Annotated in this window: 52 protein-coding genes (1 of these 52 running past the window's edge); 15 read left to right on the top strand and 37 right to left on the bottom strand. The window is 63.6% G+C overall.

The annotated features are described in order from the left end of the window. Positions 1 to 901, top strand: partial view of a M23 family metallopeptidase gene (locus NKH49_RS25295; protein ID WP_352928397.1) — the 3' portion only. Its footprint begins 1,058 nt before the window's first position; only the last 901 of its 1,959 coding nucleotides appear in the window; its start codon lies beyond the left edge, outside the window; the stop codon is at positions 899 to 901. A gap of 17 nt (positions 902 to 918) precedes the next feature. Here the strand turns inward: NKH49_RS25295 and NKH49_RS25290 are convergent, their stop codons facing one another. Further along, positions 919 to 2,484, bottom strand: coding sequence for an MFS transporter (locus NKH49_RS25290; RefSeq protein WP_352928395.1), 1,566 nt, complete (start codon positions 2,482 to 2,484; stop codon positions 919 to 921). Positions 2,485 to 2,652: 168 nt separating this feature from the next. Here NKH49_RS25290 and NKH49_RS25285 point away from each other — a divergent pair, with 168 nt between their 5' ends. Beyond that, on the top strand, positions 2,653 to 3,285 hold the full coding sequence (locus NKH49_RS25285; protein WP_352542488.1) for a TMEM175 family protein: 633 nt from the start codon (positions 2,653 to 2,655) through the stop codon (positions 3,283 to 3,285). Positions 3,286 to 3,441: 156 nt separating this feature from the next. Here NKH49_RS25285 and NKH49_RS25280 read toward each other — a convergent pair whose 3' ends face one another. The 10 genes from NKH49_RS25280 to NKH49_RS25235 form a co-directional block, all read right to left on the bottom strand. After that, a complete protein-coding gene (locus tag NKH49_RS25280; protein ID WP_352617194.1) occupies positions 3,442 to 4,905 on the bottom strand; it encodes a L,D-transpeptidase family protein in 1,464 nt (487 codons plus the stop codon). Positions 4,906 to 5,143: 238 nt separating this feature from the next. After that, positions 5,144 to 5,509 carry an MmcQ/YjbR family DNA-binding protein gene (locus NKH49_RS25275; RefSeq protein ID WP_352617197.1) on the bottom strand — a complete coding sequence of 122 codons (366 nt, stop codon included), beginning with the start codon at positions 5,507 to 5,509 and terminating at the stop codon, positions 5,144 to 5,146. 145 nt (positions 5,510 to 5,654) lie between these two features. Continuing rightward, positions 5,655 to 8,261 carry an ATP-dependent chaperone ClpB gene (gene clpB / locus NKH49_RS25270; RefSeq protein ID WP_352928392.1) on the bottom strand — a complete coding sequence of 869 codons (2,607 nt, stop codon included), beginning with the start codon at positions 8,259 to 8,261 and terminating at the stop codon, positions 5,655 to 5,657. A gap of 238 nt (positions 8,262 to 8,499) precedes the next feature. Further along, positions 8,500 to 9,474 (bottom strand): DUF4167 domain-containing protein, encoded by a 975-nt coding sequence (locus tag NKH49_RS25265; RefSeq protein WP_352617200.1) that lies wholly within the window; start codon positions 9,472 to 9,474, stop codon positions 8,500 to 8,502. 340 nt (positions 9,475 to 9,814) lie between these two features. After that, on the bottom strand, positions 9,815 to 10,684 hold the full coding sequence (gene prmC, locus NKH49_RS25260; RefSeq protein ID WP_352471313.1) for a peptide chain release factor N(5)-glutamine methyltransferase: 870 nt from the start codon (positions 10,682 to 10,684) through the stop codon (positions 9,815 to 9,817). After that, positions 10,677 to 11,756, bottom strand: a complete 1,080-nt coding sequence (gene prfA / locus NKH49_RS25255) for a peptide chain release factor 1 (RefSeq protein WP_352928390.1) — start codon at positions 11,754 to 11,756, stop codon at positions 10,677 to 10,679. The genes prmC and prfA overlap by 8 nt, the downstream gene beginning before the upstream one ends. 8 nt (positions 11,757 to 11,764) lie before the next feature. Beyond that, positions 11,765 to 14,035 (bottom strand): phosphoenolpyruvate--protein phosphotransferase, encoded by a 2,271-nt coding sequence (ptsP, locus tag NKH49_RS25250; protein WP_352471315.1) that lies wholly within the window; start codon positions 14,033 to 14,035, stop codon positions 11,765 to 11,767. Between the two features lie 181 nt (positions 14,036 to 14,216). Continuing rightward, positions 14,217 to 15,470: an aspartate kinase gene (locus NKH49_RS25245; protein WP_352471486.1), complete on the bottom strand. Its 1,254-nt coding sequence runs from the start codon at positions 15,468 to 15,470 to the stop codon at positions 14,217 to 14,219. Between the two features lie 163 nt (positions 15,471 to 15,633). Next, positions 15,634 to 17,865 (bottom strand): sensor domain-containing diguanylate cyclase, encoded by a 2,232-nt coding sequence (locus NKH49_RS25240; protein ID WP_352617204.1) that lies wholly within the window; start codon positions 17,863 to 17,865, stop codon positions 15,634 to 15,636. Positions 17,866 to 17,987: 122 nt separating this feature from the next. After that, on the bottom strand, positions 17,988 to 18,557 hold the full coding sequence (locus NKH49_RS25235; RefSeq protein ID WP_352617207.1) for a putative glycolipid-binding domain-containing protein: 570 nt from the start codon (positions 18,555 to 18,557) through the stop codon (positions 17,988 to 17,990). Between the two features lie 214 nt (positions 18,558 to 18,771). Here NKH49_RS25235 and ubiG point away from each other — a divergent pair, with 214 nt between their 5' ends. Then, the gene (gene ubiG, locus NKH49_RS25230) at positions 18,772 to 19,521 is read left to right on the top strand and encodes a bifunctional 2-polyprenyl-6-hydroxyphenol methylase/3-demethylubiquinol 3-O-methyltransferase UbiG (protein WP_023675148.1); all 750 of its coding nucleotides are present in this window, start codon (positions 18,772 to 18,774) and stop codon (positions 19,519 to 19,521) included. A gap of 19 nt (positions 19,522 to 19,540) precedes the next feature. Here the strand turns inward: ubiG and NKH49_RS25225 are convergent, their stop codons facing one another. Then, positions 19,541 to 20,431: a DMT family transporter gene (locus NKH49_RS25225; protein ID WP_352617210.1), complete on the bottom strand. Its 891-nt coding sequence runs from the start codon at positions 20,429 to 20,431 to the stop codon at positions 19,541 to 19,543. A 101-nt stretch (positions 20,432 to 20,532) separates the two neighbouring features. Here NKH49_RS25225 and NKH49_RS25220 point away from each other — a divergent pair, with 101 nt between their 5' ends. Next, on the top strand, positions 20,533 to 21,018 hold the full coding sequence (locus tag NKH49_RS25220; RefSeq protein WP_352617213.1) for a MarR family winged helix-turn-helix transcriptional regulator: 486 nt from the start codon (positions 20,533 to 20,535) through the stop codon (positions 21,016 to 21,018). Between the two features lie 40 nt (positions 21,019 to 21,058). On the opposite strand, the gene NKH49_RS25215 is transcribed toward NKH49_RS25220, so the two are convergent. Both NKH49_RS25215 and NKH49_RS25210 read right to left on the bottom strand, forming a co-directional pair. Beyond that, positions 21,059 to 21,712 (bottom strand): Vgb family protein, encoded by a 654-nt coding sequence (locus NKH49_RS25215; protein WP_352617216.1) that lies wholly within the window; start codon positions 21,710 to 21,712, stop codon positions 21,059 to 21,061. Positions 21,713 to 21,721: 9 nt separating this feature from the next. Next, on the bottom strand, positions 21,722 to 22,942 hold the full coding sequence (locus NKH49_RS25210; protein WP_352928387.1) for a helix-turn-helix domain-containing protein: 1,221 nt from the start codon (positions 22,940 to 22,942) through the stop codon (positions 21,722 to 21,724). A gap of 152 nt (positions 22,943 to 23,094) precedes the next feature. On the opposite strand from NKH49_RS25210, the gene NKH49_RS25205 reads away from it, so the two are divergent. Beyond that, a complete protein-coding gene (locus tag NKH49_RS25205; protein ID WP_352617219.1) occupies positions 23,095 to 23,877 on the top strand; it encodes an SDR family NAD(P)-dependent oxidoreductase in 783 nt (260 codons plus the stop codon). A gap of 77 nt (positions 23,878 to 23,954) precedes the next feature. Here the strand turns inward: NKH49_RS25205 and NKH49_RS25200 are convergent, their stop codons facing one another. From NKH49_RS25200 to NKH49_RS25180, 5 genes are read right to left on the bottom strand one after another with little or no spacing between them, the layout of a single operon-like run. After that, positions 23,955 to 24,650, bottom strand: coding sequence for a hypothetical protein (locus NKH49_RS25200; protein ID WP_352617221.1), 696 nt, complete (start codon positions 24,648 to 24,650; stop codon positions 23,955 to 23,957). A gap of 8 nt (positions 24,651 to 24,658) precedes the next feature. Next, positions 24,659 to 25,084, bottom strand: a complete 426-nt coding sequence (locus NKH49_RS25195) for a DUF1178 family protein (RefSeq protein WP_352471325.1) — start codon at positions 25,082 to 25,084, stop codon at positions 24,659 to 24,661. Continuing rightward, the gene (locus NKH49_RS25190) at positions 25,081 to 25,947 is read right to left on the bottom strand and encodes a carbon-nitrogen hydrolase family protein (protein ID WP_352617224.1); all 867 of its coding nucleotides are present in this window, start codon (positions 25,945 to 25,947) and stop codon (positions 25,081 to 25,083) included. Before NKH49_RS25190 ends, NKH49_RS25195 begins: the two co-directional genes overlap by 4 nt. A 10-nt stretch (positions 25,948 to 25,957) precedes the next feature. Then, a complete protein-coding gene (gene grxC, locus NKH49_RS25185) occupies positions 25,958 to 26,227 on the bottom strand; it encodes a glutaredoxin 3 (protein WP_352617227.1) in 270 nt (89 codons plus the stop codon). Between the two features lie 28 nt (positions 26,228 to 26,255). Then, positions 26,256 to 27,056: a ComF family protein gene (locus NKH49_RS25180; protein ID WP_352471329.1), complete on the bottom strand. Its 801-nt coding sequence runs from the start codon at positions 27,054 to 27,056 to the stop codon at positions 26,256 to 26,258. A 54-nt stretch (positions 27,057 to 27,110) separates the two neighbouring features. On the opposite strand from NKH49_RS25180, the gene NKH49_RS25175 reads away from it, so the two are divergent. Then, the gene (locus NKH49_RS25175) at positions 27,111 to 27,983 is read left to right on the top strand and encodes a methyltransferase domain-containing protein (protein ID WP_352577157.1); all 873 of its coding nucleotides are present in this window, start codon (positions 27,111 to 27,113) and stop codon (positions 27,981 to 27,983) included. A gap of 50 nt (positions 27,984 to 28,033) precedes the next feature. On the opposite strand, the gene NKH49_RS25170 is transcribed toward NKH49_RS25175, so the two are convergent. From NKH49_RS25170 to argJ, 5 genes are all read right to left on the bottom strand, one after another. Beyond that, the gene (locus NKH49_RS25170; RefSeq protein WP_352453066.1) at positions 28,034 to 28,213 is read right to left on the bottom strand and encodes a Flp family type IVb pilin; all 180 of its coding nucleotides are present in this window, start codon (positions 28,211 to 28,213) and stop codon (positions 28,034 to 28,036) included. A 125-nt stretch (positions 28,214 to 28,338) separates the two neighbouring features. Next, positions 28,339 to 28,644, bottom strand: a complete 306-nt coding sequence (locus NKH49_RS25165; protein ID WP_023677980.1) for a hypothetical protein — start codon at positions 28,642 to 28,644, stop codon at positions 28,339 to 28,341. A gap of 127 nt (positions 28,645 to 28,771) precedes the next feature. After that, positions 28,772 to 29,194, bottom strand: a complete 423-nt coding sequence (locus tag NKH49_RS25160) for a (deoxy)nucleoside triphosphate pyrophosphohydrolase (RefSeq protein WP_352491816.1) — start codon at positions 29,192 to 29,194, stop codon at positions 28,772 to 28,774. Beyond that, positions 29,191 to 29,970: a GNAT family N-acetyltransferase gene (locus NKH49_RS25155; protein ID WP_352471332.1), complete on the bottom strand. Its 780-nt coding sequence runs from the start codon at positions 29,968 to 29,970 to the stop codon at positions 29,191 to 29,193. The genes NKH49_RS25160 and NKH49_RS25155 overlap by 4 nt, the downstream gene beginning before the upstream one ends. Continuing rightward, positions 29,970 to 31,211 carry a bifunctional glutamate N-acetyltransferase/amino-acid acetyltransferase ArgJ gene (gene argJ / locus NKH49_RS25150; protein ID WP_352617231.1) on the bottom strand — a complete coding sequence of 414 codons (1,242 nt, stop codon included), beginning with the start codon at positions 31,209 to 31,211 and terminating at the stop codon, positions 29,970 to 29,972. The genes NKH49_RS25155 and argJ overlap by 1 nt, the downstream gene beginning before the upstream one ends. A gap of 179 nt (positions 31,212 to 31,390) precedes the next feature. On the opposite strand from argJ, the gene NKH49_RS25145 reads away from it, so the two are divergent. Next, complete coding sequence (locus NKH49_RS25145; RefSeq protein ID WP_352617234.1) at positions 31,391 to 32,617, top strand: caspase family protein; 1,227 nt, start codon at positions 31,391 to 31,393, stop codon at positions 32,615 to 32,617. A gap of 3 nt (positions 32,618 to 32,620) precedes the next feature. Here NKH49_RS25145 and NKH49_RS25140 read toward each other — a convergent pair whose 3' ends face one another. Beyond that, entirely contained in the window at positions 32,621 to 32,857 is a 237-nt protein-coding gene (locus NKH49_RS25140; protein ID WP_352617237.1) for a putative antibiotic biosynthesis monooxygenase, read from the bottom strand. Positions 32,858 to 32,977: 120 nt separating this feature from the next. On the opposite strand from NKH49_RS25140, the gene NKH49_RS25135 reads away from it, so the two are divergent. Then, positions 32,978 to 33,634, top strand: a complete 657-nt coding sequence (locus tag NKH49_RS25135) for a TetR/AcrR family transcriptional regulator (RefSeq protein WP_352928384.1) — start codon at positions 32,978 to 32,980, stop codon at positions 33,632 to 33,634. Positions 33,635 to 33,677: 43 nt separating this feature from the next. On the opposite strand, the gene NKH49_RS25130 is transcribed toward NKH49_RS25135, so the two are convergent. Next, positions 33,678 to 34,595: a peptidylprolyl isomerase gene (locus NKH49_RS25130; RefSeq protein ID WP_352456658.1), complete on the bottom strand. Its 918-nt coding sequence runs from the start codon at positions 34,593 to 34,595 to the stop codon at positions 33,678 to 33,680. 252 nt (positions 34,596 to 34,847) lie between these two features. On the opposite strand from NKH49_RS25130, the gene secA reads away from it, so the two are divergent. After that, entirely contained in the window at positions 34,848 to 37,580 is a 2,733-nt protein-coding gene (gene secA / locus NKH49_RS25125; protein WP_352617241.1) for a preprotein translocase subunit SecA, read from the top strand. 153 nt (positions 37,581 to 37,733) lie between these two features. Here secA and NKH49_RS25120 read toward each other — a convergent pair whose 3' ends face one another. Continuing rightward, the gene (locus NKH49_RS25120) at positions 37,734 to 38,864 is read right to left on the bottom strand and encodes an IS481 family transposase (protein WP_352928382.1); all 1,131 of its coding nucleotides are present in this window, start codon (positions 38,862 to 38,864) and stop codon (positions 37,734 to 37,736) included. Between the two features lie 153 nt (positions 38,865 to 39,017). Then, positions 39,018 to 41,672, bottom strand: a complete 2,655-nt coding sequence (locus NKH49_RS25115; RefSeq protein WP_352616911.1) for a helix-turn-helix transcriptional regulator — start codon at positions 41,670 to 41,672, stop codon at positions 39,018 to 39,020. Positions 41,673 to 41,814: 142 nt separating this feature from the next. On the opposite strand from NKH49_RS25115, the gene NKH49_RS25110 reads away from it, so the two are divergent. From NKH49_RS25110 to NKH49_RS25100, 3 genes are all read left to right on the top strand, one after another. Then, positions 41,815 to 42,087, top strand: coding sequence for a DUF4242 domain-containing protein (locus tag NKH49_RS25110; protein ID WP_023677971.1), 273 nt, complete (start codon positions 41,815 to 41,817; stop codon positions 42,085 to 42,087). Between the two features lie 67 nt (positions 42,088 to 42,154). After that, on the top strand, positions 42,155 to 42,376 hold the full coding sequence (locus tag NKH49_RS25105) for a hypothetical protein (RefSeq protein ID WP_051406161.1): 222 nt from the start codon (positions 42,155 to 42,157) through the stop codon (positions 42,374 to 42,376). Positions 42,377 to 42,538: 162 nt separating this feature from the next. Further along, on the top strand, positions 42,539 to 43,039 hold the full coding sequence (locus tag NKH49_RS25100; protein WP_352453059.1) for a hypothetical protein: 501 nt from the start codon (positions 42,539 to 42,541) through the stop codon (positions 43,037 to 43,039). A 128-nt stretch (positions 43,040 to 43,167) separates the two neighbouring features. Here the strand turns inward: NKH49_RS25100 and NKH49_RS25095 are convergent, their stop codons facing one another. Genes NKH49_RS25095 through NKH49_RS25080 form a run of 4 tightly spaced genes read right to left on the bottom strand, consistent with a single transcriptional unit; the run spans position 43,168 to position 48,126 of the window. Next, complete coding sequence (locus NKH49_RS25095) at positions 43,168 to 44,028, bottom strand: restriction endonuclease (protein ID WP_352616915.1); 861 nt, start codon at positions 44,026 to 44,028, stop codon at positions 43,168 to 43,170. A 12-nt stretch (positions 44,029 to 44,040) separates the two neighbouring features. Further along, entirely contained in the window at positions 44,041 to 44,295 is a 255-nt protein-coding gene (locus NKH49_RS25090; protein ID WP_352616917.1) for a hypothetical protein, read from the bottom strand. A gap of 42 nt (positions 44,296 to 44,337) precedes the next feature. Beyond that, complete coding sequence (locus NKH49_RS25085) at positions 44,338 to 45,210, bottom strand: hypothetical protein (protein ID WP_352616920.1); 873 nt, start codon at positions 45,208 to 45,210, stop codon at positions 44,338 to 44,340. Between the two features lie 12 nt (positions 45,211 to 45,222). Beyond that, entirely contained in the window at positions 45,223 to 48,126 is a 2,904-nt protein-coding gene (locus NKH49_RS25080; protein ID WP_352616923.1) for an Eco57I restriction-modification methylase domain-containing protein, read from the bottom strand. Positions 48,127 to 48,440: 314 nt separating this feature from the next. On the opposite strand from NKH49_RS25080, the gene NKH49_RS25075 reads away from it, so the two are divergent. The 3 genes from NKH49_RS25075 to NKH49_RS25065 all read left to right on the top strand — a co-directional run bounded on the left by NKH49_RS25075 (position 48,441) and on the right by NKH49_RS25065 (position 51,946). Then, positions 48,441 to 49,841: a lipopolysaccharide biosynthesis protein gene (locus NKH49_RS25075; protein ID WP_352616990.1), complete on the top strand. Its 1,401-nt coding sequence runs from the start codon at positions 48,441 to 48,443 to the stop codon at positions 49,839 to 49,841. Further along, positions 49,841 to 51,121, top strand: a complete 1,281-nt coding sequence (locus NKH49_RS25070) for a GNAT family N-acetyltransferase (protein WP_352616926.1) — start codon at positions 49,841 to 49,843, stop codon at positions 51,119 to 51,121. The genes NKH49_RS25075 and NKH49_RS25070 overlap by 1 nt, the downstream gene beginning before the upstream one ends. Positions 51,122 to 51,337: 216 nt before the next feature. Next, on the top strand, positions 51,338 to 51,946 hold the full coding sequence (locus tag NKH49_RS25065; protein ID WP_352616929.1) for a hypothetical protein: 609 nt from the start codon (positions 51,338 to 51,340) through the stop codon (positions 51,944 to 51,946). Positions 51,947 to 52,215: 269 nt separating this feature from the next. Here the strand turns inward: NKH49_RS25065 and ssuD are convergent, their stop codons facing one another. The 5 genes from ssuD to NKH49_RS25040 all read right to left on the bottom strand — a co-directional run. Continuing rightward, positions 52,216 to 53,364, bottom strand: coding sequence for an FMNH2-dependent alkanesulfonate monooxygenase (ssuD, locus tag NKH49_RS25060; protein WP_352616931.1), 1,149 nt, complete (start codon positions 53,362 to 53,364; stop codon positions 52,216 to 52,218). A gap of 42 nt (positions 53,365 to 53,406) precedes the next feature. Continuing rightward, the gene (locus tag NKH49_RS25055) at positions 53,407 to 54,255 is read right to left on the bottom strand and encodes an ABC transporter permease subunit (protein ID WP_352616933.1); all 849 of its coding nucleotides are present in this window, start codon (positions 54,253 to 54,255) and stop codon (positions 53,407 to 53,409) included. Further along, entirely contained in the window at positions 54,252 to 55,046 is a 795-nt protein-coding gene (locus tag NKH49_RS25050) for a taurine ABC transporter ATP-binding protein (protein WP_352471351.1), read from the bottom strand. The genes NKH49_RS25055 and NKH49_RS25050 overlap by 4 nt, the downstream gene beginning before the upstream one ends. 69 nt (positions 55,047 to 55,115) lie before the next feature. Beyond that, complete coding sequence (gene tauA, locus NKH49_RS25045; protein WP_352616935.1) at positions 55,116 to 56,123, bottom strand: taurine ABC transporter substrate-binding protein; 1,008 nt, start codon at positions 56,121 to 56,123, stop codon at positions 55,116 to 55,118. 258 nt (positions 56,124 to 56,381) lie between these two features. Beyond that, the coding region (locus tag NKH49_RS25040; RefSeq protein WP_502907934.1) for an NADPH-dependent FMN reductase family protein at positions 56,382 to 56,603 on the bottom strand (222 nt) is incomplete at its 5' end.

The raw sequence follows: 56,603 nt of genomic DNA, 5'->3' as shown, positions 1-56,603 counted from the left end.
CGTGCCGGCGCAGGAGCCGGAGCCAAATCCCGAATTGCTGACGGCGTTCGACGATTCGCCTGCGCCCGTAGTGCGCGGCAATCTGCCGAACGTCTATGACGGCATCTACCGCACCGCCTATTCCTACGGCATGTCCAAGGCGATGACGCAACGACTGATCAAGTTGCTGGCATCCAGTGTCGACTTTCAGTCGCGCCTCAATCCCACGGACCGCATCGAGGTGCTGTTCTCGCAGCCCGATGGCGACGACCAGGCGTCTGACGAATCCGAGCTGCTTTACGTCTCCGCGACTTTCGGCGGCACGACGCGAAATTTCTACCGTTTCCAGATGCAGGACGGCAGCACCGACTACTTCGACGAAAATGGTAGCAGCGCCGAGCAGTTTTTGCTGCGCAATCCGTTGCCCAATGGCCGATTTACGTCAGGGTTCGGTGCCAGGCGCCACCCCATTTTGGGGTATGTGAAAATGCATACCGGCACCGACTGGGCAGCTCCCGTGGGATCGCCGATTATTGCCGCGGGCAATGGCGTCGTCGAAAAAGCCGGCTGGGCCGGTGGCTATGGCAAGCAGATCATCTTGCGTCACGCCAATGGCTACGAGACGTCCTACAATCACCAGAGCGCCTTTGCCAAAGGCATCGAGCCGGGTGTTCGCGTTCGCCAGGGTCAGGTTATCGGCTATCTCGGCTCAACCGGCCTCTCCACCGGTCCGCATCTTCATTACGAACTGATCGTCAACGGCACAAAGGTCGATTCGATGCGCGTCCGCCTACCGGTCGGCAAGACGCTCAAGGGCGACGACCTTGTCGCCTTCAGGCGCGAGCGCGAACGCATCGACGACCTGCTCAAGCAGGAAGACAGCAATCAGTTGAAGGTCGCGAGCGCCAAGATCGAAGGCTGAGCCGACGTTTTTCGTCGTCAGCCCTGCTGATTCGCCGTGTCGCGCGCCCATGGCAGCCGCTCGCCGGAAACCGTCGTCCACGCGGTGATTGCCGAAAACAGGCAAAGCAGCGCGGTCACCGCGGCAACGGCGGCGAATGCCGCGTCGCTGGCGGCAAGTCGTGCCGCATCGAGGCCGGGCGCCAGGCCGGCTGGCGGCGGTTCGCCGAAGCCCGGAATGCCGGAGCCGGCAGCGGTGCCGAGCACGCCAGCATAGACCCAGGCCGCCAGCGATCCCATCGCCGCCACGGCAATCAGGCCGCCGATGCGCGAGACGGCGTTGTTGATGCCCGAGGCCGCACCCGTATCCTTGTCCTCGCCCGCCCGGATGACGGCGGGGGAAAGCCGCGATACCACAAGCGCCCTGCCCGGCCCCCACAATGCCATCAGCCGGAATACCCCGATCCAGAAATTGTGGATGCCCCAATAGGCCAGCAAGGCAAGTCCGGCAAAGGCAAGAGCCACAACCAGACTGCCGCTGGCGATCGGAAAGCGAGGCCCGATGCGGTCGGACCACTGGCCGACCGGTCCGGACAACACTGCGATCAATGCCGAAAGCGGCAGGAAGATGAAACCGACCTCGGCCGCGCTCAGCCCCCATCCGGCAATCATGAGCATCGGCAGATAGAAAAGATTGGCCGACAGCGCGAAATAAAGGAAGAAGGTCGCCACATTGGCGCCCGCGAACGCGCCGATCCGAAACAACGACAGATCGATCATCGGCTCGCGCCGCCGGCGCTCGAAGACGATGAACACGACGAGCAAAACCGCACCGGCGGCAATACTCGGGCCGGACATCAGCCCCTCCCCGTCGCCACTGATCGAGGTCAGACCATAAGCGAGAGCTCCGAACGCCAATATGGCGAGTGCAGCGCCGCCGAGATCGAGGCTGCGCTTTTCCACCGGCGCGTCGGCAGGGACCTTGGCCAGCAGAAGATAGACCGAGATAAGGCCGAGCGGCAGATTGATGGCGAAGATCGCCCGCCAGATGCCGTCGCCGAACGCCGACAGCACGAAGCCGCCCAGCACCGGGCCGAGCGCCGTCGTCAGTGCTGATGCTGCGGCCCAGATGCCGATCGCCCGGCCGCGTTCCTTTTTCGGATAGGCTTTGGCGATAATGGCCAGGCTGCCCGGCACCATGATGGCCGCTCCGACACCCTGGATAGCCCGAAACGCAATAAGCACCGCCGGGTTAGGCGCCAGCGCGCAGGCAAGCGAGGCGGCAATGAACAGGACGATGCCGGCGACGAAGGAGTGGCGCAGGCCGAAGCGATCGCCGGCGGCGCCGCCGACGAGAATGAGGGCTGAGAGTGTCAATGCGTAGGCATTGGAAATCCATTGTGCCTCGGCGAGGCTGGCGCCGAGGTCGACGCGGATCGCCGGCGTCGCAATGGCCAGGACCGACCCGTCGATGAAGCCGAGCGCAGAAGCCAGGATCGCGGCGATCAGCACGAACCGCCGCTGCGCCTGCGGACAGAACGTATCGGCGGGAAGTGAGCCGGTCAGGGGAACGGCGCCGGTACCGACTTTGGTTGGCGTGTGCATGCCGCCTTACCTAGATCGCCGGCGCGCCGGCGACAACCGGCCAGCAGACTGTTCTCGTTGAAACCAGGTCCAACCTGGCCACACAGGCAGGATCACGCCGCTCAGGGTGCAAACGGCAAGTGCCGTGCTAAGCTTCTCGCAGCGCTACAGACAAGGGGGAAATACCGCATGAAACGGCCGCTCGAACCCTCGGCGGAAGGACGCGGGCGCGTTGTCGGCATCACCGACGGCGTGTTCGCCATCGCGCTCACCCTGATCGTTCTCGAGATCAGGGTGCCGGCGCATGAAACGGTGCATTCCGAACGCGAGTTGATCACAGCGATCACAGCACTGGCGCCGCGCTTCCTGACCTATGCGCTCAGCTTCCTGACGCTGACCATCTTCTGGTTCGGCCAGCAGGCGCAACACGGGCTGATTGCAAAATCCGACCGGCGGCTTGCCACGCTGAACCTCTGCTTCCTCGGCTTCATCGCCTTGCTGCCGTTCTCGACCGACCTTCTCGCCGACTTCCTCGAATTCAGGACTGCGGTACTCGTCTACTGGTTCAATCTTTTGATGCTCGGACTGACGCTGCTCGCCAGTTGGCGCTACGCGGACAAAAACGGATTTCTGGCCGAAGGTGTCGACGCGGAGACCACCCGAACGGTCTATCTGCGCATCGTCAAGGCACAGATCCTGTGGGCCGTCGGCGCTGCTCTCTGCCTGATCAGCCCGTTGCTCAGCGTCGGCTTCATCCTGGTGGTGCAGCTGATCTATGCCGCAGCGCCGCGCGCGCCACTGCTGCGCAAGGTCATCGGGTGAATGGAGCGACGCCTGTCCGCTTTAGGTGTGTTGAGATTCAGGTCAGGCCGAGCCGAAAATGGTGGCTTCCGAGAACCGGAGCGGAGCGTACTTTTGAGTACGTGAGCACCGGAAGCCGCCGTTTGCAGGCCGGCATCACCTGAATATCAACATGCCCTACTCGACGAACTCCACCGTAACGCCGGGCGTCACGATCTTGGCAAGCTCGCGCGCGTCCCAATTGGTCAGCCGCACGCAGCCATGGCTTTCGGTCTTGCCGATCTTGGACGGATCCGGCGTGCCGTGAATGCCGTAGGTCGGCTTGTCCAGCGCAATCCAGACCGAGCCGACCGGGCCGTTCGGCCCCGGCGGGATGGTCAGGATCCTGTCGTTTTCGCCCTGCTTGAAATTGATGTTCGGGTTGTAGGTGTAGTTCGGGTCCAATGCGACACGCGACACCGCATGCGTGCCGGACGGCGACGGCGTGTCGGACGAGCCGATAGTCGCCGGATAGGCTGCGACCAGCTTGCCCGCCGCATCATAGGCGCGGACCTGCTTATTGGACTTATCGGCGATGATGCGCGCCACCGGCGTCGCCACCAGCCTGCCGAAATTGGCGACCTTGATGATGGTGCCCGGACGATTGAAATTGGCGTCCGGATTGAGCTTGTTCAGATAGGTTTCATCCATATGGAAGCGCTCGGCCAACGCTTCGGGTACCGACGTGTAGCCCATCCGATCGAGCTGGGCCTTTTGGCTGTAGTCCTCCGGTATCGAGGCGACATAGGGACCGGCCGCATCCTCGGGCGTGATCGTATAGGAGGCGAAGGCATCGCCGCCGGATTGCGCCAGGGCCGCCTGGATGCCGATTGCGTCGGTCGATTTCAGATTGCTGCCGGTGATCTCATTATAGGCGGCGAGCGCCTTGTCGACATTCGAGCCGAAGCGTCCGTCGATGACGCCGGGCGATGCACCGGCACGGTCGAGCAGCACCTGCAGTGCCGCCACGTCCTCGCGGGCGCCGAGCGCAAGCGACGGGTCGACCGCCGTCTTGCCGCCAGTGCTTGGCGGCCGGGCTGTATCTGGCGGTAAGGCCGCCTTCGGCCCCGTCGGCTCGACCGGCTCGATCGAGGCCTCGTTGAGCGGCTGGCGCTCGATGGTGCGCGGCTTTGCCTCCGGATAACCATTGCCGTAGCCGTCATCCCGTGGCGCTTCGGGGAAGGCTTCCACCGAATTGTCGCCATTAAGATCGTAGTCGTCGGCCGGCGGCACGATGATCCTGCCCTCGTCTTCCAACTGCCTGCGGCGGTAGCGCGCCATGTCCTGCGGGTCGTCGAGATAATAGCGGTCGTCCTCGACCGGTCCGAGATTGCGCAAGCGCTCGCGGCGCAAGGCACGGCGGTCGAGCCTGGTCTGCGGCGGCTGGATGGCGATAACCTTGCCGGTCTCCGCATCGACGATGACGCGGTTTCCCCTGGCGTCGTAATAGATGTCGAGATTGCCGTTCTGGGCAATCAGAACGCCGCCGCCATTGGCGGCACGAACCACCCGTGGCGCGGTATCCACTATTGGCGAGGCCATCGCATTCGACGCCAGCAGCCCGGCAGCAAGCGCTGAAAGGGTGAAGATGGTGCGCAACATGATGGCCAAATTCTCCGGTCCGTAATTGCCGCCGCCGGCATTGTCTCTTCAAAGCGCCGCACGTCTTTTTCGACGCGCAAAGGACGCTCTAACGCTTTAAATCTCCGCATCGTGCTTTGCGAAAATCAAAACTCGATTTCGGGCCGATGTGGTAGGCGAACCCCTTCGCCAGCAAATCAGTTGCCAACGATAAGGTTCCAATATGAACCGGGCATGAAGATGGCGGATTTCTGACCGATTAACCGGCAGCGAGTCCCAATTCCTTGCGCGCCTGCTTTGTCAGCTTCAGCGCGACAAGACGGTGGCTTTCGCGCAAATAATCCTTCAGCGCCTCATCATCCATGCATTCGCTTGTCCGGCGCTGGATCCATTTCATGCCGCGCGAGGCGAGATACGGCGCCGGCCGAAGGCCCGGCTGTTCCCTCAGCACATCATAGGCGATATCGGAGCATTTGAAGGTGACGAACGGCTCCTTGCCTTCACTCCAGCCGCCGATTGCGAAGACTTTGCCGCCGACTTTCCAGACATGCGCGCCGCCCCACTGCACGACATGGGTCGTCGAAGGCAGCGAGGCGCAGAAACTGTTGTAGTCGTCCAACGTCATCTGCGCCCCACCAGGTGTTAGACCATGAACCGAAGGCCGGCGTAACAAAAGGGTATGCCGGTTTTTCGGAAAGGATCATGGTCGAGATTGAAGATAGGAATTCCATCCCGATTCGATCGGGATGGAACAGGTCCTTGGCTTGAGCTCAGGCGGCCGCCTCGGTTGCCACGACCGCGGGCTTCGAGCGGAAGTTCAAGCGGTCGGAGCCAGCGGTGACCTTGACGGTTGAGCCGTCGAGGATCTCGCCGAGCAGGATCTTTTCCGCCAGGGGGTCCTGCAATTCCTTCTGCATCACCCGCTTCAGCGGCCGCGCGCCATAGGCCGGGTCGTAACCCTTGGCCGCCAGCCAGTCGATCGCCTCCTGATCGAGCGAAAGCGATATCTTGCGGTCAACAAGCAGGTTTTCCAGCCGCTTGAGCTGGATTTGGACGATCTGGCCCATATCCTGGCGGCGCAGCCGGTGGAACAGGATCACCTCGTCGATGCGGTTGAGGAATTCCGGCCGGAACGAAGCCCTGACGACATTCATCACCTCGTCGCGCACGACGTCGACATCCTGGTCCTCGCCGAGATTGACCAGATATTCGCCGCCGAGATTGGACGTCATGATGATCAGCGTGTTGCGGAAGTCGACCGTGCGGCCCTGCCCATCGGTCAGCCGGCCGTCGTCGAGCACCTGCAGCAGCACGTTGAAGACATCAGGATGCGCCTTCTCGATCTCGTCGAACAGCACGACCTGATAGGGCCGGCGCCGCACCGCTTCGGTCAGCGCGCCGCCTTCCTCATAGCCGACATAGCCGGGAGGCGCGCCGATCAGCCGGGCGACCGAGTGCTTCTCCATGAACTCCGACATGTCGATACGCACCATCGCGCTCTCGTCGTCGAACAGGAAGCTGGCCAGCGCCTTCGTCAGTTCGGTCTTGCCGACGCCCGTCGGCCCGAGGAACATGAACGAGCCGAGCGGCCGGTTCGGGTCCTGCAGACCGGCGCGGGCCCGGCGCACCGCTTTCGACACCGCCTGCACCGCCTCGCCCTGGCCGACGACGCGCTTGCCGACCTCGTCTTCCATGCGCAACAGCTTGTCGCGCTCGCCTTCCAGCATCTTGTCGACCGGGATCCCCGTCCAGCGCGAGACGATATGGGCGACGTGATCGGGGCCGACCACTTCTTCGACCATGCCGGCCTTGCCATCCCTGGCTTCGGCCTGCTTCAGCTGCTTTTCGAGTTCCGGGATCTTGCCGTAAGCAAGTTCGCCGGCGCGCTGGAATTCACCTTGGCGCTGGGCGATGGCAAGTTCGTTGCGCGCCTCGTCGAGCTGTTTCTTGAGGTCGGCGGCAAGCCCGAGCTTCTGCTTCTCGGCGTGCCATTTCGAGGTCAGCTCGGTCGATTCCTCCTCGAGGTTCGAGAGTTCCTTCTCGAGCCGCGCGAGCCGGTCCTTCGAGGCATCGTCCTTCTCGACCTTCAGCGCCTCGCGCTCGATCTTGAGCTGCATGATGCGGCGGTCGATCTCGTCCAGCGCCTCGGGCTTCGAATCGACCTGCATGCGGAGCCGCGACGCGGCCTCGTCGACCAGGTCGATCGCCTTGTCCGGCAGGAAGCGGTCAGCGATGTAGCGGTTGGACAGGGTTGCGGCCGCGACCAGTGCCGAATCCGAGATGCGCACCTTGTGGTGCTGCTCGTATTTCTCTTTCAGGCCGCGCAGGATCGAGACAGTGTCTTCGACCGTCGGCTCATTGACGAAGACCGGCTGGAAGCGGCGGGCAAGGGCCGCATCCTTCTCGACATGCTTGCGGTATTCGTCGAGCGTGGTTGCGCCGACACAATGCAGTTCGCCGCGGGCGAGCGCCGGCTTCAGCAGATTCGACGCGTCCATGGCGCCATCCGCCTTGCCGGCACCGACAAGCGTGTGCATCTCGTCGATGAACAGAATGATGCCGCCGGCGGCAGACGTGACTTCGGAAAGCACCGCCTTCAGCCGCTCCTCGAACTCGCCGCGGTATTTGGCGCCGGCGATCAGCGACCCCATGTCGAGCGCCATCAGCTGCTTGTCCTTGAGCGATTCCGGCACATCGCCATTGACGATGCGCAGCGCCAGCCCTTCGGCGATCGCCGTCTTGCCGACGCCGGGTTCGCCGATCAGCACTGGGTTGTTCTTGGTGCGGCGCGACAGCACCTGGATGGTGCGGCGGATTTCGTCGTCGCGGCCAATGACCGGATCGAGCTTGCCCGCGCGGGCGTCCGCCGTCAGGTCGCGCGCGTATTTCTTCAGCGCGTCGTAGCCCTGCTCGGCGCTCGCCGAATCGGCAGTGCGACCTTTGCGTACGTCGTTGATGACCTGGTTCAGCGCCTGCGGCGTGACACCCGCCTTGGACAGGATGTCGGCGGTCTTGGCCGATTTTTCCATGGCCAGCGCCTGCAATAGCCGTTCGACGGTAACGAAGCTGTCACTGGCCTTCTTGGCCAGTTCCTCGGCGGTCGAAAACACCTTTGCCAGCGGCTGCGCAAGATAGAGCTGGCCATTGCCGCCCTCGACCTTGGGCATTGCCTCCAGTGCCGTTTCGACGCCGAGCTTGACGTCACGGACATTGCCGCCGGCGCGCTCGATCAGCGACGCAGCCAGGCCCTCGTCGTCATCGACAAGGACCTTGAGGATATGCTCGGGGGTGAATTGCTGGTGATTGCGGGAAAGCGCCATGGTTTGCGCGGACTGGATAAAGCCGCGCACGCGCTCGGAATATTTTTCAAGATTCATGCCTGTCTCCTTCCCTCACCGGCCCGCTTCGCGGCACCGGATCAGATTGCGGTGACGGACCCGCCCGTTCGAGCCGGATCCTGTTCACGCAAGATATGGGACGCAAACCACGGACCCTCAAGACGCCTCGACACTGGCGAACGCATAATATTCCGAGCGCGCAAAGCAAAAACGGCGGAGATTTCTCTCCGCCGCCTGGGGTAAAGGATGCGCTAAGATCGCCTGAACGTTTCTTCGATCAATTCTCGACGTCTGCGATCACAGCTTGACCGCCGGGGCCTTCAGCCGGCGCTGCATCGACATTGCCAGCGTCGGTATTGCCAGTCTCGGCATTGCTTGTCTCGGCACTGCTTGTCTCGGCACTGCCAGTCTCGGCACTGTCAGGGCCGGCGTTGTCGTTGCCGCCATTTGCCTGTTCGACATCGAGGCGCGGACGGCGCGGACGCCTGGGGCGGCGGGCCGGGCTGTTTTCGGCCGCGGCTTCGTTGAGCTCGGCCTGGGCGGCGAGACCCGCCGGCGAAAGGTTGTCGAATTGCGGTGCGGGCTCGCTCACAAAGACCGGCTCAGCGGCCGGCACGGGCTCCGCCTGCGCCGGCGTCTCGTCGCGCCGTGGCTGTTCGGCGCGCTGGCCACCCTGCTCGCCGCGCGCGCCATACTCGCTGCGCTGGCCGTTCTGGCCGTAACCGCCATTGGGGCGACGGTCGCGGTGGCGTCCGCCATTGTTGTCGCGGCCGTCACGGTTGTCGCGGCCGCCCCGATTGTCGCGGCTGTTTTCCTGGTTCAGAGCCAGCTCGGCCGGCGTGCCATCGATGACCGGCTGCGGGCCGGCACCGTGATTGGCCGCCGAACCCGACGTCTCGTTGGCATTGTTGTTGCCGGCATTGTCGAACTCGTCGCGATCCTCGTCGCCGTCATCGTCGAAATCATCGCGATTCTGCTGCGCGTTCTGGATCGGCATCTGCGCCTGAGCGGCTGCGATGATGCGGTTATAGTGCTCTGCATGCTGGAGATAGTTTTCCGCCATCACCCGGTCGCCGGAGCTTTGCGCGTCACGGGCAAGGGTTGCGTACTTCTCGGCAATCTGCTGAGCCGATCCGCGGATCTTCACGTCCGGGCCGTTGCTCTCGTAGTTGCGCGTCAGGGGATTAGGCCCCTTACGGTTGTTGTTGTTATTGTTGTTGCCGCCGCCGCCATTGTTGTTGCGACCGCGCATGCGCCTGTTTTGCTGTTGTGGCCTCATTAGACTCTCTTCACTTTGAAATTTTCGAAAAACTCTTCACGAACGGAGGCGCTCATGCGGCCAGCCGTTTCGTTCCTTCACCGGCGTTCGCCCGCATCAATTGCGTTGGCGCCACGTGCCATCCTGTTCCGGTTACTTCACTTGCCGGACGATTCCCGCACGAAGCTTGGGCGTCGTTTGCGCAAGAAGGCAGCTATTTCCAAGGAAAACCGAATCGCTAAGAGCACTGCCTGCTTCGTCTCATCCGGTTAAGGCGACCCTAGCCGCATTCCCCGGTATTGCCAAGCGCTTTTTTCGCACTGCATCACGGCTTTCACCGTTCGAACACAAGAACTCTGTCGTTTCCGCCGAGATCACGAAACACCCCGACCGAACGGTACCCGGCCGCGGAGAATATCTCCGTAACCTGTTGGTGCTGCGTATGGCCGATCTCGACCGCAATCCTGCCTTGGACTTCCAAATACGCTGCCGCTCCCGCGGCGATCTTCCTGTAGGGGCTCAGACCGTCCACACCGCCATCGAGGGCCTGGCGTGGATCGAAACCGCGGACCTCGTCCTGCAGATTTCCAATGTCGTCTGAGGGTATATAGGGAGGGTTTGCGACAATTACATGGTACCGGCCAGAAACTTTTTCAAACCAGTCGGATTTGAGCGGCGTGAACCGGCCGGCGAGCCCCAATTCCCCGGCATTACGCATGGCTGTGGCCAGCGCCTCCTGCGAAATGTCAACGCCGGTGGCGGTCGCGGCCGGAACGGCGCTGAGCAGCGCCAGCGCGATGGCACCGGTACCGGTCCCTAGATCGAGGATGCGGCAGCAGCCCTCGCGTGCCGCCACTGCCTTGACGAAGGGCAGTATAGCCTCGACCAGCGTTTCGGTATCCGGCCGCGGCTCCAGCGTTTGCGGCGAAAGCGAAAGGCGCAAGCCGTAGAATTCGCGGTAGCCAAGGATTCGGTGTACCGGCTCGCCGGCGATGCGCCGCCGCAAGGCGGCTTCGATTACCGCCGTCACGTCCGTATCGACAGCGCGCCCGGGATCGGCGATGGCCTGCGTGCGACTGGTGCCGGAAAAATGCTCGACGATCAGCCTGGCATCGAGCGCCGGATCCGCGATCCCGGCTGCGGTGAGCCGGTTTCGCGCTTCCCGCAGCAGCGGCGCCAGCGTGGCGGGCAGGCTGTCAGCCATCGATGCCGATATCGGCGAGCAGCTTCGACTGGTGATCGGCGATCAGCGCGTCGATGATCTCGTCGAGTTCGCCCATCATCACCCGGTCGAGCTTATAGAGCGTCAGGTTGATACGATGATCGGTGACGCGACCCTGCGGAAAATTATAGGTGCGGATGCGTTCCGAGCGGTCGCCCGAGCCGACCTGCGATTTGCGCGATTCGGAACGTTCCTCGTCCGCCTTGCTGCGCTCGAGGTCGTAGAGTCTGGCGCGCAGGATCTGCATGGCCTTCGCCCGGTTCTGGTGCTGCGACTTTTCCGCCTGTACCACCATGATGCCGGTCGGCAGATGAGTGATGCGCACGGCCGAATCGGTGGTGTTGACGTGCTGGCCGCCGGAACCCGAGGCGCGCATCGTGTCGATGCGGATGTCTTCGGCCCTGATGTCGATGTCGACTTCTTCGGCTTCCGGCAGCACCGCGACCGTCGCCGCCGAGGTATGAATGCGTCCGCCCGCCTCGGTCGTCGGCACGCGCTGCACCCTGTGCACGCCGGATTCGAACTTCAGATGGGCAAAGACGCCCTTGCCCGAAACGGTGGCGATGATTTCCTTGTAGCCGCCGACCTCACCCTCGCTGGCCGACACCGTCTCGAAACGCCAGCCATGCGCCGCGGCATAGCGCTCGTACATGCGAAACAGGTCGCCGGCGAAAAGCGCCGCCTCGTCGCCGCCGGTGCCGGCGCGGATCTCGAGGATGGCGTTCTTGTCGTCGGCGGCATCCTTGGGCAACAGCAGGATTTGGATGTCCTTCTGCAGCGCCTCGATGTGATGCTTGACCCCTGGCAGGTCGGCCTCGGCCAAGGCCCGCATCTCGGCGTCGGTGCTCTTGTCGGCGAGCATCGCCTCCAGATCGCCCTGTTCGTGCTCGGCGGCGCGCAGCGCCCTGATCTTTGCCACCATCTCCTGGATGTCGGCATATTCGGAGGCCATCCTGACATAGGCGTCCGGCGCTGGCCCGGCCGACATCTGCGCTTCGAGCATGTCGAAACGCTTGACGACTTGATCCATACGGTCGCGGGGCAGGTTGATCATGGCGAAGTCTATAGCGGTATAGAGCGGTCGTCGGCAAAGGCTTGCAGCAGCGCCCGCATCGGCAGGCCATGCGCCGGCGCCATCAGATTATCGTCGAAGAACGCTTCCAGTTCGCTGAGCGGCAGTTCCGTCAGCATCGCCTTGACCGGGCCGATCGATGCCGGCGACATCGAGATCGAGCGATAGCCAAGGCCGATCAGCGCCATCGCCGAGATCGGCTTGCCGGCCAGTTCGCCGCACAAGGTCACCGGCGTCTGGTTGCGCGCCCCGGCGTCGGCAATTTGCTTCAAAACACGCAGGAACGGCGTCGACAGCGGGTCGAAGCGGTCGGACAATTGGGTATTGCCACGGTCCACCGCCATGACGAACTGGAACAGGTCGTTCGAGCCGACCGAGACGAAATCGACCGCCTTCATCAACTCGTCGAGCTGGAACAGCAGCGACGGCACCTCCAGCATCGCCCCAAGCTTCAGGCTGGTCGGCAAATGATGGGCAAAGCGCGACAAATGCCGCACCTCGCGATCGATGATCTCGCGCGCCTGCGCGATCTCGCCGAGTTCCGTCACCATTGGCAGCATCAGCTTCAGTTCGCGCCCGCCGCACGCCTTGAGCAGCGCGCGGATCTGGGTGCGCAGCAATCCAGGCCGGTCGAGCGTCAGGCGGATAGCGCGCCAGCCGAGCGCCGGATTTTCCTCCTGGATCGAGCCCTTGAAATAGGGCAGCACCTTGTCGCCGCCAATATCGATGGTGCGGAACGTCACCGGCTTGTCGCGCGCCGCCTCGAGCACGTCACGATAGAGCCGCTCCTGGGCTTCGGCGCGCGGAAAGGTCGATGCGACCATGAATTGCAGCTCGGTGCGGAACAGGCCGATGCCGGCCGCACCCGCTTCGGCCAGTTGCGGCAGATCGACCGCCAGCCCGGCATTCATCAGAAGATCGACCTGGACACCGTCCTTGGTCACCGACGGCTTCTTGCGCAGTTCGCGGTAGACCTCCTGCCGCCGCGCCCTGAAGCGCACTTTCTCGGCATAGGCCGCCTCGAGGTCGGGCTGCGGGCGCAGATGGATAGCGCCTTCCTCGCCGTCGACGATGATGGCATCGCCGTTTTCCGCCATGGAAACGGCGCCCTTCATCTGGCCGGCGACAGGTATGCCCATGGCCCGCGCCACGATGACGACATGGCTGGTCGCCGCGCCGTCCTCCAGCACCAGCCCGCGCAGCTTGTCCCTGGGATAATCGAGCAGCTCCGCAGCACCCATCGAGCGGGCGACGATGATGGCGTCCTTGGGCAGCGAGGCCGCGACGTCCTCCGGTCCGCGCCCCATCAGCTGCCGCAGCAGCCGATTGGCGAGATCGTCGAAATCGCTCATCCGTTCGCGCAGATACGGATCGGTCATGTGCAGCATGCGGGCACGCATGTCGCTCTGCACCTTTTCGACCGCCGCTTCGGCCGTCAGGCCGTTGCGGATCGCCTCCTCGAGCCGGCGCACCCAGCCGCGATCGTTGGCGAACATGCGATAGGCTTCGAGCACCTGGCGATGCTCGCCCTCGAAGGCGACGTCGCGGCGCTCCAGCATGTCGTCGATGGAGAGCCTGAGCGAGCCGAGAGAGGCGTCGAGCCGCCTGACCTCTTCCTCGCTGTCCTCGTTGAAAAGATTGGTGACGACGATGCGTGGCTCGTGCAGCACCACATGGCCGAGACCGACGCCTTCGTTGAAGGACAGGCCGGTAAAGCTTACCGGGCGGCGCAGATCGAGCTCGAGGCCGGGCCTTGTCAGCCGCTCCAGGTCGCCGGTGGCGATCATCTCGGCGATCACCATCGCCGTTGTTTCCAGCGCCTCGACCTCGTCGTCGCGATAATGGCGCATGGTCTTGTTCTGCACGACCAGGACGCCGAGTGTCCGCCCTGCCCGCAGCACCGGCACGCCGAGGAAGGAATTATAGATTTCTTCCCCTGTCTCCGGCAGGTAGGCGAAGGCAGGATGCTCCTGTGCATTGGAGAGGTTGAGCGGCCGCGCCGAGGCCGCGATCGTGCCGACCAGGCCTTGGCCCAGCCTGAGCTGCGCCAGGTGGACGGCGTTCGGGTTCAGGCCTTCGGTGGCGTAGAGTTCGAGCACCGAATCGGCGCGCAGCACATAGAGCGAGCAGACCTCGGCAACCATGTTGGAGGCGATGTCGCGCACGATTCGGTCAAGCCGCTCCTGCGGCTCCAGCGGCTCTTGCATGAGCTCGCGGAGCCGTTTCAGCAAAACGCGCGGGCCACTGGCCGAATCACGCATCGCGGCTTCTTCTCCAATAGCGTTTCAACCGGTGCAGGTTGCCCTGCACAGCGGCACAAACGCAACAACTCAATTAGAGCGCCATCGTCCAATTGGACGCATAAAGACCGCTCCAAGATTTTCGATCCGCCGCATCCTGCCTTCCGAAAATCGATTCCGATTTTCGGGCCGATGCAGTCTGCTACTGCTTATCCAGACCGTAGACGGAATGCAAAGTGCGAACTGCTAGTTCCGTATAGGGACCGTCGATCAGGATCGAAATCTTGATTTCGGACGTCGTGATGGCGCGGATGTTGATCGCGCGGTCGGCCAGCGCCTTGAAGGCGGTAGCGGCGACGCCGGCATGGCTGCGCATGCCGATGCCGATGACCGAGACCTTCGACATGCCGGCTTCCGACTGCACCACGTCGTAGCCGATCGTCGCCTTCAGCCGCTCGAGCACGGCGAGCGCCTTGTCGACGTCGCCGGATGGCACGGTGAAGGTCATGTCAGTGAACTTGCCGTCCTCGGAGATATTCTGGACGATCATGTCGACATTGATGTTGGCCTCGGCCAGCGGCCCGAAAATGCCGGCGGCGACGCCCGGCCGATCGCCGACGCGGCGCAACGAAATCTGCGCCTCGTCCTTGGCATAGGCAATTCCGGTGACGACCTGCTGTTCCACGATCTCTTCCTCGTCGCAAATAAGCGTTCCCGGCGGATTGAGCAAATCCCCCATTCCGGGTGCATCGGGATCGTCGAAGGACGACCGCACAAACGTACGCACCCTGTGCACCATGGCAAGCTCGACCGAGCGCACCTGCAGGACCTTGGCGCCGAGCGAGGCCATTTCGAGCATTTCCTCGAAGGAAATCTTGGCCAGCCGCCGCGCCTTCGGCTCGATGCGCGGATCGGTCGTGTAGACCCCGTCGACATCGGTGTAGATATCGCAGCGGTCGGCCTTGACCGCTGCCGCGATGGCGACAGCGCTGGTATCGGAACCGCCGCGGCCGAGCGTTGCGATCCGGTTGTCCGGCCCGATGCCTTGGAAACCGGCGACCACCGCCACCTGGCCTTCGCCGAAGCGCTTGATCAGGAATCCGCCGTCGATATCGAGAATGCGCGCCGCGCCATGCGCGTTGTCGGTCTTGATCGGAATCTGCCAGCCTTGCCAGGAGCGGGCATGCACGCCAATATTCTGCAGCGCGATCGCCAGCAAGCCGGCAGTGACCTGCTCGCCGGACGCGACCACGGCGTCATATTCACGCGCATCGTGCATCGGCGAGGCCTCGCGCGTCCATTGCACGAGCTCGTTGGTCTTGCCGGACATCGCCGAGACCACGACGGCGACCTCATGGCCGGCGTCGACCTCGCGTTTGACATGACGCGCCACATTGCGGATGCGGGCGATGTCGGCGACGGAGGTTCCGCCGAATTTCATCACGATGCGCGCCATAGAAGCGAAATGCCTTTGACTGGATGCCGGACCGAAGGCCGAAAAGCGGAAAAATGCGCCAAGCTGTGGCCGGGCGCTCAATGCGCGGCCTCCTTAGCCAAATGATCGCGGTTTCGCAAGGCGGTGAGGATTCCGTCGCCTTGCCCCGTCCATCAACCAGATTTCAAGCCACGCTCTTGGTGAGTTTTGGCTTTTGCTGCTCGACACGGGCGAGACCCGCTCCGGCGATGACGCGGTCACGGCCCTCAGCCTTTGCCTGATACAAAGCGCGATCCGCGGCATTGACGATCTCCGCCCATGAGGCGCCGAGCTCCGGGAAGGCGGCGACCCCGAACGACGCGGTGATGGTGCCGAGCGTGCGGCCGCGGTGCGTGACATGCAGCTGCTTGATCGCCTTTCGCAGAGCTTCGGCGCGATCAGCGCCATCGGCCAGTGACGTTCCAGGCATCATCAAGGCAAATTCCTCGCCGCCGTAGCGCGAAACCACGTCGCTTTCCCTGACATGGTCGACCAGCGTGGCGGCCACCTGCTTGAGGACGAGATCCCCCGCTTCGTGACCGAACGTATCGTTGAACTGCTTGAAATGATCGACGTCGAGCATGATCAACGTCAGCGGCTGCTCGGCACGTTCCAGGCGCCTGAGCTCGCGGCTGCTGGTCTCCTCAAGGTAGCGGCGATTGTAGAGCCCGGTGTTGGGATCCCGGATCGACTGCTGCCGCAACGTCTCGCGAAGACGCAGATTGGCAAGCGCCAACGCCAGCGTATCGACGACGCCACGCAGTATCTGCTGCCGTTCGGCAAGCCACTCCGGCTTGTCAACGGCATTCGGCTCGCACAGATGCAGGATGCCAAGCGTCTCTCCCTGCGCTGCTAGAGGCATGCAGACATAGCCGCGACCGCCATTTTCGGTGATGTGGTTGCAGCGCGGCGTCAGCATGCCTGGACCGGCGACGTGCTCCTGGCCGCGCCGCAGCGCCCAACAATCTTCCGGTCCGAACTGGCCGACGCTCGACCGGATGGTGCCCCAATGCGCCATCTCCTCCACCAGGTTGCGCGACGCACTGGTCAGATGAACGGTTCCGCTCAATCCGCCGAAGAAATCAGGCATGGCGGAGCCGACGACGGAAAATGCCTCGTGAAAAGTGACGCAGGCCTGAAGCAGTTCGCCGAGCTTGACCAGGCGGGTCGTGGCCTCCGATGTCTCTTTCAGTTCACGATTGAGCCTCGCCAGTTCTTCGGCACGATCGTGCACCGCCCGCTCGGCACTGCGCAGGTCGCTGATGTCGCTGAGCGTCAGCACGATGCCGCCATCGGCGCGGTTGAGCGGATTGCAGCTGACGACCACGGGCAAGGAGGTCCCATCCGGTTTTGCCAGCCTCACCTCATTCTGGTGGCGGCGGCCGGTGGTCATGGCCAGTTCGACCGGAGATGTTCCCGACGCGGGCTTGTCTCCCGACGGCCCCCGGATATCCAGGGCCGACTGCCAGTCCTGCCCCACGACCTTGTCGCTGCGCCGCCCGATGATCTCGGCTGCCGCCGGATTGACGGACACGACCTGACCCTTGCCGTCGATGACGGCGATGCCTTCGGCAACGGTCTGGACGATGTCTTCGATGTAGGCCTTCTGATCGACAAGTTGAGCGCGCGAGGCTTCGATTTCGGAGGCCATGGTGTCGAACCCTTGCGCCAACTGTCCGAACTCGTCATCGGAGGTGCGGCCGATACGGGCCCCGGCGTCGCCGCGCGCCAGCGATTCGATGCCGCGGTTGAGACCAGCAAGGCCTTTACTGAAGCCTCGCAACAACAGGAAGGCGGAGGCCGCCGCGATCAGCACGGCTGCAGCGGTACACAGGCCCACAAGCCACAGCATATCGTTCGTGCGCTGCTGCGCGGCACGCAGCAGCGGCGTATACTCGAACAGGACGGCGCCGGCGATCTTGCCGGGTGCATCCTCGATCGGCACTGCAATCAGGTCAATCGGATCGGCCACGTCGGCACTGGCCTCGACGAAGTTGCGCGGCACGCCGTCGTCAATCGTCCGGGCGATTTCATTGCCGGGATCGTAGTCGAACGTCGTGCCGATATTTTGCTCTTCTCCTGGAACGTCGGCGAAAATAACCTTGTTCTTGTCTACGATGACGAGATCGCGTTTCGAGCGGCCGTGCTGCAAAGTCACGAATTCGCGGAGCGCATCGGGTCTCTCGAATAATGAACGCGGCGCGTCCGATGCCCTGAAGGCAATAGTTTCGGCCAACTGCCGTGCGACGCTTGTCGCCTCGGCCAGCGCCACGGATTTGGTCAGCGATATCTGCGAGACGATCGCAACGCCGCCGACCAGGCCGATCAAGGCCACGGCGCTGAACAATGTCGCGACTATCTGGGTTCTTATGCGCACCGGGCTGCCCCTACTCGGACAGCAATCTAAATGCCAAACACTGACCCAACGTTAAGAAACCGCCAATATCGTAAATTTGCCGTTAAGCCACACCGGCCAGCTGCACTCCCAACGCGGGCGGTTCAGCCCGTCCGTACGATGGCCTGCCACAGGCGCGGATAGTCGAGGACGAAACCGAGCGGCGAGACCTCCAGTGTCTCGTGGTAGCCGAACATCGGGGCGGCATAGGCGTAATGTGCAGCATCGACGCGCTGATAGGTTTGCTCGAGGCGAACGAGCCTGAGTTCGGGAAATGTCAGATAGGCTGCCGGCGCGGGCGTCGCCATACCGACATCGAGGGCAAAACGGCGAAGCGCCAAAAGGTTTGTGGCGGGCGTGAAGCCGAGATCGACATCGACGAGACCGTCGACTTCCGCTTGATGCTCGCCGTTCAGCGTCCATTGGCGCTCGGTCAGCCGGTCGATCCTGTAATGCAGCTCTTGCGTGCCGAGAAAGCCGTCGGCGCGCGCCGATCGTGTATGCCAATCGGCGTCGCAATCCGCCTCGTAGGCGATGCTGCACGGCTCGCCGTCCTGGACGAAAAGCGCGTGTCCCCTGAGGTTCCACCCGGAACTCGCTTCCGACAGAAGGCAAGCGTCGTGGCCTTCCTGGTCAAGCCGGCGCCAAAGAATGGAAGCAACCGCTCGCATCATTGCGCACTCCTCCGAACCCGATGTCTCTGCTTCGTCCGCCAAAGCCTAGGCGTTTCCTTCCGGCACACCATCAACTGACACGTGCTGACACAAATGCAGCCGGCAAAAGGCGGCGCCGGAAGGCATCGCGCGCATCGCACCGCCGGCGGTGAATTTCGCGCCTTGACATTCGCAGCCTCGCGCCCGACTTCCTAGCGTCCGAGGAGACCACGCCATGCCTGAGCCCCGACGATCGACGATCGATGCCGGAGAGGTGGAACGATTTTCCGCCCTTGCCGCCGAATGGTGGAACCCGAACGGCAAGTTCCGCCCGTTGCACAAGTTCAACCCGATCCGGCTTGCCTATATCCGCGACCAGGTGGCGGCCCGCTTCGGCCGCGATCCGCGTGCGGCACGGCCGTTCGAAGGCCTCCGCTTCCTTGACATCGGCTGCGGCGGCGGGCTTTTGTGCGAGCCGATGGCGCGGCTTGGCGCCGAAGTGGTCGGCGCCGATGCCTCCGCCACCAACATCGAAGTGGCCAAGCTGCATGCGGCGGAAGTCGGCGTGAGCGTGGATTATCGCGCCACGACCGCGGAAGACCTGGCCGATGCCGGCGAAAAATTCGACGTCATCCTCAACATGGAAGTGGTCGAGCATGTCGCCAATGTCGATCTGTTCCTGGCCAAATGCGGCGAGATGGTCAAGCCTGGCGGCATTATGTTCGTCGCCACCATCAACCGCACGCTGAAGGCCCTGGGCCTGGCCATCATCGGCGCCGAATATGTGCTGCGTTGGCTGCCACGCGGCACCCACCAGTTCGGCAAGCTGGTGCGCCCCGAGGAACTGGAAAAGGCGCTTGCCGGCGCCGGCCTGACCGTCATCGACCGCACCGGCGTCACCTACAACCCGCTCGCCGACCGCTGGCAGCGCTCGAAGGACATGGACGTCAACTACATGGTGCTGGCGGAGAAGGCATCCGTCTGAAGCTTACGCCTTCTGGCCCCTATGGCCTCTGGCTTTGCGCCTTGGTGGTGATGAACACGCCGGCGGTGATGATGACGGCACCGGCCCAGGTCAGCAATTGATAGCGCTCGCCGAGGAAGAGCGTCCCGGCAAACAGCCCGACCGCCGCCGCGACGTAGCCGATCTGGCTGAGATAGACCGGGCCGCCGACCGCTTGCAGGCGGAAGAAGAAGGCGAACATCGCCGAGGCTGATGCCACCTGTGCCGCGGCGATCAGCGGCACGCCGCCGAGCGAGCCGAATGCATTGCCGCCAAGCAGGACGAGAATGCCGGCAACCAGCATCAAGGCTGCTGCCAGATGGCTGCCGACGGCGAGCTCGATCGGGCCGGTGCCTTCGGGCCAGTCGACGGTGCGGTAAATGTTGCCGGCGGCGAGGCTGACCGGGATGAGCAGGCCCATCGCAACCCAGAAAAATTCGGCCGGCTGGCCCGCTTCGCCGCGCGTCACCGCCACCATGACTGCGCCGACGAAACCGACGACTATGCCGACGATGCCCAGCATGGTCGGGCGCCTGACGCCGAGCAGCATCGAGAACACCAGCGTGACGACCGGCGACAGCGTGAACATGATGCCGCTGTAGCCGGCGCCCAGATGCGGAATGGCTGAAAACATCAGCAGATTGGGGATTGCATATGAGACGGCCGCGGTGACGAAGAAATAGCGCAGCCTGTGCGGCGTAAGCCGCATGCGCTTCCCGTTGAGCAGCAATGCGCACAAAAGCACGCCGCCGGCACCAAGCGAGATGACGAAGGCCCAGACCATGGCGGCCACGCCGGCCGCCGTCGCGATCTTGCCGAACGGCAGCGTCAGGCCGAGCAGTCCACCGGTGACAACCAGAAGGCCAAGCGCCGAGTCCCAGAGAAATTTCATCGCACCGTCCCGTCGCCCGTTCGCGGCACTTGGCCAATATCGCAAGCTGAGGTAAGATAAGGTAAAGATTCTTCACGTCAAGATACATAACGGTGAGAGACATGGATCGCGCAGCAAAAGCGATCGGGCAATGGAAAAAGGAACGGCCGGATCTCGATGTCTCGCCGATGGCCGTGCTCGGACGGTTGAACGAGGCCGCCTCGCTGATCGCACGAGAGCGGCTGGCGCCGCTGTTTGCAAGTTACGGGCTGCAATCCGGAGAATTCGATGTGCTGGCGACGCTGCGTCGTTCCGGGCCGCCATACGCGCTGACGCCGACGGCTCTCTACGAGGCGACGATGGTGACGTCGGGCGCGATGACCAACCGCCTCGATCGGCTCGAGAAATCCGGCCTGATCAAGCGCGGGCCGCACCCCGACGATCGCCGCGGCATTGTCGTGCAGCTGACTAAAAAGGGTCTGGGGTTGATTGACGAGGCGGTTACCGCTCACGTCGCCAACGAGCACCAGATACTTTCCGGGTTAGCACGCCCGGAGCAGATCATGCTGGCTCGCCTGCTCGAAAAACTGATAGCGAGCCTAGGCTAACCCAGGGCGGCCAAGAGGGCCGGCCGAGAGGGTGGAAAGCTTAAATCCTGGTCGCCGAGCCTCGTTTGGGCCGGCGAACAGCTCTGATCTTGCCGCTGTTTCCGCCGCCACAGAAAAACTGGTCGCCGCCATCGGATTCGAGCCCCGACACGCCTGTTCCCGGCGGCATATCGAGCTTCTCAAGGACCTTTCCCGTTTCAGGATCGATCCGTCTGACATCGCTCTCCTCACCCTCCCAGGTGCCATGCCACAGCTCGCCGTCGACCCAGCTGACGCCGGTGACGACGCGGTTGGAAACGATGGTGCGAAGAATTGCCCCTGTCTCGGGATCGACCTGATGAATCTTTCGGCCCCGATGCTGCCCGACCCAGAGTGTTCCTTCGGCCCAGGCGAGCCCGGAATCACCGCCATTGCCGGGCGCCGGGATCGTCGCCAGCACCTGGCCATTCTTCGGATCGATCTTCTGGATGCGATCCTCGGCGATCTGATAGAGGTGCTGGCCGTCGAAGGCCGTTCCGGCGTGTGCCGCGACGTCGATCGAGCGCACCACGTTGCCGCTCGCCGGATCGAAGGCGTTCAATCTGTCGCCTGAGGCAAACCAGACATGCTCACCGTCGAAGGTAACGCCGTCCACGTGGTCGACACCCGGAAAGGGTCCATATTCTCGAAGGATTTCGGCTGCGGATCGTTCCATAATTCCATCCTAGTAGCCCGGCAGTGGGCCGGGGAGTAACAAGATTGTCGGGAAACCCGTCAGCGGCGGGGTCATCCAGCGACGCGCCCGTCCGCGGCCGAACGACTGCACCTTGCCGGCCTGGGCGAGCTGCTCGAGCGCTCGCTGCACGGTACGCGAACTGGCTCCAAGCGCAATCGCCAGGGCCGAACTCGACCAAGACTCGCCGTCCGCGAGGAAGGCGAGCACGGCGGCATGCTCTTCTTCGACGGGTGGCGCCAGCACGACGACCTCACCTGCGCGGCGCGGGGCCAGCGCAAAGCCCCGCTTCGTCGCGCTCACATCCGCCAAGCTCCGAAGCTCCGCGCGAAGCCGCCCGACTTCGACGCGCAATCGTGCGCGATGTGATTCGTCCGCGTCCTTTCCGCGGAAAGCGCGCGCAATGAGCGTCGCTCTTGCCACGTCCCCCGGCCAGGCTTCGGCCAGCGCGCGGGCCAGCGCGAACAGCACCGGGCGGGTCGCCAGCGAGACGACGGTGTCTGCGACACGCACGACATTGCGGCATGCATCCACCACGAGCGCCCCCGACGCCAGGAGCGCTTCGACTTCATCGAGCAGGAGGGGCCGTTCCCCGCCACGCGCGACAAGGCGCGCGGCCGGCGTGTCCAGCACCAGCGATGCGCTCTCCACCTCCGCGATCAGCGCGGGGATGCCCGCCGCGCGCGCCGCCCGCGCCGCCAGCCCGAGCGCGGCGCGCGCAGGACCGGTCCGCAAGCGGCGGATGGCGATGCCGGCGACAGCCAGCTCGTGGGCGGCCCGCGATGCCGGCGGCAGCGGCGACGGATCGAAGCCGTCCAGCCTGCGCTCGGCTTCGTCGAGATGGCCGATCAGCAGCAGGCGCCGAACGTCGAGGTTGCGCGCATGCGCGGCGTTGACGCGGTCGCCATGCTTTTCGAGCGTCGCCCGTGCGGCGTCGAGTGCCTTGGCCGGCCAGGTAAGGTCGCGCGAGACGAGCGCGATCTCGGCCTCGGCGAGGATACACCGCGCGCGGGCCACGGCCTCCCTTGGGCTGAATGCGCGCGCCGCCCTCTTGAGAAGAACCTTCGCCCGAACCAGGTCGCCAAGCTGCGCCATCGCGATACCGCGCAACGCCAGCGCCGGCGCATCGTCGCGCAGCGCAACCCGCTTCAAGGCGCCGAGCGGATCGCCCGTCGCAAGCGCATGCGCCGCGGCCGTGATCAGCGAGTCCATCGGAATCCCGTCACACTTGTCACTCCCATGGCTTCGATGCCCGGCGCTAAGTCCATCTCACCAACCAGTCGTATCGACAACGGCGACTGTAGCCAACCTGAGTTGCGGCGCGCCAACGCTCGAACACAACGATAAGCATTAGGAGAGACGCAATGAAGATCGAAGGTACAACCATCCTGGTGACTGGAGCCAATCGGGGCATCGGTCGGGCACTGGTCGAGGAAGCCCTGAGCAGAGGCGTAAAGCGCGTCTATGCCGCAACCCGAAAACCGATGGCTCATCCGGACCGGCGTGTGACGCCCCTGACCATGGATGTGACCAACGCTGCGCAGATCCGGGAGGCCGTCGAGAAGATCGATGCTCTCGATATCCTCATCAACAACGCCGGCGTATCGCCTATCGATGACCTCAGCGACCGTCGTGTGCTCGAACAACAGCTCGCCGTAAACCTCTTCGGCTCGTACGACGTTACCCAGGCTCTGCTGCCGTTGCTCGCCCGGTCGCGGGGAGCCATCGTCAACATTCTGTCGCTGGCCTCGATTGCCGCCGTGCCGTTCAGTCCGGCTTACTCCATCTCGAAGGCGGCCTCGTTCTCGCTGTCGCAGTCGTTGCGCACCCTTTTGGCCGGACGGGGTGTCAGCGTCCACAGGGTCCTTCCCGGCCCGGTGGACACGGACATGACACGGGGCCTGGACATCGCGAAAGCCTCTCCGGAGTCTGTCGCACGAGCGATCCTGGACGGCGTGGAGAACGGCGAAGAGGAAATCTTCCCCGATCCCATGTCGGAATCCCTGGCGGAGGGCTGGCGCAGCAGTGCAGTCAAGGCGCTTGAACGCCAGTTTGCAGCCTATGCGGAAGCAACTCCGTCAAGTGGCGGGCATGAAAGACGGAGCGAGACGATTACCCGCGAGGCCCATCCTTGCTGCTCGGCCTGAAATTGCGGACGCTTGTGCAGGGGGCGGCGGCATCGCCGCTCTGGGCGGAAGCGAATCCCCACAAGCGAAACGGAGCATCATTTTCGCTTGTCGAAATGCGCTTCAGCTTCTTGTCGCCTGATACGCCTCTGATATCGCTGCCGTGCGAAAAAGACGATCAAGTCTGCCAGCCAACCTGGAGCATTGAGATGGAGCAAGGCATCACGCGCGCTATCAATTTGCCGACCATTCATCGCTACATTGGAAAAATCCGAGGGTTCCGTTTGTCGAGCTTCGACCCATTGACGAATACTCGCCCCGTCCGGCAGTTTCGCCGCAAAAGCCAGTTCACGTCTCATGCAAACCCACTCCACCCGGTGGCGCAATTCCTCCTCATAGCCAATGCCTCGCTGACGGAGACGCGCATGCGTCGCCTCATGCACTATCGCGCTGGCGATCTGGTCGGTCAGCGTGTGCTCGCCTAGAACAAATCGCCGATCAAGCTCGCAAGTCGAAGTCGATTTCACAAATTGCGCAGCGGCACCTGGATTGATTGTAATCCAGATCCGTTTGAGATCGCGGACCAGACGGCTGTATCGAACAGGGTCAAATTCTTGAATCAACCGCAGCGCGGCGGCAACCTTATCTGCATCTTTCCCACCGCTCTCGCCCGTATAGAAAACTGGCAACCCATCGATCGTCCTCTTATCGATCGACTTTATAGCCAACCAGCTGAAAACACGGATCACTACCTCTGAACCACGCCGCTTTTCAGTCTTCTCCGGATGGGGCAAGACTTTCCTCAGTTGCGGTCGTCGGGGAAGCTTGGAATAGGCATGAACTCGACACCGTCTTCGGCGAGGCTCTTGGCCTCGTCCAGCGTCGCCTCGCCATAGATACCGCGCGGATCGCTTTCGCCGAAATGGATCTTGCGCGCTTCCTCGGCGAATTTGTCGCCGACATAGTCGGCATTCTCGCGCACTTTGTCGGCCAGCGCCTTGAGCTGCGCCAGCGCCTGCTTCTGCGCCTCGCCCATGGCCAGCGCGATGCTTTCGCGCTTGCGCCCGGTGGAGACGGCAGGCGCCATCAGCGCCTTGTCGACCTTATGCGAGCCGCAGGCCGGGCAATCGACGAAACCGCGCCTCTTCTGTGTGTCGAAATCGTCGTTGCTGCGGAACCAGGCCTCGAACTCGTGCTCGTGCTCGCAGATCAGGGAAAAGCGGATCAAGAGGCGGCACCCCTGAGCGGAATTGCCTCCGCCGAACCGGCGTTTACGGCAAAATCGCGTGCGTTTTTGAGATTCGGTATCTTTTTGCGCGCAGCGACTGACTGCGCCGGGTCGATCTCGGCGACGATCACCGCCGGCTCGTCATGCGCAGCTTCGGCGACGATGCGGCCCCAGGGATCGACGATCAGCGAATGGCCATAGGTTTCGCGGCCGTCCTCGTGCACGCCGCCTTGCGCGGCGGCAACCACATAGGCGCCGTTCTCTATGGCTCGCGCCCTGAGCAGCACGTGCCAATGCGCTTCGCCGGTCTGGCGGGTGAAGGCGGCGGGCACCGAAAGCAGATCGGCGCCGGCCAGCGCCTCGGCACGGAACAGCTGCGGAAAGCGCAGATCGTAGCAGACGGCAAAGCCGAGCTTCGCGCCATTGACTTCGGCGACGACGGCCTCGGTGCCAGGCTCATAGGCGGCGGATTCGCGCCAGCTCTCGCCATTGTCGAGATCGACGTCGAACATGTGGATCTTGTCGTAGGTGGCAATCGTGGCGCCGTCCGGCCCGAACAGAAGGGCGCGGTTGGCAAGCTTGCCGTCGGCGCGCAGAATGGCGGTCGAGCCGATATGCAGGAAAATGCCGAGCTCGCTGGCCAGCCGCCGCGACGTCGAGACGACGATGTCCTTGTCCTCGGAGGTGAAGGAAGCGGCCCGTGCCTGGCTGTCGCGGATCAGCGCGCCGGTCATTTCCGGCGTCTGGATATAGGTCGCGCCAAGGCCTGCCGCCTCGCGCACCAGCCGTTCCAGATCGACCGCATTGCGCTCCGGGCTGGTTCCCGAACGCATCTGGATCGCCGCCGCCTTGAAACCACCCATAGTCATGTCCTTATCTGGCCGAGCCGTTGGCGAGCAATGTGTCCAGCCGTCCTTCCGCCTCCAATTCGTGGAGATCGTCAGAGCCGCCGACATGCGTGTCGCCGATGAATATCTGCGGAAAGGTGGAACGGCCGTGAGCGCGGGAGATCATCTCCCGGCGCAGCTCCGGCGAGAAGGAGGCGTCGTGCTCGGTGTAGGTCACACCCTTCCTATCGAGCAGCCGCTTGGCCGCGGTGCAATAGCCGCACATCATCCGCGTGTAGATCGTCACATCGACCATCGGTCAGCAATCCTGCCTCGTTCCTAGGCTATATAGGCGCCGATTCGTCGGCCCGAAAGTCCCCCGGCAGCACACGCGCAAAGGTCAGTACGTCGACCGCGCCGGCGCCGCCCTTCTTCAACGCCTTGGCGACCGCGCGGACGGTGGCGCCGGTGGTGTAGACGTCGTCGATCAGCAGCACCCGGCGGCCGGTGATTTCGATCTCCGCCTCATCAGGCACTTTGAATGCGGCGCGAACATTTTCCTCGCGTTCCCGCCGCTCCAGCCCGACCTGCTGGCGCGTGAGTTTGACGCGCCTGATGGCTGATGGCGCGAAAGGCCGCTCGCCGAGTTGCGCCACCGCCCGCGCCAGTTCCGCCGACTGGTTGAACTGCCGCCTGAAGAAACGCCGCCAGTGCAGCGGCACCGGCACGACCACATCGGCCTCGGCGATGAGCTCGGCACCGGCGCGAAGCATCCAGCGCGCCATCCACGGCGCCAGATCGGTGCGGTCCTGGTATTTCAGCCCTTGCACCATCTGGCGGGCAACGCCGGAATAGGCGACCGCCGCCCGCGCGCGCTCGAACGGCGGCGGGTCGGCTATCGCCTCCGCCGACAGGAAACCCTCACCCATATTGTGGGTGAACGGCGTGCCCATCACCGGGCACCACGGCCGTTCCAGCAGCCTGAGTTTCGGCCAGCAGGCGCCGCACAACACGCCGGGCTGCGAGACATGGCGGCGGCAGCCGGCACAGACGGGCGGGAACAAGAGGCGCGCTGGCCAGCCCAATGCCTTGCGGGCAATGCTCTTGATCGCAATACGCTTGATCTCTGGCATGGGATCGGCCACGTGGTTGGTCCTCCGCATCACTATATCAGAGAGCGAAGCACAAGGACCTGCCCATTGCAGCCTGTAATTGACACCTCGCTCTGGCTGGCGCGCAAGCGCCGGGCACTGGCCCGCCCCATCGCCGGCGCGGATTTCCTCATGCGGCGGGCGGCCGAGGATCTTGCCGACCGGCTCGGCGCCGTCGAACGCAGGTTCGGCAAGGCGGCCTCGTTGTTTTGCCAGACGCCGGCTGCAGCAGAGGTGCTCGCCGAAAGCGGCAAGGTGACGGAAAACGTGCGCGTCGAGGCCGACGCCGCTTTCCTGGGTGGCCAGCCAGGACTGTTGGCGCCGTTGGAAACCGTGCCATTCGAGCCGGAAAGCCTCGACCTCGCAGTGTCGCTGCTGTCGCTGCAGGCGATGAACGACATTCCCGGCATGCTGGTGCAGGTCCGCCGGGCGCTGAAGCCGGACGGGCTTTTCCTCGGCGCCTTCGCCGGCACAGGCACGCTCTCCGAACTGCGCGAAAGCCTGCTTGCCGCCGAGACCGAGCTCTATGGCGGCGCCAGCCCGCGTGTGATCCCGTTCACCGACGTCCGCGACGCCGGCGCGCTGCTGCAGCGCGCCGGCCTGGCACTGCCGGTTGCCGACGTCGAGACGATCACGGTGCGCTACGATTCGCTATTTGGCCTGGTCGCCGACCTGCGCGCCATGGGCGAGACCAGCGCGCTTGTCGACCGCAGCAGGCGGCCGGGCACGCGAGCGCTGTTCGCGCGCGCCGCCGAAATCTATGCGGAGCGGTTTTCGGATGCCGATGGCCGCGTCAGGGCGAGTTTCTCGGTGGTCTGGATGTCAGGCTGGGCGCCCGATGCCTCTCAGCAAAAGCCGCTGAAGCCGGGCTCCGCAAAAATATCGCTGAAGACAATCCTGGAAAACCCCGGCGGCCCCTGAGCGGATCCTTGCGCAAAAGCCAAGCGTATTCCACGCAAAAGCTAAGCGGGTCATTGTGCAAAAGCGTTGGCAAGCTTGCTGCTGTTGTCGCTGAACAACCACTGGATGGCGCCGGCAGCCTGGCCAATACCAGCGACAATGGCAAGCGACAGCACGGCGACGATCAAACCATATTCGATAGCCGTCGCACCCCTCTCGTCTTCTAAAAATCGTTGCAGCAAGATTTTCATGGGCGCCATCCCTCTTGCCTGAACCTAGCGCCGACCCGTTAAGAAAGGTTAATGCGACAGGCTTAACGCGGGGTGAACCAGCTGCATTCTAGGAAACAGCCGAATCCTGGAGATCTGTTGAGCGGTCAGCAGTCGCCGCTGCTTCTGCCATCGGCCCGTATAACGCAGACCGAACTGGGCAGCGGCTGCAGCACGCTCTTGCGTAGCGTATAGCTGTCGCGCTGGCCGATCGAGCCGGTGCTCATCGTATCAAGCCCGTCGCGGGCAAACTGCGAGCGGGTCCGGCTGTCGAGGTAGGGCGTCGCGATCAAGGCCAGAGCCACCGCGGCCGAGCCGAACAAGAGGGCGATGCGCAATATTCCCATGCCGGCATTGGCGGCGCCAGGAAGGCGGTCCGGCCAAGGCGAGTCCCAGTCCTTTTCAAGGCTCATGCAAATCGCTCCCCAGCGGTGGAATCGGCGTAACCGCCTGGCGTCAATTTTTCACGGTCAGATAAATCTTTCATTAACGCTGCTGCCAGCGCGTTGCGGCGCTGCCCGATTTACGGCAGGTCGGCCGTTACAGCAGGTCGATGAGGAACTGGATCAGCGGGGCATCGGCCGGCGGCATTGGAAAATCGCGCATCTGGCGCGGCCGCACCCATTTCAGCACCTGGCCTTCCTTCGGCTGGGCAATGCCGCGGAATCGACGGCAGACGAACAGCGGCATCAGCAGGTGAAAATCATCGTAGGAATGGCTGGCGAAGGTGAGTGGGGCCAGGCAAGGGATGTCGGTTTCGATGCCGATCTCCTCGTACAATTCGCGGATCAGGCATTGTTCCGGCGTCTCACCAGGCTCGACCTTGCCGCCCGGAAACTCCCACAGGCCGGCGAGTTGCTTGCCTTCGGGCCGCTGCGCCAAAAGCACGCGCCCGTCGGCGTCGACCAGCGCGCAGGCCGCGACCAGGAGCAGGCGTTTGCCGACCGTATCCAAGCCGCTCATGCGCCGGGTGGCCGGCGATAGCGATAGCGATAGACTTCGTCGAATCCGAGCGAACGGTAGAGCGCCAGCGCCGGCGCGTTGTCCGCCTCGACCTGCAGCCAGGCTTCCCGCGCCCCGCGCAGCCGCGCCCATTTCAGCGCCGACCGGATGAGATGGCGGCCATGGCCCTGGTTGCGCACCGACCTGTCGGTGGCGATCTCGAACAGGCCGGCAAGGTCGCCGTCATGCACGCAGATCAACGTTGCCAGCGGTTCGCTGCCGGCCTCCAGCGCAAACAGCCCGGCCTCCGGCTGGATGGCGCCGATGATCTCCGACAGGCCCGGACGCAGCGACACATCCGAGCCGCTCACCTTGAGCGCCGCGCCGATGAAACGGCTGATGTCCTTCAACGGAATCTGGTCCATGGCATCGTCGAGCGCGGCGTCCGCCAGCGGCAGCCGCATGACCAGCGACTCCGCGAACGTACTCCAGCCTTCGCTGTCGAGGTACTTCGAAAGATCAGGCCCCGACAGCGGTGAGATGCGAAAGGTCAGCGGCCTGCCATACGCGTCGAAGCGGCGGCTGGCACGGCCGATGCGCTCGGCAATGTGCTGGATGTCGCCCGGATCGAGCGGATTGACCGAGTTCAGCCGCTTGGCCGGGTGGCCGGCCGTCAGCCGAACCACCCAGGTGCCGTCATAATGGACGGCGGCCGCCGGCCAGGCGCGAAAGCCGGCCGCCTCATAGCGGCGCACGATCGCCAACACGCTTGCCGGATGTCTGGAAGCCAACGCCATCAGCTCCGATAATCGCCGTTTATGGCGACATATTCCTTGGTGAGATCGCAGGTCCACACCGTCGCCTTGCCGCGGCCGATGCCGATGTCGGCGCGGATGCGGATCTCGTCGCGCTTCATATACGCCGAAGTCGCCTCCTCGGAATAGGCGGCGTCGCGCTCGCCCTGATAGGCCAGGCGGTTGTCGCCGAACCAGATCGACAGAAGGTCGCGGTCGGCCGGTTCGCCGGCCTTGCCGACAGCCATGACGACGCGGCCCCAATTGGCGTCCTCGCCGGCGACTGCCGTCTTGACCAGCGGCGAATTGGCGATCGACAGCGCGATGCGCTTGGCCGAGCGGGCCGATTTGGCTCCGGTGACGGTGACCTCGACCTGCTTGCGGGCGCCCTCGCCGTCGCGCACCACCTGTAGTGCCAGCGATTTCAGCACCTTGCCGAGGGCACGGCGGAACGCGCCGAGGCGCGCATCCTTGGGGTCGGAAATTGCCGGCGCGCCGCGCCTGGCGGCAGCACCCGTGGCGAACATCAGCAGCGTGTCGCTGGTCGAGGTGTCGCTGTCGACGGTAACCGCGTTGAAGGTCTTGGTCGTGCCGCGCGACAGGAGGTCCTGCAGCACCGGTGCTGCGATCGGCGCATCGGTGGCGATGAAGGAAAGCATCGTCGCCATGTCGGGCGCGATCATCCCGGCGCCCTTGGCGATACCGTTGATGGTGACGTCGGCATCGCCGAGCTTGACCGTCGCGGTCGCCAGTTTGGGATAGGTGTCGGTAGTCATGATCGCCTTGGCGGCTTCGGTCCACAATTCCGGCTTGCCGTCCTTGACCAGCCCGGCCAGCAGATGGCTGAACTTGCCGGCGTCGAGCGGTTCGCCGATCACGCCGGTCGAGGCCAGGAATACCTCGCCCGCTGTGCAATCGGCCGCTTTCGCCGCCACCTCGCCCGTGAGTGCCGTCGAGGCGCGGCCCTTCTGGCCGGTAAAGGCATTGGCATTGCCGGAATTGACCACCAGCACGCGTGCCTTGCCAGCCACGAGGTTCTGCCGGCAGAAATCGACCGGCGCCGAAGGGCATTTCGACCTGGTGAACACGCCGGCGACGGTGGTGCCGGCGTCGAACACCATGGCCAGCAAGTCGGTGCGGTTCTTGTATTTTATGCCGGCCTCGGCGGTGGCGATGCGCACGCCCTCGATCACCGGCATCTTGGGATATTTCTTCGGCGCGAGCGGCGAAACCTGTGTGGACATGGAAGACCCCGGGCGGGAAAAATCGCGAAAGGAACGCCGGTTTGCCCGATAGCACGCGCTGGCGCAAGGCGTTTCACAGCCGTTACGGGTGCCGGAAGCCTGACACCGCCTCATGCAGCAAGCAGGCTGTTGCAAATTTGTTGGCGTCGCTGCGACCGATAGCGCTATGATCCTGCCCCATGGGCAGGCTTGTGGTCTTGGCACTGGCGTTTCTGGGCTTTCTGCTGCTGCGCGCCGATGCGCAGACGGCGCGGCGCGTGGCGCTTGTGGTCGGCAACGGCAGCTACGCCGAAGCCGGCACGCTGGCCAATCCCGTCAACGATGCGCTCGACATCGCCGACAAGCTGCGCGCCATCGGTTTCGAGGTGATCGAAGGCAACGATCTCGGCAAGCGCGAGCTCGAACGCAAGATCGGCGAATTCTCCGATGCGCTGCAGGGTGCCGGTGCCGGGCTGTTCTACTATGCCGGCCACGGCCTGCAGGTCGACGGGCGCAACTTCATCGTGCCGGTCGACGCCCGGCTGGACATGCCGGTCAAGCTGCAGCTCGAGGCGGTGCCGATCGACGAGGTTCTCGACATCATGGAGCAGCAGACCAAGGTCAGCCTGGTCTTCCTCGATGCCTGCCGCAACAACCCGTTTGCCCGAAGTCTCAGCCGCAGCGCCACGACGCGCTCGGCGACGGCTCTCGCCGGTCTTGCCCAGTTCGAGTCGACACGCGGCTCATTCATCGCCTTCTCGACTGCGCCCGGCGCCGTCGCAATGGACGGGACGGGACGCAACTCGCCGTTTGCGGCGGCACTTTTGCGGCATATGGCGGAACCCGGACAGAGCATCAACGACATGATGATTGCGGTGCGCCGCGACGTCGTTTCGGCAACGCGCGAGGCGCAGCGTCCCTGGGAGCAGGGGTCGCTGCTCGAGCGTTTCGAATTCGTTCCGGGCGGAGACACTGCCCAGCAACCGAAACCGGCCGTCAGCCCGGCTCCCGCGTCGCAGGTGGCTGCGCTCGAACGCTCCGTCGGCGACGAGGGTGCCATCGAAAAATTCTTGCGCGAAAACTATCTGGCGCCTGATGCCAGGAGAATGCGCGAAACCGTCAAGCGGCTTTACGGTTCGTCGGCCACCATTTACGGCACGCGCTACGACAGCGAGGCGATCGTCAAGGTCAAGACCGACTGGTTCGCGCAATGGGCATCGTGGTCGTTCGGTCTCGAGCCCGGCAGCCTTGAGGTGACGCCGCAAGGCAAGGACCGTGCCGACGTGGTTTTCGCCATGCGCTACGACTATGTGCCGAAGGACAAATCGGCGCAGCGCCTGACCGGCAAGGCGCGGGTGACGCTGGAACTCGTGCTGGCCGATGGCGCGTGGCGCGTTGCGTCGGAAACGTCGCAAGCGCTGGAATGAACATCAGCGGACCGCTGGGTTGATGAACCCGCGAAACGCCCGCTGCACGCCCGGAATCAGTCCCCAGATCATGATCGAGACCATCAGCGGCGCGATGACCGGCGTGCGCTGCCAGATTTGCCATTCCTGCGTCAGCGGAAAAACCACGTACAAAATGGCAGTGATCAGCGGATACACGCCGAGCAGCACCAGCAGGGCGAAGCGCAGGCGCGAAAAGCGGGTCACGGCGGTCGAGTTCATCAAACTCTCCTTATCGTTACGGAACGTTCCGTTACATATAAAACGGATCGTTCCGTTTCGTCAAGAGTTGTATATGATGGCTGCTGAAATCGCGGGTAAGGAACGGGTAAGGAAGAAGAGATGGGCGAAATCACCGATCCCGGGCGCAAGTCGGCTGGCGCACGGCGCAGCCCCGAAAGCGCCGATGCCATTCTCGATGCCGCCGAGGCGGTGCTGGTCGAAGCCGGCTATTCCGGCTTCTCGATCGAGGCGGTGGCGCGCCGCGCACGCGCCGGAAAACCGACGATCTATCGCTGGTGGCCAAGCAAGGCCGCCTTGCTGCTCGACGTTTACCAGCGGCAAAAGCGCGTCGACAATCCCGATACTGGGAACCTTGCGGAGGATCTCGTCGGCTTCCTGAAGAGCTTGTTCGCGCACTGGCGCGACACGTCGTCGGGCAGCGTGTTCAGATCGCTGATTGCCGAGGCGCAGTCGGACGAAAAAGCCGCCGCCGCCCTCGCCGAATACGCAAGAGGGCGTCGCATCCACACCGGCCAGATGGTCGAACGCGCCAAGGCAAGGGGAGAGGTGGCAGCCGATGTCGATGCCACTGTCGTCGCCGACCTGATTGCCTCGTTCGCCTGGACGCATCTTCTGACGAACCGCCTGGACGAGGACGAAGCAACGCTGCGCAGGATGGTCGGCTATGTCTTGAAAGGCATCGTCGCTGACGATGCCGGCGACGCCACGGCGGTCCGGCGGCGGCGTCGACGCATCATCGCTCGCCCTACCAAATAGAAGCGACAGGGCGGCAGCGCGCCCTGTCATAGCCCAATCTGGCCTATTTGGCGCTTTCCAGCGCGTCGACCGTCTTCTTCAGGTTCGCATCGGGGATGTCGACCTTGGCGTTGGCGCGCAGCGACTTGACCAGCGCGAAATACTTGTCGCGGATGACCGCCTGGCGCGCCTGGTCCTTGACCTGGTCGAACGCCGGCGGCTGCTTGGTGCGCTTGTCCTCGACCTTGATGACATGCCAGCCGAACTGTGACTGCACCGGCTGGTCGGTATATTTGCCGACCGCCAGCGCAAACACCGCCTTGTCGAATTCCGGCACCATCTGGCCAGGTCCGAACCAGCCGAGATCGCCGCCGCTGGTCTTGCCGCTCGGATCGCTGGTGTGCTCGTTGGCAAGCTTCTGGAAGTCGGCGCCGCCGTCGAGCTGCTTGATGATGGCGTCTGCCTCTTCCTTCGTCTTCACGAGGATGTGACGGGCGTGCACCTCGTTGGTGGGCGGCGTGTTGGCGATTTCCTGGTCGTAGCGGGCGCGGACCTCGGCATCGGTAACCTTGTCGACGACGCCCTTCTCGACCATTTCGCCATGCAGCGCGCGCTGCTGCAGGAAGGCCATGCGGCGCTGGAAGTCGGGATCCTTGTCGAGGCCGGTGGTCACCGCCTGGGCCGCCATCACGCGGATTTCGATCGCCGCCGACAGCGCCGCGGCGCGGCGCTGCTCGGGCGGAAGCTGCGCGAATTGCTGCGACAGCTCGCCCTCGGCAAGCCCAAGGTCTGCCTCGGTCAGCGTCTGGCCGTTGATGGTGGCGACCACGGCGTTCGGATCGACCGGCTTGGCCGCCGGAGCGGGTGCTGCCGGCTGGGCAGGGGCGGCCTCCTGTGCCATCAGCGGCGACAGCGAGAGGGCCGATAGCCCGAATGCCAGACCAAGGCTGGCGAGCGACGCGCGGCGGAACAATACTGACATTACGATTATCTCCAAAGCGGGGTAGCTAGAGCGGAATGGCTTCCAGACCAGCAAGATTGTGGCGGAATTTGGCGCGGTCGACAGGGCGAGCGCGGCGTTGACATCGAATGAGCCCCCTCTTATCTGTCCAACGACTTTGCGTCCAGAACCGTTTTCCGGGCGCTTTTTGCGTTTGTCCGCGTTCACGTGGAGTTGATGGGGCCAGCCGGCGCCTGTCGCAACGACTTGGAATGCTATCGAAAGGGCCATTGGATGGTCAGTCTCGGCGGTCTCGCCCGTAAGGTTTTCGGCTCCTCCAACGATCGTCGGGTCAAATCGACCCGGCCGCGCGTCGAGGCGATCAATGCCATGGAAAACGAGATGCGGGCGCTTTCCGACGCCGAGCTTCAGGCCCGCACGGACAAATTCCGCCAGGACATCGCCAACGGCGCCAGTCTCGACGACCTCCTGGTGCCGGCCTTCGCCACCGTGCGTGAGGCCGCCCGCCGCGTGCTCGGCATGCGGCCGTTCGACGTGCAGCTGATCGGCGGCATGGTGCTGCACAATGGCGGCATCGCCGAGATGCGCACCGGCGAAGGCAAGACGCTGGTGGCGACGCTGCCGGTCTACCTCAACGCGCTCGCCGGCAATGGCGTCCATGTCGTCACCGTCAACGACTATCTGGCCACGCGCGACTCCGAATGGATGGGCCGCGTCTACAAATTCCTCGGCCTTAAGGTCGGCGTCATCGTCCACGGCCTGTCCGACGAGGAGCGCCGCGTCGCCTACGCCGCCGATGTCACCTACGCCACCAACAACGAGCTCGGCTTCGACTATCTGCGCGACAACATGAAATACGAGCGCGCCCAGATGGTGCAGCGCGGTCACAGCTACGCCATCGTCGACGAGGTCGATTCCATCCTGGTCGACGAAGCGCGCACGCCGCTGATCATTTCCGGTCCGCTCGAGGACCGTTCGGAAATGTACAACACCATCGACACCTTCATCATCCAGCTGCAGCCGCAGGACTACGAGATCGACGAGAAGCAGAAGACCTCGATCTTCACCGAGGAAGGCACCGAGAAGCTGGAGAACATGCTGCGCGATGCGGGTCTGCTCAAGGGCGAGTCGCTCTACGACGTCGAGAACGTCGCCATCGTCCACCACGTCAACAACGCGCTGAAGGCGCACCGGCTGTTCCAGCGGGACAAGGACTACATCGTACGCAACGGCGAGATCGTCATCATCGACGAGTTCACCGGCCGCATGATGCCCGGCCGCCGCTATTCGGAAGGCCTCCACCAGGCGCTCGAAGCCAAGGAGCATGTGGCGATCCAGCCGGAGAACCAGACGCTCGCCTCGGTCACCTTCCAGAACTATTTCCGCCTCTACAAGAAGCTCGCCGGCATGACCGGCACGGCGCTGACCGAGGCCGAGGAATTCGCCAACATCTACAATCTCGACGTCACCGAGATCCCGACCAACCTGCCGGTCATCCGCATTGACGAAGACGACGAGGTCTACCGGACGGTCGAGGAGAAATACAAGGCGATCGTCAAGGAAATCAAGGAAGCCCGCGCCAAGGGCCAGCCGACGCTGGTCGGCACGACTTCCATCGAGAAGTCCGAGCAGCTGGCCGAACGCCTGCGCAAGGAAGGTTTTAAGGATTTCGAGGTGCTGAACGCCCGCCACCACGAGCGCGAGGCGGCGATCGTCGCCCAGGCCGGCAAGCCCGGCGCCATCACCATTGCCACCAACATGGCCGGCCGCGGCACCGACATCCAGCTCGGCGGCAATGCCGACATGCGCATCGCCGAGGAGCTTGGCGACATGCCAGCCGGCCCCGAGCGCGAGGCCAGGGAAAAGGAAATCCGCGACGACATCGCCCGGCTGAAGGAAAAGGCCCTCGCCGCCGGCGGCCTCTACGTGCTGGCCACCGAACGCCATGAATCGCGCCGCATCGACAACCAGTTGCGCGGCCGCTCGGGCCGCCAGGGCGATCCCGGCCGGTCGAAATTCTTCCTGTCGCTGCAGGACGACCTGATGCGCATCTTCGGTTCCGAGCGCATGGACGGCATGCTGCAGAAGCTCGGCCTCAAGGAAGACGAGGCGATCATCCATCCGTGGATCAACAAGGCGCTGGAAAAGGCGCAGAAGAAGGTCGAGGCGCGCAACTTCGACATCCGCAAGAACCTCTTGAAATACGATGACGTCTCGAACGACCAGCGCAAGGTGGTGTTCGAGCAGCGCATCGAGCTGATGGACGGCGAGGGCCTGTCCGAGACCATCACCGAGATGCGCGAAGGCGTCATCGAGGAGATCGTCGCCAAGAACATTCCCGAAAATGCCTATGCCGAGCAGTGGAACGTCGCCGGCCTCAAGGCCGAGATCGCCGAATTCCTCAACCTCGATTTGCCGGTCGAGGACTGGGTCAAGGAAGAGGGCATCGCCGAGGACGACATCCGCGAGCGCGTCAGCCAGGCCGCCGAGGCCGCCGCCAAGGAGCGCGCCGAGCGTTTCGGCCCCGACGTGATGACCTATGTCGAGCGCTCGGTGGTGCTGCAGACGCTCGACCATCTGTGGCGCGAGCACATCGTCAATCTCGACCATCTGCGCTCGGTCGTCGGCTTCCGCGGCTATGCGCAGCGCGATCCGCTGCAGGAGTACAAGGGCGAAGCGTTCGAGCTGTTCCAGGCGATGCTGGGCAATCTGCGCCAGGCCGTCACCGCGCAATTGATGCGCGTCGAACTGGTCCGCCAGGCGGCGGAAGCGCCGCCGCCCGAGGCCCCCGACATGTTCGGCAGCCACATCGACGGCTTCACCGGCGAGGACGATTTCGAAGGCGGCGAGACGGCCGTGCTGGTCCGCCAGGAGACCAACGCCATCGTCGCCCCCGAAGACCGTGACCCGAAGAACCCGGCGACCTGGGGCAAGGTCGGCCGCAACGAGGCTTGCCCGTGCGGGTCAGGGAAAAAATACAAGCATTGTCATGGGGCGTTTGCGTAAGGCACTGCTTTCCTTCGCCACGTTCACGGGGAGAAGGTGCCCGAAGGGCGGATGAGGGGCAGCGCCGGCGCTTGCGACTAGCCGATCTCCCCACTGTTTGGACCGGAGACATCGCGAACAGGTGTGCGAGGACATCGCGAACAGTGCTCCATGCTATCTCTCGACGAGGTTGAGGTCGATGGTTTGGATTTTCTGATGGCGGAAGAAGACGTTGAAGACGCCGTCCTTGTCGGTCGCACGGAAGGCGACGGCGCGCCCGGCGAAGGCATTGCAGATCTTGAAGTGGCGGCCGAACAGCGAGGTCGCGCCCTTCTGCTGGATCTTGCGGATATGGTCGCCGGGCGCATAGTCGAAGGGCTGCTGGGTCTCCCTGAAGTCGCGCGGGGAAGACCGGTAGCGGTCGAGCGGCACGGCGCCGTCGATCGCCTCGTGCGGGCGCTCTGCATTGTAGATGTGGCGCCAGCGGTCGAAGGCCCGCTGGGCCGCCGCCAGGTTCTCGAACGGCGGTCCCTGCAGCGCCTCGGCCTTGAGCGTGCGGTGAAAGCGCTCCTCCTTGCCCAGCGTCTGGGGATGATACGGCCTGGAATGCCCGATGGCGATGCCGATTTCGATCAGCCAGACGCCGAGCAGGGTAAAGTCGTTGCGGCCGCCATCGCCCCAAGGCGGGCCGTTGTCGGTGGCGATACGAAAGGGCAGGCCATAGCGGCGGAAGGCCGTGATCAGGCGCGTTTTCACGGTTTCGGTGGTCTGGTCGGAGCAGGCCGACAGCATGATCGAGAACCGCGAATGGTCGTCGAGCACGGTCAGCGGATGCAGGCGCCCGGCGCGCAACGGCACATGACCCTTGAAGTCCATCTGCCACAGATCGTTGGGCGCTTCGTGCTCGAAGCGGATGAAGGGCTTTGCCCCGCCGCCCAGCGCCCCGAGCTCGACGCCGTTGCGACGCAAGATGCCGGTCACCGTCGAGGGCGACGGACAGCCAATCCCCTGGCGCGCCAGGACCCGGGCGATCTTGCGCCCGCCCCAGGCCGGATGTGCCGCCCGCACCGAAAGCGCCGCTGCTTCGACCTCCCAGGCGCTGCGCCTGGGACTCGAGAGCGGTTGGCGCGAACGCTCCAAAAGCCCGGCCTCGCCCTCCGTCCGATAGCGCGCGATCAACTTGTGAGCCACGGTCCGACCGATCCCAAAGCGCCGGCACAACGCGCTCACATTCGCTCCCGGCGCGCTCGCCAACCTGACAAATTCCAGCTTCTGTTTCATCGCGCTCGTGTCCTCGAATGGCATCCCGAACCTCCCGGCGCAAAGCGCGCCAAACTGTTCGCGATGTCCTCGCACACCTGTTCGCGATGTCTCCGGTCCAAACACCCACCTGAGGGGGAGATGGCCGGCAGGCCAGAGGGGGGGCGCTGTCCCGCCGGCCTTTGATTTATTCGCTTCTCAAATCAACCCCGAATCGCGCGCCGCGGCGGTGGCTTCGCCGCGCGAAACCGCGTCCAGCTTGCCCAGAACCGCCGAGACGTGGTGATCGACCGTCTTCGGCGAGATGGTCAGCTGCTCGGCGATCCGCTTGTTGGAGAAGCCGCGCTCGATCAGTTGCAGCACCTCCATCTGGCGCTGGGTCAGGCCGGCGCGATTGGCGCGCGTAGTTCGGCGCGGCCCCCTTGCGATGCCGTTGACGCCGTTGCGGCGCATGATATCGCGCAGGTGAAGGGCGACGGGCCGGGCGCCGAGGCTTTCGAAAATCTCCAGCGCCAGACGCTGCGCGGTCTCGTTACCCTGCGCCAGCGCAAGCCCGCGTTCGTAGGGCGCGTTTATCTCGGCCCATAGTTCTGCCGCCGCCCGCCAGTCGCCGGCGAGCAGCAGCCGGTAGGGCGCAGCCATGCCGATGGTGTCGCCTGGATCCATGTCCGGCGCCAGCTTCTGCCGCCACGTCGCCAGCTCGCCGAAACCCGCCCGCGTCGTCGACAAGCTCTCAGCCAGTGCGATCAGGCCGAGCGCCTCATCCTTGTCAGCCTGGCCGAGCCACGCCCGTTCGGCCATCAGCGCCGCATAGGGCGCCAGCCGCTGCAATTCCAATCCCTTGTCCAGGAACTGCGTCATTTCGGCAAAAAGCGGCTCGGCGGACGGGTCGCCGCGCCGTATCCGCAGCTTTGCCAGGGCGACCACGGCGGGATAGCGGACCAGCATCGTCGCCTGGTCGTTGGCGATCACCTCGAGTGCCTCGCCGGCAGCCTCTTCCCATTGCCCCTGGCGCAGCAGCAACTGGGCCAGCACGCCGCGCATATAGTCGCGCCAGGTGACGAGATCGTTTTCGACGCAATAGTTGATGCCGCGATCGAGGAACGACCGCGCCTCAGCGAAGCCGAGCTGGTTCATCTCGCTGCAGGCGCTGTTGGTGAAGGCGCGCGCCGCATGTTCCTGAAAATTCTGCTCCAGCGCGATCTCCAGGCTGCGGGCAAGGTGCAGCCGTCCGTTTGCCAGATCCAGCGACTGCTCGGCGCTGCCGACATTGTTGAGCGCGTGGCAGACGATGTCGAGCCGGTTCAGTTGTTCGGCGAGCGCAATCGCCTTGTTGCCGAGCCGCAGCGTGTCGTCGAGCCTTTCGGCCAGCATCGCCAGTTGCGAGAGGTTGGAATAGGCCATGGCGAGTTCCGGCCCGGCCGGCGCGGTCTCCAGCAGCTGAACCGCCTGCTCGCCAAGGGCATCGGCAGCCATGCGGTCGCCAAGCAGGTAGGCAAAGCGCGACAGCCACCTGAGGCAATCCCCTTCCTTCGCCGTGTTCCCCTGGGCCTGATGCAGCCGGCGCGCCTGGTCCTGCGCGGCGATGGCCTCGTCGATCTTGCCGATGAGGTGGCACTCGAAGGCATATTTCTCATGGAGCGTCGTGCGCTCCTCCACCGGCAGGCTGTCGGCCTGCCGCAACACGGCTTCATAGAAGCCGGCCGCATCGCGATGGGCGCCGACGCGGGAGGCCTCGCGCGCCGCAACCGGGGCCAGTTCGCGCACTGCCTGCAGATTGTGCGCCTCCACCGCGTGATGCACCAGGCGGCCGGTGGAGACCTCACTGTTTTCGAGCAGGGCGGCCAGCGCGCGCTGGTTGAACTGCCGCCGGTGGCTCGTCGTCAGCATCGCTTCGATGGCGCGGCGGGCGATCTCGTGCCGGAACGCATAGCCATCGCCCAGATCCTCCAGCAAGCCGTTGGCGACGCATTCGGCAAGCTGGCCGGCGCTGGCGACGCCGCACAGGCCCTGCAACGCCCAGGCATCGGCCCGCCGTGGAAACACCGACACCGCGTCGAGCATCGCGCGGGCGCCGGCCGACAGGCGCTCGGCGCGCGCCAGAACCGCGTCGCGCACGCTTGCCGGCAGCGCCGTTTTTTCCTCGCATCCGCTGCACAACAGTTCGGTGACGAAAAAGGCGTTGCCCGCCGTCGCCCGGTAGATAGCCTCGCCATCGCGCCCCGCCGCCTCGGCCAGCGACAGCACCGCCGACTCGCTGAGCAGCGGCACGTCGATGCGCGCGACGCTGCCTGCCGGTATCTCGCCGAGCGCGCGGCGCACCCGCATCTGTCCCTCGCTGCGATCGGTGCGCGCCGTTAGCAGCAGCAAGAGATGCCTGTTGGCGATGCGCCGACCGAGAAAGCGGACGAAATCGAGCGTCGCATCATCGGCCCAGTGCAAGTCCTCGATCACCAGCAGGGTCGGCTGCGCCTTTGTCTCGAAGATGTCGAGCGCATCCGAAAACAGCGGCAGCCTCTGTCCCTGCCGATGATCGATCGCCTGCGGCAGCGCCCATTGCGCGTCCCGCGCCAGATCGTAAAGCGGCCCGAGCGGATCGGGTATCGACAGATCCTCGCAGGCGCTGCGGAATATGCGCGTGGCTTGCGCAGTCCGGTCGATGAAGGCCTCGACAAGCGCGGTCTTGCCGGCCCCGGCCTCGCCAGCAAGCACCGCGACGCAGCCACGGCCGCGCCCGGCATCGGCCAGCAGCCCGTCGAGTCGCTCCAGCTGTTTCTGCCGTTCCAGAAGCATCATTCGCTCACGCAGATCGAGTTCGCCGAAAAGGCGGACCCGCGATGGACCCGCCAACATATCCCCCGCTCATAACGCTGCCAACATAGGGAATCGTCCCGCCAAAAATGGGGAAAGGCTCCGATGTGCGCTCTTGCCGGGCGTGATCAATGTCGAGCCGCGCTCAAACCGGGCGTGACCCACAGGAGAAAGGAAGGCTTCCATGCCTCGCTATCTGATCGAACGCACATTCCCGGACGGCCTCAACGTGCCGATGAACGAAGCCGGCGCCGACGCGCTGGGCGGTGTCGTCATGCGCAATGCCGAAAAGGGCGTTACCTGGCTGCAGTCCTACGTGTCGCCGGACAAGAAGCGCAGCTTCTGCATCTACGACGCGCCCTCGCCCGAGGCGATCCGCAGCACCGCCCAGAAGAATTCGCTGCCTGTCGACAAGATCACGGAGGTGCGGGTTCTTGACCCCTACTTTTACCGTTGATGGCAGGCAAACCCCAAGTGGCGGACAAAAGGATGAGTATCAAACTGCCATTCGCGGCAATTGCGACATGCCTGATGGCATGCCGGTCGGCGAACCGGCGCCTGTCGTGGGAAACCCCGGCGGTTCCCTGCTTGGCCGTCTATGGCGGATCGCGGCGGCGCTGCCTTCGCGTCTGCTGGGCAGGCGGCGCCGGCTGCCCCCGCAAGACGATTATCTGAGGCAGGACATGGGACTGCCCGACCGTGAGCAGCGGCGCGAATACTGGGAATATTATTGGTGGGACCATTAGGACGCCGCGCCGTTTGGACGGGCTGAAACAAGCTGCGCAACCGGCCGCATCATTGCGGCCGACATGAAAACAGGACGAGCGACCTGTTTCGCAAAATTCCAACGGACGCCGCAGCGTTGAGCAGACCCGATCGGTGCGCGTCCTCAAACAACCGGAGAGAACATGAACATCAATCTTTGCACCGGGCGTCTTGCCGCCCTGGCCATCCTGTCGATCGCCGCCACCGCGGCCCAGGCAAAGGACGGCAATCCGCTGGCCGACAAGGTACGCGCGGCCAACAGCCGCTTCGAGAATGTGGCGGCGGCGACCGCAGAAGGCTACGCGCCCATTCCCTGCGCCAGCGGCATCACCGGCGGCGCCATGGGCATCCACTATGTCAATCCCGGCTACCTCAAGGATGACGCGGTCGATGTCGCCAAGCCGGAAGCGGTGATGTACGAGCCGATGGCCGACGGCACGCTAAAACTGATCGCCGTCGAATACATCACCTCGAAAGGCCCGGCCTCGCTCGATGGACATCTGTTCAACTTCAACAGCGCGCCCAACCGCTACGGCCTCGGCCCGTTCTATGAGCTGCATGTCTGGGCCTGGAAGGGCAACCCGACCGGCGCGTTCGCCGATATGAACCCGAATGTTTCATGTGATGCGATGAAGGGGATGTAGAGGCGCCCTTTCCTTCTCCCCGTCATACGGGGAGAAGGTGCCCGACGGGCGGATGACGGGCAGCACCGGCCTTCGCGATTAGCCAATCTCCCCACCCGAGGGGGGCGCTGTCCCGCTGGCGTGACCAGCTAAAATCCCGCGAAGGCGGCTTCGTCCACAGTAACTTCCTCGACCATCTTCACCCTGACGCCGATCTTCTGCTCCTTCAGCAGGTCGCATAACCCATCGCCATCGATCAGGTCGATGGCCGGTGCGCCGTCGCGCACGGCTTCGCGCCGAGCATCCGCCGTAAAAGTACCGGTGGTGATAATCAGGCCCTTGTCCGCCCGCCCTACCATGGCGCCGTGAAAGTCCCGCACAACGCCTGCCCCGACTGACCCCTTCCAACGCTTGGACTGGAACAGCACGTGGAATGAAAGCAGGTTGACCCGCAACACGCCGGTACCGTCGATGCCGCCGTCGCCGCTCCTCCCGGTCACTTCGACCTTGATGAAACCCGCCTCTCGGAGAAGCCGTTGGCAAAGTCGCTCGAACGCTCCTGGATCCAGCGCCAAGAGGATGTCGAGCAATTGCTCGCGCCAATCCTTCAAGGAGATTTCCACTGCTTCCGCCTCAACCTCTACCCGCTCAGGGCTGGCGACAACCTTCGCCTTGCGCAACGCGGCATCTGCTCGCCTCACACGCCGGACGATCTCTTGCGGATCAAGTGACAGCGCAGCACGGCCCTCGGCCGTCAAAGCCCAAACGCCGCGCTCACTGTTATTCGTAAAGCCCGCATTCTTCAGCCAACTCCGCGCCCAGGCGCAGCGATAGTCGAATTTCGACCTTGGCCCATCGCCAACCAGCACCGCCCGCGCCGCGTCGGAAACATTCATCAACACAGCCGTCTTGTCATCAATTTCTTCGATCGAAGCCGACCCGCCGAGGGCGTCCAGCGCCCTGAGAACCGGCACGAAGAACTCTGCGAAAGGTGGAACGAGCACTTTCATTCGGCTCTGCCCTTACGCCGCCTTAAGCCGTTCCAACTCCAACACAAAAGCAGCTCGTAAGGCCTCACCCTCTTCCGGCGGAAGCAGTAGCGTCAGTTCCGGAAATAGCTTTTCCCAGCTAGCCGTTTCCGCTTGACTCCATGGCAACCGCTCAGCTTGCCGAGCAAGCCGAAGCAGGCGGTTGAGGTGCTTGCGGATATAGGCGGCGTTAGGGGCACGAGGCTCGGTGACGGCGTGTTCGGTCTCGAAAAGCGAAAGCTGATCCATGCCGACTATCTAGGCGTTCGATAGGTCATTTGACGAGCGGTTTTAGGCATCGCGGCGGCGCATATGGTCGTTTTCAACAAGAAGCCGTTCGTCCGCCGTTAACGCATAGAGCTGGAACAGGCGCTCGTTCATTTCCCGTTCGCCGGCTTCAATCGCATTCACGTCATCAGCTAACTCGCCGATGCGTTCGACAAACTGATGGGTGGCCGGCGAATCGGATTCGACCGGCGGTCGCCGCAGTTCGGCAGCGAAGCGGTCAGCCTCGCGCCACTTGCGACTGAGGAATAGCCAGCGCCAATAGGCCTCTGTCAGTCGCCCGGCGCCATCGTTGAGGTAGATGCGGTCAAGAATGATCGCGCCGCCGGCATAGAGCCGGAGCTCACCATCGCGGAACGCTGCTTCGAGACGCCCACCGCCATCAAGCGTTGCCTGCAACGCTTCGAGACGGCTGGCCTCGAACTCATTTAGCCGCGCTTCCGCCCAAGCGCGGCGCTCGCCTTGCAATCTTAGCGCGGCCGGAGCTTGCGCTATCATTTCCGGCAGTTCCTGCATATCAGGCCACAGCCAACGCGCCGGATGCCGCGCCCGCGCAAGTACCGAAAGCCGCTCCTCGACCGACTGCAGCAATTCGCGGCGGCGCGTCCAGTTCCGCTGCAGTTCGCGCGCTCCGGCCGCAACGTCTGCGCGGTCTTCCGGCGGGACATTCGGCACAGGTAGCGGTGCGATGAACTGCTTGTTGGCTTCGAACCAACCGCCCTGCTTGGGTTTTCCGATCCGGCGGAAGACAAAATCCACAATCGACCCGTTCAATACACCGAGCAGATAAAACTGATCTGTACCAGCAGTTGCTATGATGCCATTAACTCGGACATTGTTAAGGTACTTGTCCGCGCTAGTGTCAGCGCAAACTCTCATTTCAGGAACAGTTTAAGCCACTATCAGTTTTGGGATGTCCTGTTTGTCGACATTCTGATAGCGCCCAAATCGGTACCAGTTTTCATCGTCGAATTTGTTTCCTTCTCGCGCGCGAAGTTCTATTTCCCAAGAAAGCAAATATTGCCATGCTCGAGGAAATCGCTGTTCCATCTCGCCGGCTGAGATAAGACGCATGTTGCCGCGCGGGTCGCGTGCGTAGGGAAACAGCAGATAAGTATCAGTCGCAGGCTCTTCGTAGCGTTTTGCCTCGCCGCCAGAAATTAGCGGCTTCATGATCGCATCCTCGATCTCGACCTCACAGGCAGGCACCCCCTTTCGTGCACAGCGGTAGCGATTGGTTCCTGTGCGGTCGAGATGATAGAGGGAATCAGCGCTCGTGATTAGTCCTTGAAATATCGCACTGGTCAGGGACGGATCGCTGAGTCGTAGACAGTCCTGCGCCAGTCGGTCAATCAGTGCCCGTTCCACGCCGGTCGCCATTAGCCACTCGCCGTCCTCAGGAAAGGCGTTGTAGGCGACCGCCAGATCCTCGTCCGACCAGTCGACATCATGTGCCTCAGCGCTTCCCCCGGGCGCGACGGCGATTCGCACACATTCCCGCGGTTCCTTGGTAAAGAACTGTAGTGCTGTATATGTTATGGCCTCGTCGAATATCTGGTGCGCCCTGAAGTCGATCCAGCGATCAAGCTGCCGCGTTCTGCGGACCAACCTGCGCAAGCCTTCGCCATACTGATTTACCGCCCACAGGCTCGGCGCAATGTAGGCCATGCGACCGCCCGGCGCGAGCAGCCGGAGCCCTTTCTCGATAAACGGCAGGTAGAGGTCAGTGTTGCCGGTCTGTGCACTGACATAGGTATCGTCCCCCCGGTTTCCTTGCAGATAGGCAACCACGTCAGGGTCGACCTTCATAAGGTTCTGCAACTTCACATAGGGCGGATTGCCGAGGACGATATCAAAGCCGCCTTCCGCGTCGTCGTCCGGCCAGACTTCGGGGAAAGCGTCCTCCCAGTCGAAGCTGTTGATGCGCTCGATGTGATCCTGCATCCTCTCTCGCCCCGCCCAGAAGTCATGGTCGACAAGACTGTTGCCGCACCGGATCGTGTGATCGAGCGAAGAGAGCGGTCCATCGGCGCGAGCCGAATGCAGCCACAGCGCCAGCTTGGCAATTTCCACCGAAGCCGGATTGATGTCGACACCATAGATATTGTTGGCGAGGATGTCGGCGATCATGGGTGCCTCGCTGACAGCCGCCGCTACCCCTCCGCCCTTGGCGCGCTCGATGTCGCGATCCACCGCCATCCTTTCCTGCAGCAGGCGCCGGAAGGCAGAAATCAGGAATGCGCCGGAGCCGCAGGCCGGATCGACGATGCGTATCCCGCGTAGTCGCGCAAGATAAGCCTCCCCGGCGGAAAGGTCAGGCGCACCATCTTCTGCAGCAGGATAGCCGCTTGCCGCCCTAGCCTCCGCGAACCATGGGCCAAGCGTCTGCTCGACCATCAGGTTCACCACCCATTCAGGCGTATAGTAGACACCGTCGCGCTTTCGCTTTGAAAGCTTGGCAACGCTGTCACGGCCTTCCAGTTCGCCAGCGCGGTATTCGAGTTCGGTTATCGACTGCTCGAAAATACGGCCGAGAGTGTAAAGGCTCAGGCTTTCCTTCACATTACCGCGCGAGGCGTAGTTGTACCGCGCGCAGAGATAGAGCAGCGTGTCTCTATCGCTTTCAAGCGCAGCTTCGCCTGCACCCTGCTTCGCTGCCGCGAACACATGATTTGGGATGACCAGCGCGTTCATTGCTGGATTGGCGGCGAACAGGCCGCCATTAATATGCGGCACTCTTAGACCGCCAAACATACCGCCCTCATTCATGAAAGCGAACAGACGCTTGAAGAATTCCCAAAACTCCGACCCGTTGGGGTCATAATAGGGTTCGACGCTCCGGCTCTTTAGATGATCACGGATCATTTGCGGCGGAAACAGCATCCGCGCGCCCATGTCCTCACAGTAGAAGGCGAAAATGAATCGGTCGAGCAACGCCTGCGAGAGCCGAAGGAGTTCCGTCGGTGTGCCGTCGAATGTGGCGTTGTTCAGCCGCATGACCTCGAAAAGCCGCTCGCGAACCGCTTTGTAACGGTCGTAGAACTCACCTTCGAGCGCACGTTCCCGCACCCATTGTCGCTCGATGAGTCGCAGGAGCGGAGGGCGGCCCGCTTGGGAAAGTAGATAATCCCGCTGGAACAGTTTCCAAAACAAGAAGCGGTCGAACTGCGCATCCTCCGAATTGGTCAGCAGGTCATAGTTCTCCGCGAAGAGATCGGTGCGGCGGATGACGAAGCGGAGATATTCCGATGGAGCACGGTCCCACCAGTAGAGGCGAAACTCGTTCATGTCGGTGGCAATTCCCCACCACGGCTGCACCGGCTCATTGCCGAATAGGCCGCGTCGCGCGCCACGAATGTAGTTCAGGCATTGCTCGACCGGCGAACGGTTGCTGCCCTTGCGATTTTGCTTCGCGTCGAGCTTTGAGCGAATGTCCTTGAACTCGCAAAGCACCTGCGGCGTCGCGTGTAAGTCACCACCAAACCAGCCGAGAGCCAGGTCAGCCTCACCAGGACCACCGCCTGCGCCGTCACCGGCAATCCGAAGTTTGGGAATTATGGTCTGCAATTCGGGCGCTACTCGGCCCGCTTCGCCATACCCCCAGGTATCGACGAAGAAGGTTTGGGTGAACGCACCTTCCGCTTGTACTTCGCTTAGCTGGCGACGATTATCCCACTCGCGCAACCGCTGTATCAAGATCGCATCCGACCCCTCGCCGACATAGGCACGGAATTCAAGTTCCAATTCGGCACGAAGGAACGCCCGCGTTACGAAGCTGCGGCTGTCATCGAACATAGCTATGGACCATTTTCGGAAGCGGGTTCAAACTTGCCCGGAGTCTGGACAGGCATGGGCAGACTTAAGCTGATTCAGCGACTTACGTCACGCAAACAAATTTTTGTCCACCCGCTTTGTATCTTCCTCGCATCCCTGTATCGCGGTCCGGAGGGCATCGGAAGCGCTGCGGTGATCTTCCTCAGGCTCGGTTCCGATTTCGTCATGCCACCTGCATTGCCAACGACCGTACCCTCTCCCCACCCAACCGTTTCTTAATGTGTCTCCGCTACACCAACACCCTGTAAATTGGCGGAAAACGGAGTGTGATCGGGGTGCGCTTTTCCGCGGCGACGACAGCCGGGCGGTTCCTGCCGCAGCGCCTTGCGCTGCGCATCAGGCCGCTGCTTGGCCTGATCGATGCCGTGCTGTTCAGCGCCGGCGCGCGGGGCGAGGCCGGCCGCATGTCGCTGATCGCCTTTTCGGTCCGCATCGTCAGCGCCGTCATCGCCTTCGTCAGCCAGGTTTTGATGGCGCGCTGGATGGGGTCGTTCGAATACGGCATTTTCGTGCTCGTGTGGGTGACGATGGTCATCGTCGGCAATCTCGCCTGCCTCGGCTTCCACACCTCGATCATCCGCTTCATTCCCGAATATCGCGAGCGCGGCATGATGGCCGAACTGCGCGGCATCGTGCGGGCCAGCCGGCTGTTCGTGCTGGTTGCCTCGACGCTGATCGCCGGCCTCGGCGCGCTCGGCGTCTGGCTGCTGTCGGCCTATATCGAAAACTACTATGTCGTGCCGTTCATCCTCGGCATCATCTGCCTGCCGATGATCGCCATGTCCGACCTTCTGCAAGGGCTGGCGCGGGCCAATTCCTGGGCGCTGTTTGCGCTGTCGCCGACCTTTCTGGTGCGGCCGCTGCTGATCCTGGCGTTCATGGCGCTGATGCTGCTGGCGGGCTATGCGCCCGACGCCAGAACGGCGATCTTCGCCGCCATCGCCGCCACCTACGCCACCACGCTCGGTCAGCTCGTCGGCGTCACCTCGCGCATCGACAAAAGGATCCCGGCCGGGCCGATGAAGCTGCATTTCGGCCAATGGTTCATCGTCTCGCTGCCGATCTTCCTGGTCGAGAGCTTCTTCTTCCTGCTCACCAATGCCGACGTGCTGATGGTCGGCGCCTATCTCGATCCCAACGACGTCGCCGTCTATTTCGCCACCGTCAAGACGCTGGCGCTGGTGCATTTCGTCTATTTCGCGGTCAAGGCCGGGGTCGCCCAGCGCTATGCGCAGTTCACCCATGGCGAGCCGCACAAGCTCGCCGCCTTCGCCCGCGAAACCGTGTCGTGGACCTTCTGGCCGTCGCTGGCGATGGCGCTGCTGGTGCTGGCCCTGGGCGAGCCGATGCTGACCCTGTTCGGCCCGGAATTTTCCGCCGGCTATCCGCTGCTGTTCCTGCTGGTGTTCGGCGTCGTCGCGCGGGCCGCCGTCGGCCCTTGCGAAAGCCTGCTCACCATGAGCGGCAACCAGAATATCTGTGCCGCCGTCTATGCCATGACGCTGGCCTTCAACATCGCGCTTAGCGTCGTGCTGATCCCGCTCTTCGGCCTGTGGGGCGCGGCGATGGCCACCGTCTTCGCCATGATCTTCGAGGCCGGCGCGCTGTCCTTTACGGTCTGGCGCAAGCTCGGCATCGCCATGGTCATTTTCGTGCCCGCCAAAGGAGCCGCCTGATGGCTGCCGTCCCCTTGCTCGAGGAAACCAGCGGCGGCCCGGCCGGCGCCATGGTGTCCGGCCTTGCCGGGCTTGCCCGCGAAGCCGATCCCGCCCATGTCGAGATCCTCGCCAACAACCGGCCCGAGCGCAAGCTTGCCATCTATCCGGCCTCCGCCGGCTTCGACCTGGTCGAGGAGCTCGACTATCTCTGTACCCGCACGATCGAGCCCAACGTCTTCTTCAATCCGCGCTTCCTGGCGCCGGCCATGCCCAGGCTGGAGGACCGCGAGGTGCGGCTGGCCGTCATCCGCGACGGCGACCAGTATCGCAACCGGCTGCGCCTGCTGGTGCCGTTCTCGGTCGAGCGGCCGATGGTGCCGCTCGGGGTTCCCGTCATGCGCACCTGGTCGAGCCCGTTCGGCCCGATCGGCACGCCGCTGGTCGACCGCGACGATCCGATCGGCGTCATCGAGGATTTCTTCGCGATGCTGTCGAGGCCGCATCTCAAGCTGCCGAAAGTCTTCGTGCTGCCCGACATAAGGCTGGACGGCCCGGTGGCCAGCCTGCTCGCCAGCGTCGCCGAGACGCGCGGCCTGACGCTGGTCATCACCGGCAAGGCCGAGCGCCCGGTGCTCGAAAGCGCGCTCGACGGCGAGGAATATCTGAAAGCTTCGCTGCGCGCGCACCATTATCGCGAGTTCCGCCGCCTGAAGCGCCGCCTCGCCGACCTCGGCCGGCTGGAGCATGTCGTGGCGCGCGGGCCTGACGAGATCCGCCACGCCATCGAAAATTTCCTGACGCTGGAGGCTGCCGGCTGGAAAGGCCGCGAGCGCACCGCCATGGCCATCGACCGCTACCGCGCCGCCTTCGCCCGCGAGGCGGTGCACCGGCTGGCCGAGCAGGATCTCTGCCGCATCCATTCGCTGACGCTCGACGGCCGCACCATCGCCTGCCTGGTCGTCTTCGTCGAGGCCGGCGTCGCCTACACCTGGAAGACCGCCTATGACGAGACGCTCGCTGCCTATTCGCCGGGCACGCTGCTGATGATCGAGGTGACCAGACAGCATCTCGATGACCCCAACATCATGATGACCGATTCCTGCGCCGTGCCCGACCATCCGGTGATGAGCCGGCTGTGGAGCGAACGCAAGCCGATGGGCACGTTGGTGATCGGGCTGACGCCGGATGCCGACCGCCCCGCCCGCCAGGCGGCATCGCAGCTTCACCTCTATCGCGAGACCCGCAACATGGCGCGCCTGCTGCGCAACCGGATGAGGAGCCTGTTGCGCCGGCGCTAGTGCATGGGGTCCAAAGTGGGACCCGGCCCGGCCGTCCGTCTCCGCACCGTCGGCTCTCTCGGGCCTAGGTCGTCAGGGTTAATTCTCCCGATCAGCGGAAAGGATTAGCATCGACGCAGTCCCAACCGGGATGAGGCGATCAATTACGGCCGCGCGTCCAGCATCACTGCCGCCTCGGTCCTGCACGGCCAGAAGAAAAAAATCTGGGAGGAATGCATGACGAAAACAACTCACCTCAGGCGTCTAGGGATCCTCACATTGGCAGGTCTCGTTGGTGCGTGTCTGAACGCCGCCACTCCTCGGGCGGCCGAACCCGACAAAGCCGAGATCGATGCCCTGCGTAAATCGCTGTCCAGGTATGAAGACTACAAGGTTGCCATTCGCGAGCTTTATCTATCGACGGTTGGATGCGTCTTCTACAGCGGCGAAAAGGTAGAGGGAGCGATGGACTACCCGAAGGGCGCGATGGGCATCCATTTCGTCAACGTCACGACTGTCGGCCCGACCGCGGATCCGACGCGCCCCAATGTGCTGATCTATGAGCCGGTCGGCGGCGAATTGCGCCTGGTCGGCGTGGAATGGCTCGTGCCCTTGACGCCGGACACCAAGGAGCCGCCGAAGCTTTTCGGCCAGACATTCATGGGGCCCATGGAGGGGCATTATCCGCTCATCCCGAAGGAGTTCCACCACTACGACCTTCACGCCTGGCTGTTCAAGGACAACCCGCTCGGAATGTTCAGCCCGACGAACCCGGACGTGAAATGCGACAACTATGCGTTCCCGATGCCGGAGCAGCCGACCAAGATGGTGCCGGGGCCGATGTGAGCGACCTCGTTACCGCCTGAGGCCGTCGGAGGGGCCGGCCGCGGCCTCAATAGCAGTTATCCCAGGAGGACGCTCCTGGGATAACGCCAGCCGAGCTCGCTTGAGCGGCCGGATATGGCCTATCCTAACTTTATCCGGCGGTTAGCCAGGACGCTCGTTGCTCTCGGTCGATTCCCGAAAGCCATGTCATTGGACCTAGCCGCAGCCTCGCTCCGATCGCCGTCGCGAAGCGACATGACATCGCTCTGGCCGACGCTGTCGGCAGGACGTCACGAAGCGGACGCTGCGACTTTGGGGCGTCCGAACTCGACGTCCCAGCTGCGCTCCTGGGGTGCGGCTTCGCCACTCAGGCCGAGTTTGGGGAAAAGCAATTCGGCGACGTTGAACGCCTCTTCCAGATGCGGATAGCCGGACGCGATGATGGTTTCGATGCCGATCTCCTGATACTCGCGAATGCGCGCGGCAACATTGTCGGGATTGCCGACCAGGGCCGTCCCCGCACCGCCGCGCACCAGCCCCGGTCCCGCCCACAGGTTCGGGCCGACGACCAGCCGGTCGCGCCGGCCCTGATGGAGCGCCGACATGCGCTTTTGGCCGACGGATTCCGAAATGTGGACAAATCCCTTCTGGGCTTCGGCGATCAGGTCGTCGGTGACGTGGCTGATCAGCCGGTCGGCCGCCGCCCACGCCTCATCCTCCGTTTCGCGTACGATCAGGTGAACGCGAAGCCCGAAGCGCATCATGCGGCCTTGCGCCGCTGCGGCTTCCCTGACGCGGGCGATCTTTTCGGCAAGCTGGTCCACCGGTTCACCCCAGCTCAGATAGGTATCCACGTGCTTGGCGGCGATCGCGATGCCGGCATCCGAAGAGCCTCCGAACCAGAGTGGCGGATGCGGCCGCTGAACCGGCGGGAAGGAAATGTCGGTGCCGTGGGCGGAAAGATATTTGCCGTCGAAATCCGCCGGCTCACCCGAAAGGATCCGCCGCCAGATGGTCAGGAACTCGTCGGTCTGTGCATAGCGCTCGTCATGACTGAGCTTGTTGCCGTCGCCGGCGAGATCGGCCGGGTCGGCTCCAGTGACGACATTGAGCAGGACACGACCGCCGGAAATGCGGTCCAGAGTGGCTGCATGACGCGCAAACAGCGCCGGTGTACCGCTGCCCGGCCGAAGTGCCACGAGGAACTTCAGCCGTTCGGTGAGCGGGATCAGCCCGGCCGCCACGATCCAGGCGTCCTCACAACGCGTTCCTGTCGGCAGGAGCACACCCTTGAAGCCAAGCCGGTCCGCTGCCTGGGCGATCTCCTTGAGATAGCCGAAGGTTGCCGGGCGGTGCCGCTCGTCCGTGCCGAGATACGGTCCATCGCCATGGGTCGGCAGATACCAGTAGAGGTCGAGCGGACGGGTGTTGCTGGACATCGGATTGTTTCCTTCAGCGATTGCGGAATGTCTAGGCAAGCGTCAGATCTTGCCCTTCCAGGGGATGAGGCGATGCTCCAGCCAGCGCATGCCGCTGGTAAAGGCGAAGGCAAGGATGGCGATGACGATGAGGCCGACGAAGACGACGTCGGTGGCGAGGAAATTGGCCGCCGACATGATCATGTAGCCGAGGCCCGACTGGGCCGCGATCAGCTCGGCCGCTACCAGCGTGGACAATCCGGCGCCGATGGCAATCTTCAGGCCGGTCATGATTTCCGGCAACGCGGACGGCAGGATGATGCTGGTGAAAAGTTGCAGCCGGCTCGCACCGAGCGACAGCGCGGCATTGATGCGTTCGGCCGGCACCGACCGGACGCCGGCCTGTGCGGCAAAACAGATCGGGGCGAAGGTCGACAGCGACAGGAGCACGATCTTGGACGTTTCGCCGATGCCCAGCCAGATGATCAGCAGCGGCAGGTAGGCCAGAGGCGGCAGACCCCAGTAGAGATCGATCGGAACGCTGAAGATGCCCTTGACCCAGCGATTGAGTCCCATCAGCAGGCCGAGCGGAACGCCCAGGAAAATGCCGACACCGAGCGCCGCGGCGATGCGGCCGAGGCTGGCGAGTGTGTGCTCGAGGAGCGTACCGTTGGCATAGCCATCGGCCCAGACGGCGCTGAACTGGGTCAGTACCTCGGCGGGCGACGGCAGGAACAGCGGCGACGCCCAGCCGAAGCGCGTGGCCAAAAACCACAAGGCGATGAGCGACGCCAGGGTGACCAGGCTGATGCCGAGCGTGCTTGTCGAAGCGGACCGGCGCGTCTTGGGAGACGGCGCGCGCTGAGCTATCGAAGACGAAAAAGAGGTTCCGGAATTGGCGGCGAGCGTCATTGCAAGGTTCCTGTGCGGGCGCCTTCCGGCTGGTGGATGAGCGAGCGGATTTCCTGCCGCAGTTCGATGAAACGCGGGTGGGACTGGATCGGCCCGATGTCGCCGCTCTCAGCGAAGTCGCGAACGAAGTCGGCGTCGAACCGGGCAACGATGCGGCCTGGTCGAGGCGACATCACAACGATGGTGGTGCCGAGCGTGAGGGCTTCCTCGATCGAATGGGTAATGAACAGGATCTGCTTGCCGGTCTTGGCCCAGACCGAGGCCAGAAGCTGCTGCATCGTCTCGCGCGTCAGGCTGTCGAGGGCGCCGAACGGCTCGTCCATCAGCAGGATCTTCGGATCGGTGGCCAGCGCCCGCGCGATGCCGACTCGCTGGCGCATGCCGCCGGACAGTTCATAGGGCGGCTTTTCGGCGAAATCGGCGAGCCCGACCAGTTCCAGCAGACGCCTCGATCGCTCATGGCGTTCACCGCGCCGCACGCCCCGGTATTTCAGGCCGAGAGCGACATTGTCCAGCACATTGGCCCAGGGCAGCAAGGTATCTTTCTGGAAGACGACGCCACGATCGCCGCCGGGCGCGACAATTTCTTTTCCGTCCAGTGTGATCGTGCCTTCGGTGAGCGGCAGGAAGCCGGCGATCGCGTTGAGCAATGTCGACTTGCCGCATCCGGAAGCACCAACCGCGACAACGATGGAATCTGGAGCGATATCGAGCGAGACGTGATCAAGCGCGTGTACGTCCTGGCCATCCGAGGCCGGAAAAGTCACGCTGGCATCGCGGATTCGAAGCATGGTGGGCCTCCAAGCAGTCTGGCTGGCGAGAATTCCGCCAGCCAGAACCTGAATGTCGTCAGGTGATTTCTAGTTGGAGGCCTTGGCAGCGTCTGCGTATTCCGGATCGGCGAACGCGGCGTAGCTGTCCTTGATGGCGGTGATCTTGTGCTGGTCCTTCAGGAAGCCTGCGGTGTCCTTGAGGATTTTCGCAACGGCGCTCTTGTCGCCACCGCCCAGCCATTTGTCGGACACCTGCTCGTCGAGCGGCGGAACCACTGTTGTCTTCAACTGCTCCGAATTCTCGGCCGCCGTGCCACCCTGCAGGCCGGCGATCAGCTTGGCGCTCTCTGAGTCCGGTCCCCATGCGGCCGGGTTACTCAGGTAGGCGGTGTTGTAGCCGTCGATCAGCCGGACATACTGGCCGAGGAAGTCGGGATTGGCCTTGGCGAAATCGCCTGTCACGACCAGCGCGCTGAAGGTCGGCGCGCCACGGTCGGCGACCTGGCCGGCTGTGAGCAGAACCTTGCCGTCCTTTTTGAGTTCAGAGAGTGCCGGATCCCAGACGAAGGCCCCGTCAATGTCGCCGCGCTTCCAGGCAGCGACGATTTCGGGCTGCGGAATGGCGATGACCTGGGTTTCTTTCTCCGAAATGCCTTCCTGCTTGAGGACGGCGAGAAGCTGGTAATGATCCGTCGATACCGGCGCGGCCGCGAGCTTCTTGCCCCGCAGGTCGGCCGGCGACTTGATATCGGGCCGCACCACCAGGGCTTCTCCGTCACGGGAGACCGAGGAGATGTAGAAGGCCTTCACGTCGATGCCCCTGCTGACGGCTGCGGCGAACGGGCTTGATCCGACATCGCCGATCTGGACGTCGCCGGATGCGATGGCAGCAAAGATGTCAGCACCGGAATTGAAGCGGCGGTATTCGATGTTCCAGCCGGTTTTCTTGGCAAGATCGCCATTGGCAATACCGAGATTGTAGGGATTGGCACCGGTCTGGTAGGCGATGACGACTTTCTTGTCGTCGGCATGCGCTGCAGCGGATGTCGCCGCTATGGCAAGCCCGACAAGGGCGGCGGAAATAAGTTTTCGCATGGAGCCTTAATCCTTTTGAACAGAGGGCAAACCCCTCGACTGCCCGCCCTATTCAAAGAGCGTTGGATTAAAGTCCACTGATATTATAGACTTAGATAGCAATGGAATTCTTAAAATCAGCTCGCGCTTAAAAAAGAATTCGGATTTAGACGGCACGCTGTCGCCCGCGGGATTATTCAGGCGCAAAACGCGGAGTGCTTAAGGGCCGCGCCTTGGCTATATATCGCCTATCAGGCACTTGCCTTGGCACTTTATCCGTCAGCCCGAAGCCGCCCGGACCGGTTGGCTCTTCGGCTGGCGCGCTGAAAGCAGGGCAACGAATTGATCCACGGCCTGCCCGGCCCGCACCAGAACCAGCGAATCTACGAGCTTGCCGCCGGCAAAGTCGCTGTCACTGCCATAGACGGCGCTCGGCACCGTCAGGGCGGAGTAAAAGCCAAACAGCGGGCGAAGCTGATGTTCGACTACCAGCGCGTGGCG

This window comes from Mesorhizobium sp. M1088 (genome assembly GCF_040318575.1).
Classification (GTDB): domain Bacteria; phylum Pseudomonadota; class Alphaproteobacteria; order Rhizobiales; family Rhizobiaceae; genus Mesorhizobium.
This window is presented reverse-complemented; position numbering and strand designations above follow the sequence as displayed.

Coding starts and splice junctions, on each gene's coding strand:
- NKH49_RS25290 (WP_352928395.1), bottom strand. CDS start 2,484: ATGCACACGCCAACCAAAGTCGGTACCGGCGCCGTTCCCCTGACCGGC.
- NKH49_RS25285 (WP_352542488.1), top strand. CDS start 2,653: ATGAAACGGCCGCTCGAACCCTCGGCGGAAGGACGCGGGCGCGTTGTC.
- NKH49_RS25280 (WP_352617194.1), bottom strand. CDS start 4,905: ATGTTGCGCACCATCTTCACCCTTTCAGCGCTTGCTGCCGGGCTGCTG.
- NKH49_RS25275 (WP_352617197.1), bottom strand. CDS start 5,509: ATGACGTTGGACGACTACAACAGTTTCTGCGCCTCGCTGCCTTCGACG.
- clpB (WP_352928392.1), bottom strand. CDS start 8,261: ATGAATCTTGAAAAATATTCCGAGCGCGTGCGCGGCTTTATCCAGTCC.
- NKH49_RS25265 (WP_352617200.1), bottom strand. CDS start 9,474: ATGCGCGGTCGCAACAACAATGGCGGCGGCGGCAACAACAATAACAAC.
- prmC (WP_352471313.1), bottom strand. CDS start 10,684: ATGGCTGACAGCCTGCCCGCCACGCTGGCGCCGCTGCTGCGGGAAGCG.
- prfA (WP_352928390.1), bottom strand. CDS start 11,756: ATGATCAACCTGCCCCGCGACCGTATGGATCAAGTCGTCAAGCGTTTC.
- ptsP (WP_352471315.1), bottom strand. CDS start 14,035: ATGCGTGATTCGGCCAGTGGCCCGCGCGTTTTGCTGAAACGGCTCCGC.
- NKH49_RS25245 (WP_352471486.1), bottom strand. CDS start 15,470: ATGGCGCGCATCGTGATGAAATTCGGCGGAACCTCCGTCGCCGACATC.
- NKH49_RS25235 (WP_352617207.1), bottom strand. CDS start 18,557: ATGATGCGAGCGGTTGCTTCCATTCTTTGGCGCCGGCTTGACCAGGAA.
- ubiG (WP_023675148.1), top strand. CDS start 18,772: ATGCCTGAGCCCCGACGATCGACGATCGATGCCGGAGAGGTGGAACGA.
- NKH49_RS25225 (WP_352617210.1), bottom strand. CDS start 20,431: ATGAAATTTCTCTGGGACTCGGCGCTTGGCCTTCTGGTTGTCACCGGT.
- NKH49_RS25220 (WP_352617213.1), top strand. CDS start 20,533: ATGGATCGCGCAGCAAAAGCGATCGGGCAATGGAAAAAGGAACGGCCG.
- NKH49_RS25215 (WP_352617216.1), bottom strand. CDS start 21,712: ATGGAACGATCCGCAGCCGAAATCCTTCGAGAATATGGACCCTTTCCG.
- NKH49_RS25210 (WP_352928387.1), bottom strand. CDS start 22,942: ATGGACTCGCTGATCACGGCCGCGGCGCATGCGCTTGCGACGGGCGAT.
- NKH49_RS25205 (WP_352617219.1), top strand. CDS start 23,095: ATGAAGATCGAAGGTACAACCATCCTGGTGACTGGAGCCAATCGGGGC.
- NKH49_RS25190 (WP_352617224.1), bottom strand. CDS start 25,947: ATGGGTGGTTTCAAGGCGGCGGCGATCCAGATGCGTTCGGGAACCAGC.
- grxC (WP_352617227.1), bottom strand. CDS start 26,227: ATGGTCGATGTGACGATCTACACGCGGATGATGTGCGGCTATTGCACC.
- NKH49_RS25170 (WP_352453066.1), bottom strand. CDS start 28,213: ATGAAAATCTTGCTGCAACGATTTTTAGAAGACGAGAGGGGTGCGACG.
- NKH49_RS25165 (WP_023677980.1), bottom strand. CDS start 28,644: ATGAGCCTTGAAAAGGACTGGGACTCGCCTTGGCCGGACCGCCTTCCT.
- NKH49_RS25160 (WP_352491816.1), bottom strand. CDS start 29,194: ATGAGCGGCTTGGATACGGTCGGCAAACGCCTGCTCCTGGTCGCGGCC.
- NKH49_RS25155 (WP_352471332.1), bottom strand. CDS start 29,970: ATGGCGTTGGCTTCCAGACATCCGGCAAGCGTGTTGGCGATCGTGCGC.
- argJ (WP_352617231.1), bottom strand. CDS start 31,211: ATGTCCACACAGGTTTCGCCGCTCGCGCCGAAGAAATATCCCAAGATG.
- NKH49_RS25145 (WP_352617234.1), top strand. CDS start 31,391: ATGGGCAGGCTTGTGGTCTTGGCACTGGCGTTTCTGGGCTTTCTGCTG.
- NKH49_RS25140 (WP_352617237.1), bottom strand. CDS start 32,857: ATGAACTCGACCGCCGTGACCCGCTTTTCGCGCCTGCGCTTCGCCCTG.
- NKH49_RS25135 (WP_352928384.1), top strand. CDS start 32,978: ATGGGCGAAATCACCGATCCCGGGCGCAAGTCGGCTGGCGCACGGCGC.
- NKH49_RS25130 (WP_352456658.1), bottom strand. CDS start 34,595: ATGTCAGTATTGTTCCGCCGCGCGTCGCTCGCCAGCCTTGGTCTGGCA.
- secA (WP_352617241.1), top strand. CDS start 34,848: ATGGTCAGTCTCGGCGGTCTCGCCCGTAAGGTTTTCGGCTCCTCCAAC.
- NKH49_RS25120 (WP_352928382.1), bottom strand. CDS start 38,864: ATGCCATTCGAGGACACGAGCGCGATGAAACAGAAGCTGGAATTTGTC.
- NKH49_RS25115 (WP_352616911.1), bottom strand. CDS start 41,672: ATGTTGGCGGGTCCATCGCGGGTCCGCCTTTTCGGCGAACTCGATCTG.
- NKH49_RS25110 (WP_023677971.1), top strand. CDS start 41,815: ATGCCTCGCTATCTGATCGAACGCACATTCCCGGACGGCCTCAACGTG.
- NKH49_RS25105 (WP_051406161.1), top strand. CDS start 42,155: ATGCCTGATGGCATGCCGGTCGGCGAACCGGCGCCTGTCGTGGGAAAC.
- NKH49_RS25100 (WP_352453059.1), top strand. CDS start 42,539: ATGAACATCAATCTTTGCACCGGGCGTCTTGCCGCCCTGGCCATCCTG.
- NKH49_RS25095 (WP_352616915.1), bottom strand. CDS start 44,028: ATGAAAGTGCTCGTTCCACCTTTCGCAGAGTTCTTCGTGCCGGTTCTC.
- NKH49_RS25090 (WP_352616917.1), bottom strand. CDS start 44,295: ATGGATCAGCTTTCGCTTTTCGAGACCGAACACGCCGTCACCGAGCCT.
- NKH49_RS25085 (WP_352616920.1), bottom strand. CDS start 45,210: ATGAGAGTTTGCGCTGACACTAGCGCGGACAAGTACCTTAACAATGTC.
- NKH49_RS25080 (WP_352616923.1), bottom strand. CDS start 48,126: ATGTTCGATGACAGCCGCAGCTTCGTAACGCGGGCGTTCCTTCGTGCC.
- NKH49_RS25070 (WP_352616926.1), top strand. CDS start 49,841: ATGGCTGCCGTCCCCTTGCTCGAGGAAACCAGCGGCGGCCCGGCCGGC.
- NKH49_RS25065 (WP_352616929.1), top strand. CDS start 51,338: ATGACGAAAACAACTCACCTCAGGCGTCTAGGGATCCTCACATTGGCA.
- ssuD (WP_352616931.1), bottom strand. CDS start 53,364: ATGTCCAGCAACACCCGTCCGCTCGACCTCTACTGGTATCTGCCGACC.
- NKH49_RS25055 (WP_352616933.1), bottom strand. CDS start 54,255: ATGACGCTCGCCGCCAATTCCGGAACCTCTTTTTCGTCTTCGATAGCT.
- NKH49_RS25050 (WP_352471351.1), bottom strand. CDS start 55,046: ATGCTTCGAATCCGCGATGCCAGCGTGACTTTTCCGGCCTCGGATGGC.
- tauA (WP_352616935.1), bottom strand. CDS start 56,123: ATGCGAAAACTTATTTCCGCCGCCCTTGTCGGGCTTGCCATAGCGGCG.